Source organism: Nocardia sp. NPDC046473 (genome assembly GCF_040645995.1).
Classification (GTDB): domain Bacteria; phylum Actinomycetota; class Actinomycetes; order Mycobacteriales; family Mycobacteriaceae; genus Nocardia.
Window position 1 is genome coordinate 56,050 of record NZ_JBEYZJ010000009.1, and the last position, 57,671, is coordinate 113,720.

General features: G+C 66.8%; 46 protein-coding genes, 1 pseudogene and 1 riboswitch (2 of these 48 only partly in view). Of the genes and pseudogenes, 21 read left to right on the plus strand and 26 right to left on the minus strand.

Annotation, left to right across the window (positions count from 1 at the left end; all coding sequences use genetic code 11):
* The 3 genes in view from ABZ942_RS30675 to ABZ942_RS30685 are tightly spaced (each overlapping or abutting the next) and all read right to left on the minus strand, a layout consistent with a single transcriptional unit that may run on beyond the window.
* Positions 1 to 595 carry the 5' portion of a PIG-L family deacetylase gene (locus tag ABZ942_RS30675; RefSeq protein ID WP_357388074.1) on the minus strand. The gene continues 56 nt to the left of window position 1, outside the view, so the window shows 595 of its 651 coding nt (coding positions 1-595); the start codon lies at positions 593 to 595; the stop codon falls past the left edge of the window.
* Positions 592 to 1,368 (minus strand): glucose-1-phosphate cytidylyltransferase, encoded by a 777-nt coding sequence (locus ABZ942_RS30680; protein ID WP_357388076.1) that lies wholly within the window; start codon positions 1,366 to 1,368, stop codon positions 592 to 594. The genes ABZ942_RS30675 and ABZ942_RS30680 overlap by 4 nt, the downstream gene beginning before the upstream one ends.
* Positions 1,365 to 2,651, minus strand: coding sequence for a class I SAM-dependent methyltransferase (locus tag ABZ942_RS30685; protein WP_357388078.1), 1,287 nt, complete (start codon positions 2,649 to 2,651; stop codon positions 1,365 to 1,367). Before ABZ942_RS30685 ends, ABZ942_RS30680 begins: the two co-directional genes overlap by 4 nt.
* A 499-nt stretch (positions 2,652 to 3,150) precedes the next feature.
* On the opposite strand from ABZ942_RS30685, the gene ABZ942_RS30690 reads away from it, so the two are divergent.
* Positions 3,151 to 4,662 (plus strand): sugar transferase, encoded by a 1,512-nt coding sequence (locus tag ABZ942_RS30690; RefSeq protein ID WP_357388080.1) that lies wholly within the window; start codon positions 3,151 to 3,153, stop codon positions 4,660 to 4,662.
* Here the strand turns inward: ABZ942_RS30690 and ABZ942_RS30695 are convergent.
* The 3 genes from ABZ942_RS30695 to ABZ942_RS30705 all read right to left on the minus strand — a co-directional run bounded on the left by ABZ942_RS30695 (position 4,656) and on the right by ABZ942_RS30705 (position 8,716).
* Positions 4,656 to 5,312 carry a biliverdin-producing heme oxygenase gene (locus tag ABZ942_RS30695; protein WP_357388082.1) on the minus strand — a complete coding sequence of 219 codons (657 nt, stop codon included), beginning with the start codon at positions 5,310 to 5,312 and terminating at the stop codon, positions 4,656 to 4,658. The genes ABZ942_RS30690 and ABZ942_RS30695 overlap by 7 nt on opposite strands.
* Positions 5,313 to 5,419: 107 nt before the next feature.
* Positions 5,420 to 6,856 (minus strand): threonine/serine exporter family protein, encoded by a 1,437-nt coding sequence (locus tag ABZ942_RS30700; RefSeq protein ID WP_357388986.1) that lies wholly within the window; start codon positions 6,854 to 6,856, stop codon positions 5,420 to 5,422.
* A 222-nt stretch (positions 6,857 to 7,078) separates the two neighbouring features.
* A complete protein-coding gene (locus ABZ942_RS30705) occupies positions 7,079 to 8,716 on the minus strand; it encodes an FAD-dependent oxidoreductase (RefSeq protein WP_357388084.1) in 1,638 nt (545 codons plus the stop codon).
* 126 nt (positions 8,717 to 8,842) lie between these two features.
* Here ABZ942_RS30705 and ABZ942_RS30710 point away from each other — a divergent pair, with 126 nt between their 5' ends.
* Positions 8,843 to 9,475: a TetR family transcriptional regulator gene (locus ABZ942_RS30710; RefSeq protein WP_357388086.1), complete on the plus strand. Its 633-nt coding sequence runs from the start codon at positions 8,843 to 8,845 to the stop codon at positions 9,473 to 9,475.
* Between the two features lie 71 nt (positions 9,476 to 9,546).
* Here the strand turns inward: ABZ942_RS30710 and ABZ942_RS30715 are convergent, their stop codons facing one another.
* Entirely contained in the window at positions 9,547 to 10,896 is a 1,350-nt protein-coding gene (locus ABZ942_RS30715; RefSeq protein ID WP_357388088.1) for a hypothetical protein, read from the minus strand.
* Positions 10,897 to 11,095: 199 nt separating this feature from the next.
* Here ABZ942_RS30715 and ABZ942_RS30720 point away from each other — a divergent pair, with 199 nt between their 5' ends.
* Entirely contained in the window at positions 11,096 to 12,604 is a 1,509-nt protein-coding gene (locus ABZ942_RS30720; protein ID WP_357388090.1) for an ABC transporter substrate-binding protein, read from the plus strand.
* 112 nt (positions 12,605 to 12,716) lie between these two features.
* A complete protein-coding gene (locus ABZ942_RS30725) occupies positions 12,717 to 12,959 on the plus strand; it encodes a hypothetical protein (protein ID WP_357388092.1) in 243 nt (80 codons plus the stop codon).
* 75 nt (positions 12,960 to 13,034) lie between these two features.
* Here the strand turns inward: ABZ942_RS30725 and ABZ942_RS30730 are convergent, their stop codons facing one another.
* Positions 13,035 to 13,490 (minus strand): DUF6294 family protein, encoded by a 456-nt coding sequence (locus ABZ942_RS30730; RefSeq protein WP_357388094.1) that lies wholly within the window; start codon positions 13,488 to 13,490, stop codon positions 13,035 to 13,037.
* A 106-nt stretch (positions 13,491 to 13,596) separates the two neighbouring features.
* Entirely contained in the window at positions 13,597 to 16,437 is a 2,841-nt protein-coding gene (locus ABZ942_RS30735) for a tetratricopeptide repeat protein (RefSeq protein WP_357388096.1), read from the minus strand.
* 84 nt (positions 16,438 to 16,521) lie between these two features.
* Between ABZ942_RS30735 and ABZ942_RS30740 the strand changes: the two genes are divergently transcribed.
* A complete protein-coding gene (locus tag ABZ942_RS30740; protein WP_357388098.1) occupies positions 16,522 to 17,880 on the plus strand; it encodes an MFS transporter in 1,359 nt (452 codons plus the stop codon).
* Between the two features lie 34 nt (positions 17,881 to 17,914).
* Here the strand turns inward: ABZ942_RS30740 and ABZ942_RS30745 are convergent, their stop codons facing one another.
* Positions 17,915 to 19,846, minus strand: coding sequence for an acyl-CoA dehydrogenase (locus ABZ942_RS30745; RefSeq protein ID WP_357388100.1), 1,932 nt, complete (start codon positions 19,844 to 19,846; stop codon positions 17,915 to 17,917).
* A 106-nt stretch (positions 19,847 to 19,952) separates the two neighbouring features.
* On the opposite strand from ABZ942_RS30745, the gene ABZ942_RS30750 reads away from it, so the two are divergent.
* From ABZ942_RS30750 to ABZ942_RS30760, 3 genes are read left to right on the plus strand one after another with little or no spacing between them, the layout of a single operon-like run.
* A complete protein-coding gene (locus tag ABZ942_RS30750; protein WP_357388102.1) occupies positions 19,953 to 20,606 on the plus strand; it encodes a TetR family transcriptional regulator in 654 nt (217 codons plus the stop codon).
* Positions 20,606 to 21,550 carry an ABC transporter ATP-binding protein gene (locus tag ABZ942_RS30755; RefSeq protein WP_357388104.1) on the plus strand — a complete coding sequence of 315 codons (945 nt, stop codon included), beginning with the start codon at positions 20,606 to 20,608 and terminating at the stop codon, positions 21,548 to 21,550. Before ABZ942_RS30750 ends, ABZ942_RS30755 begins: the two co-directional genes overlap by 1 nt.
* A complete protein-coding gene (locus ABZ942_RS30760; protein ID WP_357388106.1) occupies positions 21,547 to 23,181 on the plus strand; it encodes an ABC transporter permease in 1,635 nt (544 codons plus the stop codon). The genes ABZ942_RS30755 and ABZ942_RS30760 overlap by 4 nt, the downstream gene beginning before the upstream one ends.
* A 61-nt stretch (positions 23,182 to 23,242) precedes the next feature.
* Here the strand turns inward: ABZ942_RS30760 and ABZ942_RS30765 are convergent, their stop codons facing one another.
* Positions 23,243 to 24,091 carry an LLM class F420-dependent oxidoreductase gene (locus ABZ942_RS30765; protein ID WP_357388987.1) on the minus strand — a complete coding sequence of 283 codons (849 nt, stop codon included), beginning with the start codon at positions 24,089 to 24,091 and terminating at the stop codon, positions 23,243 to 23,245.
* Between the two features lie 174 nt (positions 24,092 to 24,265).
* Here ABZ942_RS30765 and ABZ942_RS30770 point away from each other — a divergent pair, with 174 nt between their 5' ends.
* Positions 24,266 to 24,835, plus strand: coding sequence for a cytochrome b/b6 domain-containing protein (locus ABZ942_RS30770; RefSeq protein WP_357388108.1), 570 nt, complete (start codon positions 24,266 to 24,268; stop codon positions 24,833 to 24,835).
* Here ABZ942_RS30770 and ABZ942_RS30775 read toward each other — a convergent pair.
* Entirely contained in the window at positions 24,770 to 25,429 is a 660-nt protein-coding gene (locus tag ABZ942_RS30775; protein ID WP_357388110.1) for a phosphatase PAP2 family protein, read from the minus strand. The genes ABZ942_RS30770 and ABZ942_RS30775 overlap by 66 nt on opposite strands.
* Positions 25,430 to 25,728: 299 nt before the next feature.
* Between ABZ942_RS30775 and ABZ942_RS30780 the strand changes: the two genes are divergently transcribed.
* On the plus strand, positions 25,729 to 28,092 hold the full coding sequence (locus ABZ942_RS30780) for a LuxR C-terminal-related transcriptional regulator (protein WP_357388112.1): 2,364 nt from the start codon (positions 25,729 to 25,731) through the stop codon (positions 28,090 to 28,092).
* Positions 28,093 to 28,098: 6 nt separating this feature from the next.
* Here ABZ942_RS30780 and ABZ942_RS30785 read toward each other — a convergent pair whose 3' ends face one another.
* The 3 genes from ABZ942_RS30785 to ABZ942_RS30795 form a co-directional block, all read right to left on the minus strand.
* A complete protein-coding gene (locus tag ABZ942_RS30785) occupies positions 28,099 to 28,980 on the minus strand; it encodes a nuclease-related domain-containing protein (RefSeq protein WP_357388114.1) in 882 nt (293 codons plus the stop codon).
* A 114-nt stretch (positions 28,981 to 29,094) separates the two neighbouring features.
* Positions 29,095 to 30,492 carry a DUF2252 domain-containing protein gene (locus tag ABZ942_RS30790; RefSeq protein WP_357388116.1) on the minus strand — a complete coding sequence of 466 codons (1,398 nt, stop codon included), beginning with the start codon at positions 30,490 to 30,492 and terminating at the stop codon, positions 29,095 to 29,097.
* 84 nt (positions 30,493 to 30,576) lie between these two features.
* Positions 30,577 to 32,271 carry a GMC family oxidoreductase gene (locus ABZ942_RS30795; RefSeq protein WP_357388118.1) on the minus strand — a complete coding sequence of 565 codons (1,695 nt, stop codon included), beginning with the start codon at positions 32,269 to 32,271 and terminating at the stop codon, positions 30,577 to 30,579.
* 165 nt (positions 32,272 to 32,436) lie between these two features.
* Between ABZ942_RS30795 and ABZ942_RS30800 the strand changes: the two genes are divergently transcribed.
* The 7 genes from ABZ942_RS30800 to gcvP all read left to right on the plus strand — a co-directional run bounded on the left by ABZ942_RS30800 (position 32,437) and on the right by gcvP (position 39,898).
* Positions 32,437 to 33,087: a CDP-alcohol phosphatidyltransferase family protein gene (locus ABZ942_RS30800; RefSeq protein ID WP_357388120.1), complete on the plus strand. Its 651-nt coding sequence runs from the start codon at positions 32,437 to 32,439 to the stop codon at positions 33,085 to 33,087.
* 82 nt (positions 33,088 to 33,169) lie between these two features.
* Positions 33,170 to 33,568 carry a glycine cleavage system protein GcvH gene (gcvH, locus tag ABZ942_RS30805; protein WP_357388122.1) on the plus strand — a complete coding sequence of 133 codons (399 nt, stop codon included), beginning with the start codon at positions 33,170 to 33,172 and terminating at the stop codon, positions 33,566 to 33,568.
* A gap of 169 nt (positions 33,569 to 33,737) precedes the next feature.
* Positions 33,738 to 34,223, plus strand: coding sequence for an FHA domain-containing protein (locus ABZ942_RS30810; RefSeq protein ID WP_040734653.1), 486 nt, complete (start codon positions 33,738 to 33,740; stop codon positions 34,221 to 34,223).
* Positions 34,224 to 34,317: 94 nt separating this feature from the next.
* On the plus strand, positions 34,318 to 35,112 hold the full coding sequence (locus ABZ942_RS30815; protein ID WP_357388989.1) for a MerR family transcriptional regulator: 795 nt from the start codon (positions 34,318 to 34,320) through the stop codon (positions 35,110 to 35,112).
* 174 nt (positions 35,113 to 35,286) lie between these two features.
* Positions 35,287 to 35,760: a bifunctional nuclease family protein gene (locus ABZ942_RS30820; RefSeq protein WP_357388125.1), complete on the plus strand. Its 474-nt coding sequence runs from the start codon at positions 35,287 to 35,289 to the stop codon at positions 35,758 to 35,760.
* Between the two features lie 205 nt (positions 35,761 to 35,965).
* Positions 35,966 to 36,559, plus strand: coding sequence for a MerR family transcriptional regulator (locus tag ABZ942_RS30825; protein ID WP_357388126.1), 594 nt, complete (start codon positions 35,966 to 35,968; stop codon positions 36,557 to 36,559).
* Positions 36,560 to 36,824: 265 nt separating this feature from the next.
* A riboswitch (glycine riboswitch) is annotated at positions 36,825 to 36,924 on the plus strand.
* Positions 36,925 to 37,075: 151 nt separating this feature from the next.
* Positions 37,076 to 39,898 carry an aminomethyl-transferring glycine dehydrogenase gene (gcvP, locus tag ABZ942_RS30830; RefSeq protein WP_357388128.1) on the plus strand — a complete coding sequence of 941 codons (2,823 nt, stop codon included), beginning with the start codon at positions 37,076 to 37,078 and terminating at the stop codon, positions 39,896 to 39,898.
* Between the two features lie 224 nt (positions 39,899 to 40,122).
* On the opposite strand, the gene ABZ942_RS30835 is transcribed toward gcvP, so the two are convergent.
* The 3 genes from ABZ942_RS30835 to ABZ942_RS30845 form a co-directional block, all read right to left on the minus strand.
* Positions 40,123 to 41,790, minus strand: coding sequence for a substrate-binding domain-containing protein (locus ABZ942_RS30835; RefSeq protein WP_357388130.1), 1,668 nt, complete (start codon positions 41,788 to 41,790; stop codon positions 40,123 to 40,125).
* 112 nt (positions 41,791 to 41,902) lie between these two features.
* Entirely contained in the window at positions 41,903 to 42,178 is a 276-nt protein-coding gene (locus ABZ942_RS30840; protein ID WP_357388132.1) for a WhiB family transcriptional regulator, read from the minus strand.
* A 25-nt stretch (positions 42,179 to 42,203) separates the two neighbouring features.
* Positions 42,204 to 42,749: an HNH endonuclease gene (locus ABZ942_RS30845; RefSeq protein WP_357388134.1), complete on the minus strand. Its 546-nt coding sequence runs from the start codon at positions 42,747 to 42,749 to the stop codon at positions 42,204 to 42,206.
* Here ABZ942_RS30845 and ABZ942_RS30850 point away from each other — a divergent pair.
* Entirely contained in the window at positions 42,748 to 42,870 is a 123-nt protein-coding gene (locus tag ABZ942_RS30850; RefSeq protein ID WP_357388136.1) for a hypothetical protein, read from the plus strand. The genes ABZ942_RS30845 and ABZ942_RS30850 overlap by 2 nt on opposite strands.
* A 145-nt stretch (positions 42,871 to 43,015) precedes the next feature.
* Here ABZ942_RS30850 and ABZ942_RS30855 read toward each other — a convergent pair whose 3' ends face one another.
* A complete protein-coding gene (locus ABZ942_RS30855; RefSeq protein WP_357388139.1) occupies positions 43,016 to 43,555 on the minus strand; it encodes a DM13 domain-containing protein in 540 nt (179 codons plus the stop codon).
* A gap of 403 nt (positions 43,556 to 43,958) precedes the next feature.
* The gene (locus ABZ942_RS30860; RefSeq protein ID WP_357388140.1) at positions 43,959 to 45,089 is read right to left on the minus strand and encodes an acyl-CoA dehydrogenase family protein; all 1,131 of its coding nucleotides are present in this window, start codon (positions 45,087 to 45,089) and stop codon (positions 43,959 to 43,961) included.
* A 91-nt stretch (positions 45,090 to 45,180) separates the two neighbouring features.
* Between ABZ942_RS30860 and ABZ942_RS30865 the strand changes: the two genes are divergently transcribed.
* On the plus strand, positions 45,181 to 45,870 hold the full coding sequence (locus ABZ942_RS30865) for a winged helix-turn-helix transcriptional regulator (RefSeq protein WP_357388142.1): 690 nt from the start codon (positions 45,181 to 45,183) through the stop codon (positions 45,868 to 45,870).
* Positions 45,871 to 46,475: 605 nt separating this feature from the next.
* Here the strand turns inward: ABZ942_RS30865 and ABZ942_RS30870 are convergent.
* The 4 genes from ABZ942_RS30870 to ABZ942_RS30885 are packed head-to-tail and all read right to left on the minus strand — an operon-like array spanning position 46,476 to position 50,225.
* Entirely contained in the window at positions 46,476 to 47,765 is a 1,290-nt protein-coding gene (locus tag ABZ942_RS30870; RefSeq protein ID WP_357388144.1) for an acyl-CoA dehydrogenase family protein, read from the minus strand.
* Between the two features lie 2 nt (positions 47,766 to 47,767).
* Positions 47,768 to 48,442, minus strand: a complete 675-nt coding sequence (locus ABZ942_RS30875; RefSeq protein ID WP_357388146.1) for a TetR/AcrR family transcriptional regulator — start codon at positions 48,440 to 48,442, stop codon at positions 47,768 to 47,770.
* On the minus strand, positions 48,439 to 49,488 hold the full coding sequence (locus ABZ942_RS30880; protein WP_357388148.1) for an alcohol dehydrogenase catalytic domain-containing protein: 1,050 nt from the start codon (positions 49,486 to 49,488) through the stop codon (positions 48,439 to 48,441). The genes ABZ942_RS30875 and ABZ942_RS30880 overlap by 4 nt, the downstream gene beginning before the upstream one ends.
* Positions 49,485 to 50,225, minus strand: coding sequence for a glucose 1-dehydrogenase (locus ABZ942_RS30885; RefSeq protein ID WP_357388150.1), 741 nt, complete (start codon positions 50,223 to 50,225; stop codon positions 49,485 to 49,487). Before ABZ942_RS30885 ends, ABZ942_RS30880 begins: the two co-directional genes overlap by 4 nt.
* A 319-nt stretch (positions 50,226 to 50,544) precedes the next feature.
* Between ABZ942_RS30885 and ABZ942_RS30890 the strand changes: the two genes are divergently transcribed.
* Complete coding sequence (locus ABZ942_RS30890; RefSeq protein ID WP_357388151.1) at positions 50,545 to 52,722, plus strand: malate synthase G; 2,178 nt, start codon at positions 50,545 to 50,547, stop codon at positions 52,720 to 52,722.
* Between the two features lie 452 nt (positions 52,723 to 53,174).
* On the opposite strand, the gene ABZ942_RS30895 is transcribed toward ABZ942_RS30890, so the two are convergent.
* Entirely contained in the window at positions 53,175 to 54,029 is an 855-nt protein-coding gene (locus ABZ942_RS30895; protein WP_357388153.1) for a Shedu immune nuclease family protein, read from the minus strand.
* A gap of 18 nt (positions 54,030 to 54,047) precedes the next feature.
* On the opposite strand from ABZ942_RS30895, the pseudogene ABZ942_RS30900 reads away from it, so the two are divergent.
* A pseudogene (locus ABZ942_RS30900) lies at positions 54,048 to 55,194 on the plus strand (IS3 family transposase).
* A gap of 39 nt (positions 55,195 to 55,233) precedes the next feature.
* Here the strand turns inward: ABZ942_RS30900 and ABZ942_RS30905 are convergent.
* A protein-coding gene (locus ABZ942_RS30905; protein WP_357388155.1) for a WD40 repeat domain-containing protein crosses the window boundary here: on the minus strand, positions 55,234 to 57,671 show its 3' portion. The gene runs 1,426 nt beyond the window's last position; only the last 2,438 of its 3,864 coding nucleotides appear in the window; its start codon lies beyond the right edge, outside the window — the gene reads right to left on this strand; it ends in the stop codon at positions 55,234 to 55,236.

The window sequence follows — 57,671 nt, forward strand, 5'->3', positions numbered from 1 at the left end:
GGCTGTGGCTCTGCACGCCGCGTAGCCGGGTGAGGGCGGTGAAGGCCTGCTCGTCGAACCAGTCCCGGTGTGCCTGGGACGGATAGTGTTTCAGCAGTAGTCGCGACTTCTCCTCGGCGAGTTCGGCGGTGAGCCGGTGGTACACGCCGGCGGCGGGAGTGTCGCTCTCCCACTTGAGGATCTCGTAGCCGAGCACGAGATGATCGCGGAACTCGGTCGGCACCAACTCGGCGAGCAGCCGGTGATCCTGGTGCGCGTCACCGCGCTGCGGCGCGAAGACCAGATCGGGCTGCACCCGAGCCCGAAAGGTGTTGAGTTCGTTCTTGATTCGGTCCCAGTGCGCGGGCGCTCGACCGTCGGGCACATCGAGCACGGTGAGGTCCACCGCGGCGCCGGGGCAGAACGCGTCCAGCGCAAGGCTTTCCTCGTCTGCCCGGGCGGAGCCGGCGCCGGATAGCACCAGCGCGCGCACCCGCAGGCCCGGGTGCGCGCGGGCCAGCGTGAGCAGCGTGGCTCCCATGCCGATGGCGATGTCGTCGCAATGCGCACCGAGCACGGCGATCTCGGCGACCGCCCCGACGTTCAGCCGGATCACGCGTTTTCCCAGACCATCCAGGGCCGGTTGCCGGACTGGTAGCCGGCGTCGAGTTCGGCCCGCTCCTTGAACGTATCGGCGGGCTTCCAGAAGCCGAGGTGCTGGTAACCGAACAGTCGTCCCTGCCCGGCCAGCGTGCCGCACGCGTCGGCGACCAGATCGCCGCCCGGCGGCAGCAGGTCGAAGATCTCCTGGCTGAGCACGAAGTAGCCGCCGTTCTCCCACAGTGGCATCCGCGACACCGGCATGATCTCCTTCACCTCACCGGTCGGCTTCATGTCGACACAGTGGAACGAGGACTGCGGCGGCACCACCATCATCGAGGCCGCCGCACCGGAATCGGTGAACTTGCCGATCATTTCGTCGAGCGGTGCGTCGGTGAGCACGTCGGCGTAGTTCGCGAGGAAGTGCTCGTCACCCGCGACGTACTCGCGGACCCGGCGCAGTCGTTCGCCGATGGGCGATTCCCGGCCGGTGTCGACAAAGGTGATCTTCCAGTCGCTGATGTCGGAACTCAGCATCTCGACCTGGCCGTCGCGGATGACGAAGTCGTTGGATACCGACTCCTGGTAGGTCAGGAAGAAGTTCTTGATGTGCAGGCCGCCGTAGCCGAGGCACAGGATGAACTCCGTGTGGCCGTAGTGCGCGTAGTAGCGCATCACGTGCCACAGCAGCGGCCGTGGACCGACCAGTTGCATGGGCTTCGGGATCATGTCATCGGTGCCATCACGCATCCGCATGCCATATCCGCCGCAGAACAGCACAACCTTCATCGTGCTCCCCTCCCTGTCATTTCTTTCTGTGGTGCGCTGTTCACGACGTTGTGACTGGTGAGATCGGCACTGTGCAGTGCCGGGAGTGGGTAGACCAATTGGCCGCCCCACGAGGCGATGTGGCGGAGCTGCTCGGTGATCTCGGCTTCGAGATTCCACGGCAGCACCAGCACGACGTCGGGTCGATCCAGGTCGATCCGGTCGGGCGGGTAGATCGGGATCCGGGTGCCCGGGGTGAATCGCCCGTGCTTGTACGGGTTTCGGTCGACGGTGTATTCGAGCAGGTCGGTCCGGATGCCGCAGTAGTTGAGCAGGGTGTTGCCCTTGCCCGGCGCGCCGTAGCCGACGACGCGCTTGCCCGCGGCGCGCTGGTCGAGCAGGAATCGCAGCAGGTCGTGGCGGACCGCCTCGGTGCGCGTCCGTAGTTGGTGGTATCCGTCGACCTGATGCAGGCCCGCATCCTGTTCCTGCCGAAGCACATCGGCGACTCGGCTACTGGGTATCGCACCCACTTCGGTCGGCCTGGCCCACAACCGGATCGAACCACCGTGCGTGTCCAGCAGTTCGACGTCGACGACCGACAGCTTCGCCGTCGCGAGCGCACGCTGCGCGGAGTGCACGGTGTAGTACTGGAAGTGTTCGTGGTAAATGGTGTCGAACTGGCCGAGCCGCAGCAGGTTCAGCGCGTGATGCACCTCGATGGACAACCAGCCGTCGTCGGCCATCAGCGTGCGCAGCGAGCGGGTGAAGCCGCGCAGGTCGGGCACGTGGGCGTAGACGTTGTTGGCCACCACCAGGTCGGCCGGTCGGTGCGTCGCGCGGATCTTCGCCGCGGACTCCTCGTCGAGGAAGGCGGTCTCGGTGGGCACGCCCGCCTCCCGAGCCGCGTTGCCGACGTTCACCGACGGTTCGACACCGAGGCAGGCGATACCTGCAGCCACGGCGTGCCGGAGCAGGTAGCCGTCATTGCTGGCCACCTCGACGACGAACGAGTCCGCGTCCAGGTCGAGCCGCTGGATCGCCTGTGCGACAAAGGTTTCCGCGTGTCGTACCCAGCTGTCGGAGTAGGACGAGAAGTACGCGTACTCGGTGAACGTCTCCGCCGGAGTGATCAACGCCGGTATCTGCAACAGCAGACAGTCCGCGCACAATCGAAGATGCAGCGGGTAAGTTGATTCGGGTAGATCTAGTTCGTTCGGCGCAAGAAACTTCTCGCACGGCGGCGTTGCGCCCAAATCCAGCACGCTCGTCAATCGTTCGGAATCACACAGTCGACACAGCAACGCAGCCCAACCTTCTGCCGAGAGTCGTACGTACCGGCGCATTGCCGGCGCACCCCTGACGTCGACTCGATCCAGTGAGACGTTACAACGAATGCCGCGCGTGGCGTAGGTGAAATCGGCTGGCCGGGAGGTAATTTCCGGTACTTTTCAACCGTTCCTGGCGGGTAGCTTCCAAGCCGCTACCCAGAGGCTTAGTGGATCGGCTCTCATGGGACGAATTCGCCTGGGGGTAGCGAAAGTTCGCGACCTGGCCGCATGCGCCCGCGAGCATCGAAACCATACCAGGGCGACAAACCGACCGTTCCTTTATCCGCTACCGCCTGGAACACTTTGCGGCCCTGATGATTCGACATGTGAAACGGATTGTGTTCTGTAACAATCGGCTTCTGGCCGCCGAAGGACGGGACACCTGACACGGTCGAGTTGGTGCCGTGGGGACCGATCAATGCAGATCGGGGGGCTACATTTTTTCTTCTCTCCCATGGGGAGGTGCGTTTCCATGAGCTATGAGCTCACCGACGACGACGATCTGGACTATCGCCGATCGCCGAACCCCCTGCCGCGCTCCGAGCGTGAACGATGGCAGGCCGAGTATGTAAAGCGCCTAGGTGCAACGGATTTCGGTGTGATCGTGGCGGCCATGGTGCTCGCCCAGATCATCCGATTCGGCGGACCCGCCGCCCCCCCGCTGGCGTGGCATCTGCCCTATGAGATCGGGTACACGGTCGTCTCCGGGGCGCTCGCGCTAGCCTGGGCCGCCTTCCTCGCGGTCGGTCACACCCGATCGCCGCAGGTGGTCGGCAGCGGCAGTGAGGAGTACCGGCGGCTGGTCTCGGCGACGCTGCGACTGTTCGGCGTGCTCGCGATCGTGTCGCTGGTTTTCCAGGTCGAGTTCGCTCGTGGCTATTTGGCTATTGCACTACCGCTCGGTCTGTTCGGTTTGATGCTGAGCAGGCTGCTCTGGCGGATCCACGCGCGACAACTACGCGGGCGAGGGGAGTACCGGACCTCGGTGCTCGTCGTCGGCTGCGCGGAGGCGGCCCAGGCGATGGCCAATGCCTTCGCGGGCGACCCCGCCTCGGGATACCGGGTGGTCGGTGTGTGTGTCCCCAACGGGCTCAACGAGATCACCGAGTACATCCGAGAACCCTCGGGGCACACGTTCTCGGTGGTCGGCAGCGACCGCACGGTGCTCGACGCGGTGCGCCGCAGCGGCGCCGACACCGTCGCGGTCACCGCGACGGATCATCTCGGACCGATCGAATTGCGCCGGATGGCCTGGGAACTCGACCCGCTCGGGGTCGAGCTGATCGTCGCGCCCGGCGTGGTGGACATCGCGGGCACCCGGTTGACGAATCGCTTCGTCGCCGGAGTGCCGATGCTGCACATCGCGAAACCGCAATACGACCGCGCCAAGTCGGCCGGCAAGGCGGTGTTCGACGTGTGCTTCGCGGCCGCGGTACTGGTGGCGATCGCGCCGACCATGCTGGCCATCGCCTTGGCGGTGAAGCTCACCAGTCCCGGTCCGGTGTTCTATCTGTCGGAGCGAATCGGGCGGGGCGGCAAGCCGTTCCGGATGATCAAGTTCCGCAGCATGTTCACCGAGGCGGAGGCGGGCGTCGACGCGCTCATCGCGCGCAACGGCGGCAACCCGGTCTTCTTCAAGATGAAGGACGACCCGCGCATCACGCCGGTCGGCAAGGTGATCCGCAAGTTCAGCCTGGACGAGCTACCGCAGTTCTTCAACGTGCTGCGCGGCGAGATGAGCGTGGTCGGCCCGCGCCCGCAGGTGCAGCGCGAAGTGGACAGCTACGACGGCGAGATGCGGCGCAGGCTGCTGGTCAAGCCGGGGGTCACCGGGCTGTGGCAGGTCAGCGGACGATCGGATCTATCGCTGGAAGACTCGGTGCGACTTGATCTTTCCTACGTGGAGAACTGGTCCATGGTGCTGGATCTGCTACTCATCGCCAGGACGATCGGGGCGGTGACGCGCGGGGCGGGCGCCTACTGAGCCGCCGGAAACTCCTGCGCCAGTTCCATGAACACCGCGGTGTTCATGGAATAGGCGCGCTGACCCTCATCGAGCACGCGGCGGCGTTCGAGATCGTCGAGCGGCAGCCGGTCGAGCAGGGCGCGGTATTCGCGCTTGAACGCGGCCGGGTTGGCGACGGCGTCGAAAACGTAGAAACGGACACCGTCGCCGCGGTGCGGCAGGTTCCACAGCCGCTCGGCGGTGTCGCGGACGATCTGCCCGCCGGACAGGTCGCCCATGTAGCGGGTGTAGTGGTGCGCGATGTAGCCGGCGGGCCAGTCGCGGGCGCACTCGTCGATGCGGTCGGTGTAGGCGACGGTCGCGGGCAGCGGCGCGAGCTCGTCGCGCCAGTGCGGGCCGATGAGGTGGGCCAGGTCGCGTTCGAGCTCGGCGGTGCGGGCCAGCTCGGTGCGGATGAACGGTCCGGCGACCGGGTCTGCGGCGAGGCTGTCCCAGCGGGCTTCGAGCGCGCGATAGACGAACCAGAGTTGGCCGGTGTAGCGCTGATACGAGTCGATGCCGAGCGCGCCGCCGAGCATGTCGGTGATGAACCGCGAGCTGCGGGCATCGTTGTGCTGCTCCTCGGTGGCACTGCGGATCTGCTTCGAGAACGGTGCTGCCTCTGACATATCCGAACCACCTCACCTGTGTCGCCGGCGGGTCGCCTCCAACTATGGCTACCCTAACTAACCCGTCTGACGATACAGGTTTCGCGTGCGGGACGCACCCGCCTGGTTCACTGAATGGGCGGCGGCCTGCGCCAGCCCCGCGGCCGGATGCGCCGCACGATCGGGCGGCGCAATGAACCGAAGCGGCGCATGATGCGCGGCCGCCGAACGGTGCGGTCGAACCATTCGCCGAGGGTGACGCCCGCGGCCAGCGCGCAGCCGACGCCGAACGCGGCGAGCAATTGGTTGGCGCCGATCACCAACTGATCGTTGAGCAACGCGTTGAGACCGCGATACAGCTTGAGACCGGGCAGCAGCGGGGTGATACCCGCGACCGCGACGACCAGTGGGGGAGTCAGCGCGCGCCGGGCCATCAGGCCACCGGCCATACCGATCACCGTCGCCGCGACGCCGGAGGAGAGCACCGGGCCGAAGCCGGCCTGCTGCACCATCAGGAAGCAGATGGTGCCCGCCGCGCCGCTGCCCGCCGCCGCGGCGAGCGCCCGCTTCTCCGCGTAGCAGGCCAGCGCGAAGGCGAGCGCGGCGACGGCACCGGCGACGATCTTGACCGGAAGATCGGTGATGTCGCCGGTCGGCAAGAGGAACGGCGGCACGGTGGCGTTCACCATGTAGCCGACCCGCAACGCGATCGCGATGCCCGCGATGATGCCACCGGTCATCATCATGACCTCGAGCATGCGGGCGGTCGCCGTGATCGGCGCGCCGGTTATCCCGTCCTGGACCGCACCGACCAGCTGTAATCCACTGAGCAGCACGGTGATTCCGGCCGCGATGATCAGTGACGGATCCACGTCGATGCCGAGCGGACCGGCCAGGGTGGCCAGCACGACGGCGGGCGTCGCGGCGATCACGCCACCCACCATGTGCTGGAAGAAGAAGGGCAGGCCGTAGCGATTGAGCACGCGGTTCGACCGGTCGATGGCGAGCGTGGTCGCGAAACTGACTCCCGCGACGACGATTCCGCCGCCGAGCAGCGCGGCGATCGACGCGGCGAGCAGCGACCAGCCGAAGGTGGCCGTCCAGCGGTGGTAGGGATGCGGCGCCTTCGTGATGATGTCCAGTGCGGCGCGCGCGTCCTCCGGTGCGACGACCTCGTTGCGGATGCGCCGGGTCAGCCGGTCGACGGCGGCGAGCCGGGTGAAGTCCAGTGATCGGTAGCGCACGATGCGCATGCTGCTGGCCGGCGGTAGCCGGGGACCGCGGTCGGTCCAGATCCGGATGGTGTCGTAGGTGACGTCGACATCGCAGCGGACCAGCCCGTAGGTGGCGGCGATGAAGCGGACCTGGGTGGTCGTGTCGATCACGCCGGTGCCGGAGGCCAGCACCACCTCGCCGACCCGGACCGCGAGATCGAGCACCTCGGCGACCGCTTCGTCGTCGGTCAGGTCGATCGGTTGCAGCGGTGAGGGTGCCGCGACGATCGTGTCCGCGGTCGCGGGTCGATCGGCGACCAGCTTGCCGACCGCCTGACTCACCACCGGGATTCGTCGTCCGCGTCGGAACAGCCGCCGTCGACCGAGATGATCGACTCGCGTGTCCGTGCTGTCGCCTCCCGGCAGCGTGTCTGCATCCATGCACGCGAACGTAGTCACCTGCCGGCGATCTTCGCATCCGGGCTGGCACAGCGGCCCGCCGATCGCGTGTCGGGCGGTGCGCGGTGACAGTCGGCCCGGACGGCGGATGGTTGCCGCCCGGGGCCGAATTCGTCAGGCGTGGCTGTCTTCGCGGGCGAGCAGTCGGGTCAGTGCGCGCAACAGTTCGTGGTCCGGCTGCTCGGGCAGGTCGGTGGCGCGCCAGGCGACGAATCCGTCCGGCCGGACGAGGGTCGCGCCGGTGGTGGTGATGCCGTAGGCCGGGTGGAACTTACCGTCGATATCGTCGAAGTCGGTGCCGATGCGGTAGGTGACCAGATCGAGATCTGTTGCGGCGGAGGCCTTTTCCGCCGCAGCGAGCCATTCGGAACCGGCCGCGCCGATCAGCAGGGTGAACGCGCCGTCGAACAGGTCGATGGTGGACAGGGTCGTTTCGTGCCGGCGCAGCCAGAGGTGCGGTGCGCGTAGGCCGGGGCGGCCGCTGGGATGGCGGGGGTCCTCGACGGGCCCGTCCGGAGTGCTTGCCTCGGAGTGGATGGCCGCCGACCGATACCGGTAGCCGAGGATCATGGTGAGGTCGTCGATGGTGGCCGCGTCGTCGCCGGTGCCGCTGTGCCTGCCCCGCAGTCGCTGCATCGCCTGATCGAGTGTGACGAATGCGACAGGGCGGCGCTCGTCCTGATAGCTATCCAGAAGCGACTGGCCCGCTTGGCCTTTGAGGACCGCGGCGAGCTTCCAGCTGAGGTTGTCGGCATCGGCGATGCCGGTGTTCGCGCCGAAGGAGCCGGTGGGTGGGAAGACGTGGGCGGCGTCGCCGACGAAGAAGATCCGGCCGACCCGGTAGCGGTCCGCGACCCATGCACCGATCCGGGTGGCGGCGATCTTCTGGTCCGAGCCGGTCATCAGAGGCACGAGCGTGAGTTCGAGGTTCGGGTCGCCGATCGCGCGGCGGGTCAGTTCGACGCAGCGTTGCTCGGTGAAGTCGGCGGCGGTCTCGCCGGAGTCGGGGCCGAAGGGGATGCCGAGCGACCAGCGGCCGAACTCGCGGCCGGGTACCAGCGCGGTGCCTGTTGTCGGCTGGTCGAAGTAGCCGAGCAGGAATCGGCGATCACGTAGCGGGCCGCTGAGATCGGCGTCGAAGACGAAGCTCGCTGCGTTGATCAGTTCGCCCGGTCCCTCCTCGCCGATGCCGAGCCCGGTGCGGATGCCCGCGCGGTTGCCGTCGGCCGCGACCAGGTAGTCGGCGTGAATGCGGCGCTCGGCACGGCTCGCGAGGTCGCGGACCAGGGCGGTCACGCCATTCGCTGTGGCGTCGATGGAGATCAGCTCGGTGCCGAAGCGGATTTCGGCGCCGTAGTTTTCGGCGTGGGCGCGCACGACGCGTTCGAGTTCGTCCTGGTCGATCATCGTCCAGTCGGTGGGGCTGAGGGTGGCGGGCGGCCGGACCTGGCTGAGGATGTCGACCCGGAACCGTTCCTGGCCGGCCAATGTGTCCGCGCCGATCATCTCGGGGAAGTCGGCCAGGATCGAGGTCCGGTCGCGGATCGCCTGCTCGAGGCCGAGGGCTCGGTAGATCTCCATCGAACGCGGGTTGAACGCACGGGCCTGCGGTTGCAGTGCGGTGGACGAGTGTCGTTCGACGAGGGTGGGGCGGATGCCCGCCCTGGCCAGGAACAACGCGGTGGACAGGCCGGTGATGCCGCCTCCGACGATGAGGACCTTGGTCTGCTGGATATCTGACGGTGTGTGCACGGCGAGCTGCTCCTGATCGGCGGGACGATCCACTCATCATTCAATCGATTGAACTGCTCTGTCAACCATTTGATTGATTAGTCTGAGTTACTGCCTGAAACTGTTATGCGTATGTAGAATGGCGTCGTGCCGTCGTCGAAACCCCGCAGGTCACCCAAGCCGCAGGAGCGCCAGCGCGACCCCGAGCGCACCCGCCAGCTCATCCTGGACGCCGCCGAAGCCGAGTTCGCCGCGCACGGCTTCCAGGGCGCGCGCACCGCCGCCATCGCCACCCGCGCCGGGGTCAACCAGCAGCTGATCTCCTACTATTTCGACGGAAAAGAAGGCCTGTATCAGGCCATGTCGCAACGCTGGCAGGAACGCCGCCGCGACCTCGTCCCGCCGGAAACCCCGCTGCCCGAACAGTTTCGCCGCTACGCCCTCGAGGCGACCCGCAACCCCGACGGCGTCCGCTTGCTGGCCTGGGGTGGACTCGAATACACCGGCCCCGACAGCGACCCGGACCACGCGCCCCGTGCCAAGATGCTCGAACACAGCGTCGAGGAATTCCGCGCCCTGCAAGCCGCGGGCCGACTGCCCGCCGAACTCGACCCCGCCACCCTGCTGGTCATGCTGATGGCCGCCGCCATGGCCCCCACCACGCTCCCGCACGTCATCGAAGGCGTCTGCGGAACCGACCCGCGCGCACCAGAATTCATCGACCACTTCGCCGACCAGGTCGCCCTGCTCGTCGAAATACTCGGGCGGGCGAGCGATTAGACGGTCGGTGCGTGGTCGAGTCATTCCCGCCGACCGGCCCGCGACGGGCCCCGCTCAGGCCTTGCTCGAGCTCATCGAGTGAGTTCGAGGATGTCGATGCCGCGGTTGTTGTCGGCTACGTAGGCGAAACCGCGGTGCCAGTACGGGGCCCAGGCGGCGGCGTCGGCGGGGCGGTAGTAGGCGATTTGCTTGGGGTTGGTGGGGTCGCTGACGTCGAGGAATCTGGTGCCCTGGGCGTAGAAGGATTGGACCAGGATCTTGTCCTGGACGTCGAAGTAGTGGGCGGAGCAGTCGGAGGAGGCGGGGTCGCTGCCTTCCTGGCCGGCTACGCCCCAGGTGCCAACGGTGTTGAGGCGGTACGGCTTCTGCGGGGTGGAGCGCCAGCCCTCGCCGCCGTAGGAGCCTTCCAAGGAGGCGATGACGAGGACGCCGTCACCCGCGCAGCCGTCGACGAAGCTTTCCTCGGTGGCGTAGATAAGGTTGCCGTTGTCCCAATGTCCGGTGCCGCCACCGTCTTTCGAGCGGGCGCCGATCGGGCGGAAGCTGTTGTGCATGAACTTGGATGGCGCGGCCGTTTCCTTGATGCCGCCGCCCGCGTAAGGGACCGGGTCGGTCGGGGAAGCCATCCGGAGCTTGCCGGTGACCGGATCCTTGTGCATGCCCGCGGTCCAGTAGCCGCGCACGCCGCCGCGGCCGGACGCCCAGGCCACGCCGGACTCGTCCACCTGCACGTCGTGCACGTAGTCGGTCTGACCGTCGTTGCGCGCCAACTCGATCGGGTTGGGGGAGACCTTCGGCTTGCGGGGATCCCGCACGTCGGTGACCCAGATCGGGCGGCCGCCCCACTCGGCGGGCATGTTGTCCGCCTTGGCGGGACCGCCGGTCCACAGGTACTGGCAGTCGTTGATGCAGGTGGTGGTGTGGCCCGCGGGGACCTTGACGTAGCTGAGCACGGTCGGCTTCTCCGGCTTGGCCAAATCGACCACATAGATACCGGATTCGCCGTTGTGCACATTGCCGCCGAAGGCGCGCGGGTCGCGGGACAGGAAGACCCGCTTGCGCACCGGGTCGACCTCGGTGTCCTCGGTTTCCCACATGCCGGGCATGTTGAGCTGGCCGATCAGCTTCGGCGCGGCCGGGTTGGCGGTGAGATCGTAGGTCTTGAGCCCGAACTCGCCGGAGACGACCATGACGTCCCTGGGGCCGTACTGGAGGAACTGCAGCGAGATCGCGCCCTGTGCGTCGGGGACGTTGCCGACCGCTTTGACGTTCTTCTCCGCGCCGGGTGTCCCGGTGAGCGTCGGAGCGGCGCCGTGCGGGCCGTCCTCTTCGCCACAGGCGGCGGCGGGCAGTGCGGTGGCGGCGAGGGTCGCCGTGACGGTGACCAACAGTAGGGACGACCGGAGCATCAAGCGGCGCACAACTACCTCCCGGCGAGACGCGAACGCTAGGTGACCAGGAATTCCTGATCGTCGAGTTGACCTCACTGTAAGTGTGATGCCGTGGCGCACGATCCCCATATCGCGATAACGCGAACTGGGGAACGACTTTCGCGTGGTGGGCCGCGTGATATTCGGTATCGCGGTGTTTTTCACGGCGTCGAAAGTTAATGATGTTGGTATGCAGGGTGTTACACGACACAAGCACTGGCCGACGGGCGCGAACATCACGCGCCTTTTCGTCGTGTTCGCCGTCTTCTTGCTCGGCATCACAGGCTGCGCCGAATCGTCGGAGCTTGCCAAGCCCGGCGTGCTCACGGTCGGAGTCCGTGAACCGGCCAGCCTGTTGCCCGCGGACCTGCGTGACCAGGCGGGCCGCATGCTCGTCGGCGCGCTGTGGACGCCGCTGGTCGACTACGACGCGGCAACCGGGAAGAGCACCCCGCGAGCCGCGGAATCGGTGTCCAGCACTGACCAGCTGACGTGGGAGATCAAGCTGCGCGCGGACGGCCGGTTCCACGACGGGACGCCGGTCACCGCGAAATCCTATGTGGACACCTGGCATACGGTCGCGGACGAGCGGTGGGCAGGCTCCGGTGCACTCACCGAGGTTTTGCGGCCAGTGGCGATCACCGCGCCGGACGAGTACACCGTCCGAATCGTGCTCGACCGCCCTTTCGGTCAGGTGCCCGCGGTATTGGCTTCGCCTGCGCTGCTTCCCCTTCCGGCGTCGGTATTGGCCTCCCGCGACTGGGCGGGCTTCGCCGCCGACCCCATTGGCAACGGCCCGTTCCGGATGGCGCAGCCGTGGCGGCGGGGGTCGGGCGGCCGGATCTCGCGAGTCGTCGAAGCGACGGGTAAGGCGCGTGAGATCCAGTTCCGTGTCGGTGATTCCGTCGCGCAGTACGACCAGGTGAAGTCGGGGGCGCTCGATCTGGCCAGCGAGGTCCCCGGCGAGCGGCACGACGCCATGCACCACGATTTCGCCGATCGGCACGCGATGTGGCCGCTGCCGGAAGCCGGCTACCTCGCATTCCCCGTGTCCGACGAGCGATTCGAGGACGCGGCGGTACGGTACGCCTTCGCCATGGCGGTGGACCGCGCGGCACTGGCGGCGGATCCCCTTGCGCACCAGGTAGACCCGGCGCGCGCGATCCTGCCACCCGGCGTCGCACCGGGCGAGCGTTCCGGCCCCTGCCGCCCGTGCCTGCACGACCAAGCCGCGGCGAAGTCATTCCTTGGCCAGGTCGCCTTCACCGGCCCGGTCACGCTGTACTTCGGTGCCGGACAAGAACAATGGGCACGGACACTCGCCGACCAGATCGGCACCGCGCTCGCGGTCGAGGTGACCGTCAGACAGCGTGGCGACGAGGCGAACCAGCCCGGTGACGGCCCCTTCCTGGTGACCCGTTCGCTGAGCACGTCGAGCCCGCACGAGATCCTCGCCGCCCTCGCGAAGTCCGCCGGATACACCGACGACGGCTTCGCGCAGCTCTTGGCGTCCGCCGATTCCGTTGGCGCGTCAGCGGACAGCGGTCAGCTGTACCGGCTCGCCGAAAACCAGTTGCTCCGCGATCTTCCGGCCGCGCCCCTGTGGTCCGGCCATGGCCATGCGGTCTGGACGGCACGCGTGCACGAGGTGACGGCGGCACCGCTGCAGGGGATAGACCTCGCCTCGATTTCGGTGTGAGCTGTCCGCGGTCTGCGTGTGACGTCGGACACAGTTGGGCTTCGAGGGGAACCGGACGTGATCTTGTCCGTCTAATGACTTGACTGACAACAGCATTCCGGAGGGGAATCAGATGAAACTTCGCACAGCCATCGTCTTTTCGTTCGCCGCGCTCATGGGCGCGAGTCTGATCGGCGCCGGATCGGCCGCGGCGAATCCGCCTGCGCCGGGCAACGTGCAGGTGGACGGTAACGGGTGCCCGATTCCGCCGCGAGGTCTGGACGGCAAACCGCTGCCGCCGCCGGCGGGTCCCGATGGCCGGCCGCTGCCGCCCCCGTCCGACTACAACGGCAACCCTTGCCCGCGGCCTCAATAGTCTTGACGGAGACCGTCGGCGGACCCGGGAACAAACGCGGATCCGGGTCCGCCGTCAGGATTCGGCAGGTGGTGTCTAACAGTGGTTCTGCAGTTCGATCCTGGTCACTGCTCGAAACGCTTCTGCCGGATAGGTTTTCTGGGCATTGTTGACCTTGTCCAAATCCCAGTGGTACCGCTGGGATTTGGACGGCAGGTTGAGGACGAACTTGCCGAGATCGCCGCCGGTCGGCCAGTTGTTGACGATATTGCCGAGATACCGGTGGTTCGCGTCGAACAGTGCGGCGTGCATGAGCCACGCGTCGTTGTCGGAACCGCTGGTCACCAGGGCGTTGAACTCGGCGTAGCCGTCGCTGTGCAGGACCCAGCGCGCGCCTTGGAACATCGTGCAGTCGCCCACTTTGATGTCGCCCCAGGTGAAAACCTTGTCCGGGTCGGCATGCCCGACGGGCATGGCCGTCAGCGCGGTTGCGGTCGCCAGCCCGATACAGACGGCAAGCCGAACCACGGTACGGCGAAAGGCGGTGGTCATGATGTGCTCCCCCGGGGATTACAAATTCGCTGACCCTACATTGTCGGCGTCCCTACTGTGACGCGTCAATGCATTGTCAACGCGCCACGCCGCCGAACTTATTCGATCATCTGGCGTTTTCAGCCTGTGTCGTCCATTCGGCAACATATCGGGTTATGTCCAGCGTGCCGCGGTCCTGCGGGCCGTAGAGGCGCACCCAGATCGCAGGTAGATCTGCGCCGAGATCGAGCGCGGCGGTGTAATCACCACGCCCGGCGTAGAACCGGGCCAGATCCCGTCTGGTCATGAGGGTGAACGGGTGCTCGATGCCGGAAACCTGCTCGCGCATGGCGAGCGCTTCGCGATAGAGCCGCGCGGCGCCATCGAGGTCACCGCAGGCCGCGGTCCACGATGCGAGATTGTTCTTAGCCCACATCGTGGTGCTGTGCTCGGGGCCGAGCGTACTCTCGCACAGCGGCACGAGCTCGAGCAACTGCTGTCGCGCCCGCTCCGGGTCGCCCGCTTCGCCGATCCAGCGCGCGTACTGGTCGCGGGAGTGCAGCACGTCGGGATGCGTTGGGCCGAGCAAACGTTCGAGCGGAGGTAGGAAGGCGGCGTATTGATCGCGCGCGCCGACGATATCGCCGGCCTGCCCGGTGCCGAAGCCGAGATCGGCGCGGATCCGCAGCTTCTCCCGTTCGTCCTGCTCCAGGTCCAACAGCTCGGTGAGCATCGCCACCCCTTGCTCGGCGCCACCGGTCTGGATGTGCCAGTTGGCGAGTTGCACTCGCGGCAACAGGGTCAGCGGATGATCGCGGCCGAACATCGCGGTGCAGTCCTCGACCAGTCCGGCGAACATGGCCCGCGCCGCGAACGGCTCGCCTGCCTCGCCGGTCCAGCGCGCGAAGCGGTCGCGGGCGGCCAGCACATCCGGGTGCTCGGGTGGCAGCGAGTCTTGGAAGGCCACCAGCCAGTTCGCCCAGGACGCTCGATTGTCTATCGGTCGCCGTTTGGTGTCCGCCGCGTCCAGGAATGTCAGTGCGCGAGCGGAGTTTTCGCTGGCCAGATAGTGCCGGGGCGCCGCGGTGTGCGCATAGACATCGATGTCGGGGCCGGTCACGGTGTCGAGTGCGTCGGCGAGTGCGGCATGTGCGTCGAACAGCGCGCTCGGCCATTGCGCGCAGACGACCTGCTGCAGCGAGCCGGTGAACGCCGCGTGGGACAGCCCGATTCGTTCCCTGTCCTGACCGGGATGGCCGCGCGCGACCAGTACACCGAGGTCGACGATCGCATCACGGAGTTGCGGCAGCGCTACCGGCCGGCCGAGTCGGCGCAGGGCCTCATGGATCAGCGACAAGGGTGCGGTCGGGCCGACGCCGACCGCCGCGAGCAGCGCACCGACGGGCAGTGCGAGATCGGCATGTACGGGGCGCTGCCGGGTCGTGTGGAATCGCTTGGCCACCAGGCTGTCCAGGTCGGTGCCATCGAGACGCGTTTCGCCCCAATCGATTTCGGTGATCAACCGGGGTATCAACCAGCCGCCGCGCACATCGTCGGGCAGTTCGTGGATGGCCTGATCGAGCCCGTCGGGTATGACGCTCGCAGTGCTGGTCAACTCCCGCAGCACCTCCCGTGCGGAGGGTGGTTGCAGGTGGACGCGCCGCGCGTGCGCGATATCCGGATGGTCTACCACGTCGGTCCCCGAGCGGATGCCGACGATCACCCGCACGTGGACCAATCGCGCATCGGTGGTGAGGGTGGCAATGGCCGCCACGACACTATTGCGACACCCCTCATCCGGTTGATCGAGGCCGTCGATCAGGATGCGGATACGTCGGCCTGCTGTCCGGAGCCGATGCAGGGGCCGGACGATCTCGATCTCGAAGGCGCTGAACCGCTCCCGGTCGGTCAGCTCGGCCTGCACCGCCTGTTGCGCTGCCGCGAACTCGGCGCCGAATCGCGCGCCGAGTTGGTCGCGCAGTTCGACGAGCACCGACTCGATGGTGCTGGTGACATCCAGAAACACTGCCGCCGTGATGAATTCGGCGGTCAGCGCGCCCAGTGTCTCGACAAGGGCCGGTCGGATGAGTAGCGACATCAACGTGGATTTCCCGGCACCCGCCGGTCCGATCAACGCCTGCAATCGGTCGCCGCTGGCCTCCACGATGTCGATGAGGGTCTCCTGCACGCCCGCGGTCAGCGAGACGCTGCGCACCAGGTGATCGACCAAACCTGTTGCGGGCCTGCCGGTCACCGCGTCCCGTGATCGGGATCGATTGGGCACCAACCAGAGTCCTTGGTCGCCGTGGCGCACCTGAGTCCCATTGAACGACAGGTGTCGAGGGGTCTGCTGCTGACACGCGCTGTTCAGCTCGGGGGTGAGGTCCGCGCACAGTAGGTTCGTGCCGCTACCCGGCAGGCCGGTATCGAAGGTGCGTAACAGTGTTCGACTGAAGCAGCCGTCGTAGGCATTGCCGTCATCGGACGCGACGAGCAATTCCATCCGGCCCGCCGACTTTTCCAGCATCCGCACCCAGCGGTTGCCCGCGCCGAGCGCACCCGTTCCCGCCTCGCACGCGTCGACGAGGACGATCAGCCCGTCCAGCGATCGCGTGTTGCTCAGTTGTTCGGCGATGGCATTGACCAGATGGAATCCGGAATCCGAATCCAGTGGCATGGTCGAATCGGCGGCCAGCAGATAGAAATCGTCGTCGTTGGTGGTGAACCCGTGGCCGATGAAGGCGATCAACAGCGTCGCACCCAGTTCGTCGGCCCGGCCGAACGCGGCCTTGATGCTGCGCTTGAGTTCGGCGATGGTCGGGTCGAGCACCGGGCCGTCCCCGATCGGGAGCCAATGACCGGCCGTGGTGAAGGTCGCGTACAGCCCCGTGGCCAGCTCGCCGGTAAACCCGAGCCGCGGAAACTCCACGCACTCGGAGGCGATGACCAGAGCCAACCTTTCCGCCATGAGAGAACTATCGGCGAGGGTGAGGCACGGCACAAGCGGTGGCATAGTCATGGGAGGAATTCGTGCGCGCGAGGGGAAACGGATATGGGCAACCCGGACACAGTGACTGGTGCGCGTTTCGCGCGGATCGTCGCCGCCAGTGTGGCCGGGACGACGATCGAGTTCTACGACTTCTTCCTCTATGGGCTGGCCGCGGCGCTGGTCTTCAACAAGGTCTTCTTTCCGGCGGATGATCCGCTGACCGGCGTGTTGCTGGCCATGGTCACCTACGCGGTCGGCTTTCTCGCCCGTCCGCTCGGTGGCGTGTTGTTCGGGCACCTCGGTGATCGGGTCGGGCGGCGTCGCACGCTGTCGATCACCTTGATGCTGATGGGCGGCGCGACGGTTGCGATCGGTCTCATTCCTTCTTACGCGAGCATCGGGGTCGCGGCGCCGATGCTGTTGGTACTGCTGCGATTAGTGCAGGGGCTGGCGCTGGGCGGGGAATGGGGCGGCGCGGTACTGCTGGTCGCCGAGCACGGGTCGGCGGCGCATCGCGGATTCTGGAGTAGCTGGCCGCAGACGGGCGGACCGCTGGGAAACCTGCTGGCCACCGGCGTGCTCGCGGTCCTCGGCCTCGGCGTTTCCAACACCGAATTCCAAGACTGGGGCTGGCGGATTCCGTTCCTGCTGTCGGTAGTGCTTGTCGCGGTGGGGATCTGGCTACGGCATGCGGTGGAGGAATCCCCGATCTTCCTGGAGGCGAAGCGGCGCAACGCGACTCGGGATGGACACGCGCCGGTGCGGATCGTAATGAGCCGCTACCGGAAGCAGGTACTGATGGCCGCGCTCGCCGATGTAGGGGAGAAGGCGACGTACTACACGTTCAGCATCTTCCTGCTCGCCTACCTCACCCAAGTCGTGCACGTGCCGAAATCCACCGCGCTGACCGCGATTACGATCGCGTCCGTCTTCCAAGCGATCGCGATCGTGCTCGGTGGCGCGGTGGGCGACCGGTACGGACGTCGGGTCTCCAGCGTGCTCCTCGCCGTACTGACCGGGGCGTGGGCGGTGGTCGCGCTGCCCTCGGTCGACACTGGCAATGCGGTGACGATCACCGTGGTCGTCGCCATCGGCCTCACCCTGCACGGCCTGCTGACGGGCGCACAAGCACCGTTCTTCGCCGAACTCTTCCCCAGTGAAGTCCGATACACCGGAGCATCATTGGGCTACCAGCTCGCCACCATCATCGGCGGCTCACTGACCCCGATCATCGGAGTCGCACTGCTGCACCGCTTCCCGTCCACCGTGCCCATCACCCTGCTGCTGTGCCTGATGCTGGCCTGCACCGCCGGAGCGTTCCTCTGGGCGGGCGAGACCCGAGGACGCGATCTACGTGATGTCGCAGCAGACACGACGGATAAGTCGCCGACCGATCAACGCCGATCGGCATCTACGTCCTGACCCCAGCCGGGGGCAGGACGTAGATGCCGGTGAACTAACCGCGCTCGAACACGCTCGCGTCGTCGAGCATGGCCGCGCGCAGCATGGACTCCGGGACGCCCATGCCCTCGACGAGGGTGAGGGCCTCCGGGCGCAGGCGGTCGACGAGTTCGTTGACCCCGCGCCGCACCGCCTTGGCCCGCTCGACCGACATGAACCGGTGCATGATGTACCAGTCCAGGTTCTCCTCCAGCGTGGCGTACACGTAGAGGTCGCAGACGGTTTCGGCGAGTTCGCGGGCTTCCGGATCCTGGATGCCTTCGATGCCTTCGATGAACGCCTCCAGGATCAGGCGGTCGATGTGCGCGGTGCCTGCGGTGAGGATGTGGTCCTGGGCGTTGTTGAACGCCTCGAACGGGGTGGTGTCCTTCGCGCGGGCGCGCAGGCGGTGACCGGCGGTGCGCACCAGGTACTCCTCGCGGTCGGCGAAGAGTTGCAGCTGTACCGCGCGGCGGGCCAGGTCGCCCTCGTCGACGGAGTCGTTCGAGCCGTCGCGCAGCCGCTGGATCAGCTGACGCACACCGGTTACCTTGCGGACCTCGTCACCGGCCATGGTGGCGGCGAACTTCACCCAGCCCAGCGCGTCGAGATCGCGCACCTCGTCGGAGTACGCGGTGAGCAGTTCCTTGGCGACCAGCTGGGTGAGCACCACGTTGTCGCCCTCGAAGGTGGTGAACACATCGGTGTCCGCCTTGAGGGTGACGAGCCGGTTCTCGGTCAAATAGCCTGCGCCGCCGCAGGCTTCGCGGCACTCCTGGATGCCGCGGGTGGCGTGGCGGGTCTGCGCGACCTTCAGGCCGGCCGCCCGCTTCTCCAGTGCCCGTTGCGAACTCGGGTTGAGATCCTGTCCGGTCTGCACGAGGTGCATCCGGCGCACCAGGTCGTTCTGGGCGAACGCCAGCGCATAGGTCTTGGCGACGAGGGGGAGTAGCCGCCGCTGGTGGCTGCGGTAATCGAGCAGGACCGTCTCCTGCCCGCTGTCCGGGTCGGAGAACTGCCTGCGCTTCAACGCATATCGAATGGCGATGCTCAGCGCGACCCTGGTGCCCGCGGCGGCCGCGCCACCCACGCTGACCCGCCCGCGCACGAGCGTGCCGAGCGTGGTGAAGAAGCGGCGGCTCGGGTTCTCGATCTCGGAGCTGTAGGTGCCGTCCGGCTCGACGTCGGCGTACCGGTTGAGCAGGTTCTCGCGCGGGATGCGCACCTGGTCGAACACGATGCGCCCGTTGTCGACGCCGGGCAGACCACCCTTGAGCCCGTCGTCGAAGGTGGTCACGCCGGGCAGATCCGCGCCGTTCTCGTCGCGGATCGCCACCAGCAGGCAGTGCACGCCACGGCCCTCGCCCTGGGTGATCAACTGCGCGAAAACCGCTGCCATTCTTGCGTGTTCGGCGGCACCGCCGATGTAGTCCTTGCGCGCCGACGGCGTCGGCGAGTGGATCACGAACTCCTGCGTGGCCGGGTCATAGGTCGCGGTGGTCTCGAGGTGGGCGACGTCGCTGCCGTGCCCGGACTCGGTCATCGCGAAACAGCCGAGCAGGTCGAGCGAGATGAGCCGCTTGATGTACTCGCGATGCCGCTCGGTGCCGAGGTTCTCCACCGCACCACCGAACAGTCCCCACTGCACGCCCGCCTTCACCCACAGCGACAGGTCCGCGTACGCGAGCATCTCCAGCCCGGTCACCGCGGCGCCCGGTTCGCTGGTGCCACCGTTCTCCCTGCGGAAACCGCGCTCGGCGTAGCCCATGGTCGCGATGACCCGCATCTGGTCGAGCACCCGCGCGCGGGCGGCCTTGTAGTCGAGGTAGGGGTCGCCGGCGAACGTTTCGCCCGCGAGCTGAGTGCGGGCCTGCTCCCGGATCTCGCCCCACGGTCCGTCCAATGCCGCGCGTAGGTGATCCGCCGTCGTTGCGATGCCGGTAGTCATAACTCGACATTAGCCCGCGCCGCGCCGACCAAACCGTGACTGTTGACACGACATTCCGGGCGGGGCTCTTGTGGTGGATTGAACGGGTGTTTAGTATATTGAACATGTGTTTAACGAACAGCCCGTATCGCAAGGACCCGCCACGGATCTGACCACGGCGGCGCGCATCCGCGACACCGCCATCGAAGTCTTCGGCGACGAGGGTTTCCAGGTCGGCGTGCGTGCGATCGCGAAGGCGGCGGGCGTTTCGCCGGGGCTGGTAAACCATCACTTCGGCTCCAAGGACGGCCTGCGCGCCGCCTGCGACGAGCGGGTGCTGCAACTGATCCGCGACGAGAAGCTCAAGGCGATCACCTCGAACAGCCTCGCGAAGGGCATGCTGGCCGCCCTGGCGGAGATCGAGCTGTACGGTCCGCTGGTCGCCTACATGGTGCGCAGCCTGCAGGCCGGCGGGCCGATGGCGCTGTCGCTGTTCGATCACATGGTCGAAGACGCCGAGACCTACATCCAGCAGGGCGTCGAGTCCGGCGCGATCAAGCCGAGCCGCGACCCGGCGGCGCGCGCCAGATACCTGATGACACTCAACGTCGGCGCGACCCTGCTCTGGATGCAGATGCACCAGCAACCCGGCGAAAAGCTCGATTTCCGTAAGGCCATTCGTGAGCTGACCGAAGAGCTCACACCCCCCGCTCTGGAGTTCTACACCCAGGGCCTGCTCACCGACCCCACGCTTTTGGACACCTTCATCAAGGAGCAATGATGTCCGAGGTCATTCACATCGAAGATCTCCGCAAGACATTCGGTCACGTCGCCGCACTGGACGGGCTGAATCTCGCTGTCAGAGAAGGGGAGATCCACGGCTTCCTAGGGCCCAACGGCTCGGGCAAGTCGACGACCATCCGGGTCTTGCTCGGCATCCTGCGCGCCACCTCCGGTCGAGCCGAACTGTTCGGCCGCGATCCGTGGGCCGACGCGGTCGCGCTGCACCACGAACTCGCTTATGTGCCAGGCGATGTCACGCTGTGGCCGTCGCTGTCGGGGGGTGAAACGATCGATCTGCTCGCTCGGATGCGCGGCGGCATCAACAAGGACCGCCGCGAGGAGCTGATCCAGCGCTTCGACCTCGACCCGCGTAAAAAGGCGCGCACCTACTCGAAGGGCAACCGGCAGAAGGTCGCGCTGATCTCGGCGCTCGCCTCGGACGTGCGGCTACTGCTGCTCGACGAGCCGACCTCGGGCCTGGATCCGTTGATGGAACAGGTGTTTCGGGAGTGCGTCGAGGAGGCCAAAGGACGCGGCGCCACGGTGCTGCTGTCGAGCCACATCCTGTCCGAAGTCGAGGCGCTGTGCGACCGGGTGACCATTATTCGGGCAGGCCGCACCGTGGAGAGCGGCTCGCTGTCGGAGATGCGGCACCTGTCCCGGACCTCGATCACCGCCGAATTGATCGGTGACCCAGGTGATCTCGGCCGGATTTCCGGTGTCGACGACATCCAGTGGGACGGTAAGACGCTGCGCTGCCAGGTGGACAGCGAACATCTCGGCGAGCTGATCCGACTGCTCGGCGACACCGGCGTGCGCAGCTTGACCAGTGCGCCGCCGACCTTGGAAGAGCTGTTCATGCGGCACTATCACGTCGACGGTGCGTCCGCGGCGCCCACGGCGAAGCATGCCGCAGGCAAGGCAGAGAAGGTGGGGGCATGACCACGATCACCGCCGACCGTGCCGCGGCGGCACCGTCTTTCGGTGATGTCACCGACTTCGCGGGTACCGGCCAGCTGCTGCGGCTGTACCTGCGCCGGGATCGGATAGTGCTGCCGCTGTGGGTGCTGCTGATCGGCGTGATGCCCGCGTTCCAGGTCGCGAGCATCAAGGGCCTTTACGGTAGCCAGGCCGAGCTCGACAGTTTCGCCAAGACCACCGCGAACAGTCCGGCGCTGCTTGCCATGTACGGACCGGTCTTCGGCACCGAGCTCGGCTCCATCGGCACCTGGAAAGCAGGCGCCATGTACACGATGATCGCCATCGCCACGGTGCTCACCGTCATCAGGCACACCAGGGTCGAAGAGGAAACCGGACGCGCGGAACTGGTGGGCGCCACCAGCATCGGCCGCTACGCCGGCCTGACCGCGGCGCTGGTGCTGACCTACGCGGGCTGCGTTGTCGCCGGAATCGTCTGTGCCGCTTCGCTGTACGGCGACAAGCTGGCTGCGGCGGGTTCGCTCGGCTGGGGCAGCGGGCTCGCCATGTCCGGCATCGTCTGGGCGTCGGTCGCCGCGGTCGCCGCACAGGTCAGCTCCGGTGCCCGCATCGCGCGCGGCATCGCCTTCGGCGCGCTCGGCGCCGCCTTCGCACTGCGCGCCGTCGGTGACGCGGGTAACGGTGTGCTGTCCTGGTTCTCGCCGATCGGCTGGTGCCTGCAGCTGCGCCCGTTCGCCACCGAACGCTGGTGGACGCTGCTCCCGCTGGCGGTGGTGGCAATCGTCGGGACCGGCGTGGCCTATCGCCTATTGAGTACCCGCGACACCGGGTCCGGTTTGCTGGCCGAACGCCTCGGCCCGCCTGCCGCCGATTCCGCGCTGTCCGGGCCGCTCGGGCTCGCCTGGCGGTTGCAACGGGGGACGCTGCTGGCCTGGATGATCGGTTTCGCCCTGTACGGGATGCTGATCGGCGGCGCGGTGAACAGCGTCGGTGACATGCTCAACGGCAGTCAGGCGGTCCGTGACGTGATCAGCAGGATGGGCGGCTCGTCGATGCTGCAGAACTCCTTCATCAACGCCGCGGTCACCATGCTCGCCGCCGCTGCCGCCGCGTACTCGATCTCGGCCACGCTGCGGCTGCACGAAGAGGAGTCGAGCGGTCGTGCCGAGGCTACCCTGTCCGGATCGGTGGGGCGTACCCGATATGCGTTGAGCCACATCGGATTCGCGCTGCTCGGCCCCGCGGTAGCGTTGCTGGTGGCCGGTGCCGCGGTAGGCGTCGTCTACGGCACGGTCTCGGGTGATCTCGGCGCGAAACTGCCACAAGCGATCGGCGCGGCAGCCGTGCAGGTGCCCGCGGTCTGGGTGGTGACCGGGATCGCCGTGGCGATCTTCGGTCTCGCCCCACGATTCACTCCGGTCGCCTGGGGCGTCCTGAGCGTCATGATCGTGATCTTCTTCATCGGCTCGCTCGACGGGCTGCCGCAGTGGGTCGTCGACGTCGTGCCGTTCGTCCATCCGCCGAAGGTGCCCGGTGCGGAATTCCAACTGGCTCCGGTGCTTTGGCTGCTGGTGATCGCCGCGGCGCTGCTCGCGGTGGGCATCGGTGCGTTCCGTAGGCGAGATCTGCGCTGAGCAGTTCGATAGCGGCCTGCGCGTGTTGAGTGCGCGCGGGCCGTTATCGCGTCCGTGTCGCTCAGGCGGTGAGGCCGAGCTTTCCGGCGAGCCGGTCGAGGTAGGCGCGCACTTCGTCCGTCGACCGGTCGGGCATACCGAAAACTGCTTCGGTGACGCCGGATTCGGCCCACTGCGCCAACTGAGCCGGGTTCGGTTTGCCCGCGAGCGCGATGACCTCGGGGGTGCCCTCGCGGCCGTGTTCGCGCCAGATCCGGTGCAGCAGTGCGATCTTGTCGGCCACGCCGTCCTCGGTGGGGGTGGTGATCCACCCGTCCGCGTTCTTGGCCAGCCAGGTGAACGACTTCTCGGTGCCCGCCGCGCCGAGATGCACCGGGATCCGCTTCTGGATCGGCTTGGGCCAGGACCAGCTGGCGCCGAAGTTCACGAATTCGCCTGCGAAGCTGGCTTCTTCGTCGGTCCAGATGGCGCGCATCGCGTCCAGGTGTTCGCGCAGTACCGTGCGGCGCTTGGCCGGCGGCACGCCGTGGTGGGCGAGTTCGTCGGTGTTCCAACCGAATCCGACGCCGAGGCGGACCCGGCCGCCGGACAGGTGGTCCAGCGAGGCGATGGTCTTGGCCAGGGTGATCGGGTGGTGTTCGGCGGGCAAGGCCACCGCCGTGGACAGGCCGATCCGGCTCGTCACGGCGGCGATGGTCGCCAGCGCCACCCAGGGATCGAGGGTGCGTAGATACCGGTCGTCCGGCAGGCTCGCATCACCGGTCTGTGGATGTGCCGCCGCCCGCACCACCGGGATGTGCGTGTGCTCCGGCACGTAGAACGTGTCGAAACCGGCACCCTCGGCGGCCACCGCCGCGTCCTGGGGCGTGATGCCTCGATCGCTGGTGAACAACACAATCCCGTACCGCACCGTACGCGCTCCCATCCATTAAACTAGAACAAGTTCTACCACCTTTCCGGACTGGTACCAAGGGTTTGCCACGCATCGACCCGCCGCACTGAACTGTTCGCCCGCCGCGTTCGTGTCATGACTGTGCTGAGGTCACGGGCGAACTCCGGGCCGGATTGTGGCGGGAGAATACGTATGGGCACCGAGATCGTCCGGTTCGACGCGGTGACCAGGGTGGTGCACTGGCTGATGGCGGTGCTGGTAGTGACGGCGCTGGTCGCGGGTGCGGGGATGGTGCACTGGTGGGGCGAGAGCGTGGCGCTGCGGACGTTGCATATGACGGTCGGTGTCGGCGTGCTCGGGTTCGCGGTGGTGCGGGTGGTGAACCGGGTGCTGCGGCGCGGGCCCGGCGCGTTCGAGCGGCTCGGGCCGATCGAACGATGGGTGGCGGGTGCGTCCGAAATCCTCATGTACGCACTGCTTCTCGCGCAACCGCTGATCGGCTGGGCGATGGTGTCCGCGTCCGAGGGAGAGGTGCAACTGGCCGGTGGTGTCGAACTTCCCGCCTTGGTGCCCGCTGACTGGCAGCTATACGAGCGTCTGCGGCCCCTGCACACGTACTTCGGTTACGCCTTGCTCACGGTGTTCGCCGCACACATCTGTGCGATCGCCTTCCATTCGCTGGTCCTGCGCGACGGCCTACTGAGTCGGATGCTGTTCGGCAGCAGGCGCGTCGCTGCGGTCCTGGCGTCTATCGATGAATAGCTGCGCCGGCCAGCAGAGCGCCAGCACCATCGCGATGGCCGCGGCGGCACCGCCGATGATGTCGGTGGGCAGGTGGTAGTCGAGCCCGACCATGCCGACGGCCGCCATGAGCAGCGAGAGCACCGCGACCACGAACGTGATGACCCGAACCCGGACCGAATCGACCAGCACGATGAACGCGGTCGCGATCGCGACCAGATGTACGGTGTGCCCGCTCGGATAGGCGAGATAGTCGTGCAGGTGCCGATCCCAGAGCGGCTTCCACAGCACGCTGTTGAGACCGAGGGCGAGTTCCGGAACCGCCACCATGACGGCGGCGCGCCACCACTGACCGCGGTAGCCGAACCACGCGCTCGCGAGCAGCAACAGCGGCAGGAGGATGTAGGCGTTGCTGGGCACGACCAGCGCCTGGTAGATGCCGGGCCGGGTGTCGAGCGCCGAGTGGATCGGTGTGGCGAGGGCGCGATCGAACGCTGTTGCGCCGCCGTCGGGCGGGAACGTCACGGGCAGCAGAACCGTGACAGAGCCGCCCAGTGCGATGCCGCCGAGCCGGAGCAAGCCCTCGAGCCTGGTGTCTTGCCGTAGTCCGCCCACCTGTCGACGATAGCTACTGACAAGTTCTTGCTACCCGGCCGAGGGTGGGCGGAGAAGTCAGTGGTTACTCGACTGTGCGCGGCGGCAGCGGGTGTACATTCGAAATCTTCGCGGCCCCAGGCCAACTCGGAGATCCGTTAATGCCTCGCGACGCTGCGGGGTCTTGGTATCGTCGTAATAGATCGGTGAACATTCGGGTTCACCGATCTACTGTTCTCGGCTCGGTCGGCCTGGATGCAATGTGGCTCGGGCGCAGTTCATGCGGTCGTCTCAGTCGTGGCTGTGACTGAGAGGTGCCCATGGGTGATGACGTCCGGCTTTCCCTCGCCGGAACCTATCGGCTTCCGACGATGGTCGGGCGGTCGGCCGAACTGGCCGAGCTCGGCCGATTACTCGTCGATCCTCGGGTCCGGCTGCTCACCCTCACCGGCACCGCCGGGGTAGGTAAATCCAGGCTAGCTCGAGAAGTGCTGTCGGACAGCATGTTCCACGAAGAACTCGGCGCGGTGATCGATCTCGGCGAGTGTGCCGATCGAGCAGGCGCATGGAACACGGTGTTGGACAAGGTAAGTCGCCGCCCGCTCGACGCCGTACCGCATAGCCTCGGCCCGGTGGAAGCCTTGGCCGTGCTGGCCGCCGAGATCGGCACCGGTCGAGCAATCCTGTTGCTGGACAACTGCGATCGGGTCGTCGAGCGGATCGCCGCCGATGTGGCCCGACTGTCGGAGCATTGCCAGCATCTGGTCGTCGTCGCGACCAGCCGGGTCCCACTCAACCTGTATCGCGAATGCGTACTGTGCGTGCGCCCATTGCGCACCGGCCGCGACCCGGGTTCGGCCACCCAGCTGTTGCTCGACAGCATCGACAGCCACTACCGCGGCACGACCGCGGTGGCCGACCGGTTGGTCCTCGACGAGATCGTGCGCGAGCTCGACGGTGTACCGCTGGCGATCGAACTCGCGGCTGGTTCGATCGCCCGGATAGGCCCGGTGCGCACCCTGCGCCGCATCGAAGCGGGCGCGGACCTGCAGTCACCTTCGTATGTCGACGTGCCCGAACGCCACCGGACGCTGCACGGCTCGATCGAGTGGGGCCTGGACGACGTCGCCCCCGAGGTGCTCGACCTGTTGCTCCGGCTCTCGCTGTACGAGTCGGTGATCGATACCGACATCGCCTGTCTGGCGGCCGGGACCAGCGCGGAACAAGCCACCACCGCGCTGGCCGAGCTGGTCCAGCGCAGTCTGCTCGACCACACGTCCAGCGGGACGCACGGACACAGCTACCGACTCTTCGCCACCGTGCGCGCCTACTGCCGTCAGGTGCTCGCCGCTGATCCGTTGCGCGCCAAGGCGATCCGTGACGACCACGTAGACCGGCTGGGTCAGCTGGCGGCACTCGTCCGCCCCCGGTTCGACGAGCGCGAGCACCGGGCAGCGGCGATGGCGGCCACCGGCAAACAGATCGTGGACTACCGCTCGGCGGTGCACTATCTGATCGACACGGGACGGCCGGAACGCGCCGTGCGCCTCGCCGCTGACCTGGAATCGGCGTGGATCCAGCACGGCTACCAGTCCGAGCTGGAGTCGGTGCTGGCCGACGTGCTGGCGACGAGCGACCGCGGCGGCGCGTCGCCCGATGTGGCGGCGCTGTGCCTGGAGGTACTCGGCACCTGGGCGGCCAGGTCGGGGCGATTACGCCGCGCGGCCGAGCTGCTGACGAATTCGATTGCCGCATACCGTCGTTCCGACCGGCACATCGATGCGACCCGGCTCATCGTGGTACTGGTCGCGGTGCTGATCTCGCTGGGCGACCGGGCGGCTGCCAAGGACCAGCTGAGCGCGGCGGCGCCGTACGCCGACGGGCTCACCGGGCCATGGCCGAGCCGATTCCAAGGCGCGCTGATGCTGCTGCGCATTCCGGAACCGCCGATCCGCGACGCCGAGCTCCTGGCCAAGTTGCGGGATCGGGCCAGGTGGCTGGACAGCACGGCGCGGCTGATCGGACTGAATACGCTGGCGCGCACACAGATCGGGCCGCAGACCGCGGATCGTGCCCAGTCGCTCTACCGGGAGAACTTGGCCGACGCCGATCTGGAAACCCAAGTCCTGCAGGCGATCGTCGCGACAGAGGGCTGCGCGATGGCCTACGACGCGGCGGGGGCCGAGTTCGCCGCACCGATGCTGACCCTGCTGCTCGCGACCCGGCAGCTACGTGCCACCCACGGCATACCGCAACTAGGCGCGGGCGATCGGCTGCCGAGCGTATCGGATCACCGAAACATCGTCGGCGAGAGCAAATTTCGCGAGATCAAGCGGAAGGCGGAGGCAATGACCCTCGCCGACGCGGTGGCCTACGCCTGCACCGGCCCGACCCTGCGCAACCTGGATGAATCCCCGCTCGCCGCACTGACCAAACGGCAGCGTGAGACCGCCAGGCTGGTCGCCACCGGCATGACCAATCGGATGATCGCCACCGAGCTGGGGATCTCGGAGTGGACCGTGGTCAATCACGTGCGCCAGGTGATGCTCAAGCTCGGCTGTCCGTCGCGACTGCACGTGGCGCTGCTGGTGGAACGCGACGCGCAGCCCGTGCCGGACGACATCGCCAAGGCCGATCCGGTGCTCGACGAGCTGCCGCGAATCACCGTGGCGCGCAAGGCCTGAGCCGAATCAGGGGCCGTAGGTCAAGATCGCGCTGATGACGAACCACAGCACCCAGGCGAACGCGATCAGCATGCCGACCGCGAGGGTGATCCGCATGAAGGCGCGACCGAAATCCATGTCGCGGGTTTCCCGGGGATACAGCTTCCACGGGCTGTACCACGGCGCCTCGACCGCGTAGACGGGCCGGTGCGCCTCGCGCTCGGCCTGCGCCAGCTCCTCGGCGTAGGCCTCGGCCTGCGCCTGGTTCGGGCCGCCGTGCCACAGCGTGATGTCGATCGGGCCGAGGAAACCCTCGTTCAGCAGCTCCTGCGGGGCGGGCAGGTAGGGCAGGATGCCGAGGCCGCGGAAGGCGATGGCGACGTCGTTGGCCGTCCAGAGGTGCTTCTCCTCCTCGGCGAGCGCGTCGAAGTAGTGCCGCAGCCTGCCCGGATCGTCGCCGAGGATCACGTCGAAGCTCGGGTCGCTCCAGGCCTGCTGGATCTTCAGCTCGGCCCCGCGCAGCGGGACGACCAGCGCGAGCCCGTGCACCGCGCGCTGACCGAGGCCGCGCGCGGCCAGCCAGTTCTGCAGCGCGAAGGTGTGCTCGCGGGACTTCTCCAGCGGCGTGCGCCGGTCCCGGCCCTCCATCGCGGCCGGGTCGCCGTTGATCGTCCACTGGCCGTTGAGCGGGATCTCCAGCACGCCGTCCTGCCGGGCGACCAGCGCCTCGGCCTCGATCACCACGCAACTGGTCGGCGTCCACACCACCGCGTCGAACTGGTGCAGCCGATCCTTGTGGAACAGACTGCAGTTGATCGTGGCGACGCCCTTCGGACTGCCCGCGTCCTTCCAGGTGCGCAACCAATCGATCAGCGCCCGCTCGGCATTGGTGCCTGCGGCGTTCTGCACTCGCACGAGCATTAACGACCGCCCTTCACGTCGACACTCGACAGTGCTCAGGATACGAGGTGTTCGGGCGAATTCGCCGCGCTCATGGCAACAGTCGGCGTGTTGGTAGTCGGATCACTCCGGTTCCTCGGCCGCGATCCGGCCCGCCTTGACCGCATCGACCAGTGTGGCGTGGTCGGATTCGGTGCGGTCGGCATAGCGGACCGCGAAATCGGCGACCGCGTCGTCGAACCGCTCGTCGTCGCCCAGATAGCCCGCGAGCAGGCGCGGATCGAGTGAGCGCGAATGCGCGCGGGCCAGCAGCGCACCGGCCAGCCTGCCGTAGTCGTCGAGGTCGGTGGCGGACAGGCCCGCCGGGTCGATGCTGCCCTTCAGATTGCGGAATTGCCGGACGATGAAGGGCAATTCGGTGCCGCCGCCGGTCGGGTCGACACTGGTCCAGCCGAGCAGGATGTCGCTCTCCGACTGAACCAGCCTGGCGCCCTGCACGATTCGCTTGCCCTCGTGCTTCGGCGGCGGCGCGGGCAGGTACGGCGCGAGCGCGGACGGATTGGCCTGCTTGATCTGCAACACCAGGGCCTCACCCTCGTTGCCGTGCAGCAGTGCGACATAGGTGTGCAGGCCGACGCTGCCGGTGCCGACGATGCGGAAGGCGATGTCGGACACCGCGAATCGGGCGAGCAGGTTGCGCCGGGACACCCGCAACGTGTCGGCGTAGCGCTGCAGCCCGTCGGTGATCGCCGTCGCGACCTGCTCATCGACCGGGGTGAGAATCGGTGGGTCGCTGATGAATCGGTGCTTCTTGACGCCGGTCTCGTGGTCCTCGAGGTGTTCGGTCCACTTGGCCACGACCTTGGCGCTGGTGTTCTTGCGCGCCTTCTTCGCGGCCTTCTTGAAGTCGTCGATCAGGTCGTGCGCCGCGGCCTGATCGAGCACCGACTCGTCGGGCAGCGCACTCCACGATTCCAGGAACGGCTGCGCGGCGAGATGCGCTGCCGCGAGGCGGTAGGCGCGCGCGGCGTCGTGCGCGGCGGCGCGGCAATCGTCCTCGCGCGTACCGCTTTCCCGGCCCGCGAGCACCAGGCTGGCCGCCAAGCGGTCCAGATCCCACTCCCACGGCCCGACGATGGTCTCGTCGAAATCATTGATGTCCATGATGATTTCGCCGCGTGGCGTGCCGTACAGGCCGAAGTTCGCGGCATGCGCGTCGCCGCAGAGCTGGGCGGTGAGCCCGGTGTCGGGTCCATCGGCCAGATCGGCGGCCATCAGTCCGGCCGCGCCACGGTAGAAAGTGAACGGGGACGCGATCATCCGGCCGATCCGCAGCGGCACCAGGTGGGCGAGCCGGCCCGCGTTGCTCGCCTCGATGAAGTCGAGCACCTCGGGCCGCCCCGTTCCTTCGGCCGCCCGATCACGAGCGGTGACCGGAACCCGGTCGCGCACGGCCTTGCCGCGGGCACGCACGTCGGCCGCGGGGATGTAGGAGCGTAGATCGATAGGACTGTCTGACACGTTGCCGACGCTAGCGGGTGTCAGCGCCTGAGACGGTGTCGGTTTCGCCACGTTCGACCGTTGCCGGGCATGCCGCCCGGGGTCTCAGTTCGCAGGCACCGCGGGATCGACGGGGGTGATCGGCAGGCGCAGCGCGCCGGGCGCGGCCGCGGGCACCGCGGGCTGCTTCGGCGCCACGGCGGCGATGCGCCGGTACGCCGCCCCGAGCTCCGGCCGCGGATCGGCCTCGTTCTTGTTGGGCCAGAACGCCATTGCCCGCTCCGCCTGCGCGGTGATGGTGAGTGACGGGTTGACGCCCAGGTTCGCGGTCACCGCCGACCCGTCCGCCACATGCAGCCCGGGATGGCCGAACACTCGCTGGTACGGATCGACCACCCCGGTTTCCGGGGTGTCACCGATGACACAGCCGCCGATGTAGTGCGCGGTCGCCGGGATGTTGAACACATCCATCACCAGCCCGTGCGTATCGCCCTGCACCTTCTCGCCGAACCGGCGCCCGATGTCGTGCGCCATCGGGATCCAGGTCGGGTTCGGTTCGCCGGTGCCCTGTTTCGTCTTGAGCAACCCGCGCTTGCGGAACGAGGTCAGCGAGTTGTCCAGCGACTGCATGACCAGCAGGATCACCGACTTCTCCGACGCGTGCCTGGCATTGAGGCTGCGCAGGAAGACCAACGGATGCAGCACCATCGCCAGCAGGAAGCGCAGGAACCGGAACGCGCCGCCGTCCACGATCGGCACCGACATCGGGAACAGCGCGTTCTGTCCCTTGCCGTAGTGGCACACCTCGATGTGGGTGTCCGCGGCCGGATGGATCGAGGAGGTGATCGCGATGCCCTCGGCGAAGTCGCGGCGCGCGCGGCTCACCACATTGAGGATTGCCTCGGAGTTGCTGCGGGTGAGCTCGCCCAGCCGGGGCGAGAGGTGCGGCAGCACCGCGTCGTCGCGCATCTTGTGCAGCAGCTTCTGGGTGCCGAGCGCGGCGCCGGCGAACACCACCTGCTCGGCGGTGAAGGTCTTGCGCTGCTTGCGGATCCAGTGGTCCGAGCGTTCGGTTTCCACCGCGTAACCGCCATCGGGCAGCGGCCGCACCACGGTCGCGGTGGTCAGCGGATGCACCTCGGCGCCCGCCTGTTCGGCGAGGTAGAGGTAGTTCGTGGTGGTGGTGTTCTTCGCGTTGTTCGGGCAGCCGGTGAAACACCGCGCGCAGTGCACGCAACCGTTCCGCCGTGGGCCGACACCGCCGAAATACGGGTCGTCGACCTCGGTGCCCGGATCGCTCTCGTTGAAGAACACCCCGACGTTGGTCGGATGGAAGGTGTCCGCGACGCCCAGATCGTCGGCGATCTCGCGGATCACCTCGTCGGCCGGGGTCATGCGCGGATTCGGCGCCACGCCGAGCATCCGCTGCGCCTGGTCGTAATACGGGGCCAGCTCCGCCCGCCAGTCGGTGATGTGCGCCCACTGCTTGTCGGTGTAGAAATTCGGCAGGGGCTCGTAGAGCGTGTTGCCGTAGATGAGTGAGCCGCCGCCGACACCCGCGCCGGAGAACACCGCGCACTTGCCGAGGATGCTGATCCGCTGCGGGCCCGTGAGTCCCAGTCGTGGCGCCCAAATCGACTTGCGCACATCCCAATTAGTGTTCGGGATGTCCTCGGCATTCCAGCGCCTGCCCGCCTCGAGCACGCCGACCCGATACCCCTTCTCGGTCAACCGGAGCGCGCTCACGCTGCCGCCGAATCCGGAGCCGATCACCACCACGTCGTAGTCGTATGCGGGCATGACTTCCTCTCGCTCACCGGACGTCCACCGTACCGACAGATGAGATGATTTCATACTCATTCTGTCACCGCCGGGCTGTGGTGCAAACCATCCTTGCACGGAGATATCGAGAAAACCGGCGTGCCCGGATGGCGTGGACCGGGGTCGGTGCGGTAAGCACGGGGCGTGACAACCGAATCGGGCACAACGGAACCGGAGGAGCGCGCCGACACCGACGGCGCGACCGGCGGCGTCTTCGACGACCGCATCCTCACGGTCCCGAATGTCCTGAGTTTCGTGCGCCTGCTTGGCGTTCCGGTGTTCCTGTGGCTGCTGCTGGTCGAGCATGCCGACGGCTGGGCGTTCGTGCTGGCCTTCGCCAGCGGCCTGACCGACTTCCTGGACGGCAAGCTGGCCCGCCTGCTCGATCAGTCCTCGCGCCTTGGCGCCCTGCTCGATCCGTTCGTGGACCGGTTGTACCTGGTGACGACCCTGGCGGCGTTCGTGATCCGCGGCCTGATCCCGTGGTGGGTGGCGGTGATCCTGGTCGGTCGCGACCTGATCCTCACGCTCACGTTGTCGGTGTACAAACGCCGCGATCTACCCCCGCCCGAGGTCATCTATCTGGGCAAGGCGGCGACCTTCGCGCTGATGTCGGCGTTCGTCTGGTTGCTGGCCGGGGAGATGGATTGGGCGCTGGACGGTTTCGGGCGTGCCTTCGGCGGGGCATTACTGGTCTGGGGCACGGCGGTGTATGTATGGACCGGCTTGCTCTACACCGGTAAGGCGATCGCCATCGCTCGCTCGATACCGGCTGTGGCACACCGCTCGACCTGACCGACGGCGTCGGGTCGAACATTGTCTCAACCCTCGCATAGAGTTGCGCGCACACGATCACAACGGAAAGGACGGACGGCCTGTGACCCAGACCCCCGAAGATCTGCGCTACACCGAAGAGCACGAGTGGGTGCAGCGGATCAGCCCGACCCGGGTTCGGGTAGGCATCACCGATTACGCCCAGTCCCAACTCGGTGACGTGGTGTTCGTGCAGCTGCCCGAGACGGATAAGGACGTCGCCGTCGGGGACAGCATCGCGGAGGTCGAGTCGACCAAGAGCGTGTCCGACATCTACGCGCCGATCGCGGCGAAAGTTGTTGCGGTGAACGATGTTCTGGTGCAGGAGCCGGAGACGCTGAACACCGATCCGTACAGTGACGGATGGCTGTTCGAACTCGAGGTCGCGGACGCCGCCGGCCTCGACAAGACCCTTGATGAACTGTTGGATGCGGCAGGTTATCAAGGAGTTATCGGGGGCTGAATCAGCCTTCCCGGTTCTACCTGCACGGGTACGCCCTGGCAGGGTACGGTCAATGCCAACAGATGCGCCGACAGTCATTGTCGCCGAATCTAGGGACTCGACGGCAGGTCGTGGTGCCACAGGTATCACCTGCTTGCATGGATAATCAGGTTCGAGGAGGAGAGAAACGGTGAGCGAGAACAAAGACCCGGGTTACGGGGAGACCGCGGCCGAGACGACGTCGGTCTTCCGCGCGGATTTCCTGAACGAGGTCGACGCGTCGCGCTCCGGAGAGCCGACCGGTGAACAGCCGGTCCAAGGGGTCGAGGGTTTGCCCGTTGGCGCAGCCCTCCTGGTCGTCAAGCGCGGGCCGAACGCCGGCTCGCGATTCCTGCTGGATCAGCCGACTACGTCGGCGGGCCGCCACCCCGACAGTGACATCTTTCTCGATGACGTCACCGTCAGCCGTCGGCATGCCGAGTTCCGTCAGGACGACGACTCGTTCCAGGTTGTCGATGTCGGCAGCCTGAACGGCACCTATGTGAATCGGGAGCCGGTGGACTCCTCGGAACTCCAGAACGGCGACGAGGTACAGATCGGTAAGTTCCGTCTCGTGTTCCTCACCGGACCGCGGGCCCAGGTCAACGAGCCGTCTGCGGGTGCAGGGAGCCTATGAGCACGCGGCGCTGGGTTCTTTCTCCTCATGAAGGGCTCGGGGTCATGAAGGACTCAGCGCTGTGACCGGCGCGGCGCAGTGGGCGCGCGGAGGCATGTCGATCGGCTCCGTGCTCGACCTGTTGCGCCCGGATTTTCCGGACGTCACCATTTCGAAGATCCGCTTCCTGGAAGCGGAAGGCCTGATTCGGCCGGAGCGCACGCCTTCGGGCTACCGCAGATTCTCCATCGCCGATTGTGAACGGCTTCGGTTCGTGCTGACCGCGCAACGCGATCAGTACCTGCCGCTGAAGGTGATCAAGGAACAACTCGAAGCGATCGACAGCGGTGCGGCGACGCTCGGTGTGCGGGAAGCCCGCGCCCGGGCGCACTCCGGCCGTACGGGTGCGTCGGAGTCGGCGGTCGCCGACTCCGAGCATCCCACCGCGCCTGGCGGGAACAGGAACGGCGCCACGGCGCCGAGGAGGCTCGGCGTGGTGCCCAGCGAGATTTCCCCCGACGATCTGCGCTTCGATCACGAAATCCGCATCACCCGCGTGGATCTGCTGGCGCAGGCCGAGATCGACGAGGCCTTCCTCAACGACCTGATCCGGGCGAACCTGATCACTCCCGGCGCCGCCGGTTTCTTCGACGGCGACGCGGTGACGCTGGCCAAGACCGCCAAGGCGATGGCCGAATTCGGTTTGGAGGCACGGCATTTGCGTGCGTTCAAGCTGGCCGCCGATCGCGAGGCCGCGCTGGTGGCACAGATCGCCGCCCCGATCGCGAAGAGCCGCGACGCCGGCGCGCGCGCCCGAGCCGAAGAAACGGTGCGCGAACTCGCGGCGCTGTCGCTGACGCTGCACGCGTGTCTGGTGAAGTCGTCGGTGCGGACGTCGCTGGGCGGCTGAACATCCCGGTTGAATCGCCGACGCGGAATCCGTGTCATGTTGCGGTGAGCCAACACGCCGATTTCGGCTGTGCACACCGATCGCTGCACCCGGCTGGGTTCGCCTAGACTCGTTGGTACGGCGAGCTGGGCGGTGGTCGTGCGCGGCGGCCGGCGAGTAATGGGAGGCAGTGCGATGAGTGAAATGCGCGTGATCGGCATTCGTGTCGAACAGCCACAGAATCAGCCCGTGCTGTTGCTCCGTGAGGTTTCGGGGGATCGGTACCTACCAATCTGGATCGGGCAGGCCGAGGCGACCGCGATCGTGCTGGAGCAGGAGGGGGTGACCCCGATCCGCCCGCTGACCCACGATCTGATCAAGATCCTGATCACCGAGCTCGGGCACACCCTCAAGGAAGTGCGCATCGTGGATCTGCAGGAGGGCACGTTCTACGCGGATCTGGTGTTCGAGAACGATCTGCACATCTCGGCGCGGCCGTCGGATTCGGTAGCGATCGCCTTGCGGGTGGGTTGCCCGATCTATGCCGACGAGCCGGTGCTCGAGGAAGCCGGGCTGGTGATGCCGGACGAGCGCGAGGACGAGGTGGAGAAGTTCAAGGAATTCCTGGAGTCGGTCTCGCCCGACGATTTCAAGGCCACAGATAGCTGAACAGGACCTTTCCGGCAATCCGGCGTTTTCGCGGGATGACCGGGGGATCAGCCCTTAACCAGAGCTTGAGAGTTTAACCGCGCGTCGCGTTTGGCCTGACGATGGTGCTCCCTGGACAATCAGGGGAGTAATCTCGATAGTTGGGCCACGTCCGTTTTGGCCAGGTCGTCAGTACAGCAGTGGTCGAAGCGGAGCCGGGTCATCGATGAGGCTAGCCGTCGGCGGAGCAAGGGAGTGGTCAGTGGCAGAGGAATCGCAAAATGTGGTGCAGCCAGGCCTGTTCCCGGACGACTCGGTTCCCGACGATCTGGTCGGATACCGGGTTCCCAGTGCATGCCAGGTGGCCGGGATCACCTACCGGCAGCTCGACTACTGGGCGCGTACCGGATTGGTCGTGCCCTCCATCCGCAGTGCCGCGGGCTCGGGGAGCCAGCGCCTGTATTCGTTCAAGGACATCCTGGTCCTGAAGATCGTGAAGCGGCTGCTCGACGCGGGCATCTCGCTCCAGAACATCCGGATCGCGGTCGACCATCTACGCAGCAGGGGAGTGCAGGATCTCGCCGGGATCACCCTGTTCTCCGACGGCACCTCGGTATACGAGTGCACCTCGGCCGAGGAGGTAGTCGATTTACTGCAGGGCGGGCAGGGCGTTTTCGGCATCGCGATCAGCGGTGCCATGCACGAACTCACCGGCGCCATCGCCAATTTCCCCGCGGAACGCGCGTCCGCGGTGACGGAGCGGCCGGAGGACGAGCTGTCCTACCGGCGTAAGGCACGGATGAGTCGCAAGACCGGTTAAAAGTAGACAACTGACACGACACCCCGCCTCCCCGACATACCGAGGGTAGCGGGGTGTCGTGCTGTGCGGCACTTGATTTTCGGCGGTGGGGGCGCGGTCTGGACCGCTCGGTTGGAAGGTATCAAAAACATCAGGTTAAGTAGATATGCGCATCTACATATGTTCCTGGTTGCGGGCCCGGGCACCGACGTGACCAGCGCGACACCCGCAAGGACAGGACCAGTGACACGTTCCGGCGTGTCGTCGGCTTAAACTGGTGGCGCGCCAACGCCGTGCGGGAGAGTCCCGGGTTCGACAGAGTCCGGGCGCCGAAGGAGCAGCACCTCCCCGTCAATCTCTCAGGCATCAGGGACCGTGCGGGCTTGGGCGCCTCTGGAAAGCGGTGGCTTCGGGCCGCCCGCCCATGGGGAAAGGGGCTCGGCCTTCATTCAGGTCGCGGCGTCCGAATCTCTCAGGCAACACGACAGAGGGGGAGGGCTGGTACCCGTCGACCACCCCGTCGACCCGCCCGACCCAATGGGAGCTGCCGTGACTCGCTCATTCGCCGACCGCCATATCGGACCCGATCGGGGCGAAATCGCCCGGATCCTGGACGTCGTCGGCGTCGACTCGCTGGACGAGCTCGCCACGAAGGCCCTGCCCGCGACCATTCTCGACGGCTCCGGCCTGGCCGGATTGCCGCCTGCCGCAACCGAACACGAGGTGCTGGCCGAACTCGCCGGCCTCGCGCATTCGAACACCGTGGCCACCTCGATGATCGGCCTCGGCTACTACGACACGCTGACCCCGCCGGTGCTGGTGCGCAACCTGCTGGAGAATCCGGCCTGGTACACCGCGTACACGCCGTACCAGCCGGAGATCAGCCAGGGCAGGCTCGAGGCGCTGCTCAACTTCCAGACCATGGTGTCGGAGCTGACCGGCATGGACGTGGCCAACGCGTCCATGCTCGATGAGGCCACCGCGGCCGCCGAGGCGATGACGCTGCTGCACCGGGCCAGCCGGTCCAAGTCGGCGCGCCTTGTCATCGATACCGACCTGTTCCCGCAGACGAAGACCGTGCTGACCACCCGGGCGCAGCCGCTCGGGATCGAGCTGGTGCCTGCGGATCTGGCGTCCGGTGAGTTGCCGGAAGGTGAATTCTTCGGTGTGCTGGTGCAGGCTCCCGGCGCTTCGGGGCGGGTAGTGGACTGGACGTCGGTTATCAGCGCGGCGCACGAGCGTGGTGCGTTGGTCGCGGTGGGCGCGGATCTGCTGGCGATGACGCTGATCGCCTCGCCCGGTGACCAGGGTGCGGATGTGTGCTTCGGCACCACTCAGCGTTTCGGTGTTCCGCTCGGCTTCGGCGGCCCGCACGCCGGATATCTGGCAGTGCGCACGGCGTATGCCAGGCAGCTGCCGGGCAGGCTGGTCGGCGTCTCGGTGGACGCGGACGGCGATGTCGCCTACCGGCTCGCATTGCAGACGCGTGAGCAGCACATTCGCCGCGAGAAGGCGACCTCCAACATCTGTACCGCGCAGGTGCTGCTCGCCATCGTCGCGGCGATGTACGCGAGCTACCACGGTGCCGACGGCCTGCGCGAGATCGCGCGTCGCGTGCACCGGCACGCGGCCACCATCGCCGCCGGGCTCGATGGTGCGGTCGTGCACGACACGTTCTTCGACACCGTGCTCGCGCATGTGCCCGGTGGCGCGGAAGCCGTTGTCGCGAAGGCGAAGTCGCGCGGGATCAACCTGCGCCTGGTCGACGCCGATCATGTCGGCATCGCCTGTGACGAGGCGACGACCGAGTCGCACGTCGCGGCCGTGCTCGAATCCTTCGGCACCGCACTGTCTGCCGAGCAGTCGACGCCCGCGCCTGCCGTCGCGATCGAGAACCGCACCTCGGAGTTCCTCGACCATCCGGCATTCACCAAGTACCACACCGAAACCGCCATGCTGCGCTACCTGCGGTCGCTGTCCGACAAGGACATTGCCTTGGACCGCAGCATGATTCCGCTCGGTTCGTGCACCATGAAGCTCAACGCGACCGCCGAGATGGAGGCCATCACCTGGCCCGGCTTCGCCCGCGTGCACCCGTACGCGCCGGTCGAGGACGCGCCGGGCCTGCTGCAGGTGATTCACGATCTGGAGCAGTGGCTTTCCGACATCACGGGCTACGACTCGGTGAGCCTGCAGCCGAACGCGGGCAGCCAGGGCGAGTACGCCGGGCTGCTGGCGATCCGCCGGTATCACCTGGATCGTGGTGACACGCACCGGGATACCTGCCTGATCCCGTCCAGCGCGCACGGCACCAACGCGGCCTCGGCGGCGATGGCCGGGCTGCGCGTCGAGGTGGTCAAGTGCCGCGAGAACGGCGACGTCGACCTGGACGACCTGCGGGCCAAGATCGCCGACCACGCCGACCGGCTGGCCTGCATCATGATCACCTACCCGTCCACGCACGGTGTCTACGAGCACGAGGTCGCCGAGTTGTGTGCGCTGGTGCACGACGCCGGTGGTCAGGTGTACGTCGACGGCGCGAACCTGAATGCCCTTGTCGGGCTTGCCCGTCCGGGCCGGTTCGGCGGCGACGTCAGCCACCTGAACCTGCACAAGACGTTCTGCATCCCGCACGGCGGTGGTGGTCCGGGCGTCGGCCCGGTCGCGGTGCGTTCGCACCTGGCGCCCTACCTGCCGGGCGATCCGCTGGTGACCGACTCGCACGCGGTGTCGGCCGCCAACTACGGCTCCGCCTCGATCCTGCCGATCACCTGGGCCTACATCCGGATGATGGGCGCGGACGGCCTGCGCGACGCCACGCTGACCGCGATCGCCTCGGCCAACTACATCGCGCGTCGGCTCGACGAGTACTTCCCGGTGCTCTACACCGGCGAGCACGGCATGGTCGCGCACGAGTGCATCCTGGACCTGCGGGAGATCACCAAGCAGACCGGCGTCACCGTCGACGATGTCGCGAAGCGGTTGGCGGACTACGGTTTCCACGCGCCGACCATGAGCTTCCCGGTCGCGGGCACGCTGATGGTGGAGCCCACCGAGAGCGAAAACCTGGCCGAGCTGGACGATTTCATCGAGGCGATGATCGCGATCCGCAAGGAGATCGATCAGGTCGCGGCCGGCGTCTGGCCGGTCACCGACAACCCGCTGCGCGGCGCGCCGCACACCGCGGCCTGCCTGGTCGGCGAGTGGGAGCACCCGTACAGCCGCGAAACCGCCGTCTACCCACGGGGTCTCGGTCACGCACGCGCCAAGGTATGGCCGCCCGTCCGCCGCATCGACGGCGCATACGGCGACCGCAACCTGGTCTGCTCCTGCCCGCCGCTCGAGGCCTACGCCGACTGATCGCACCGACCGAAGGGGCCCTTCAGCCCCCGACAGCGGCCGAAGGCCCCTTCGGTCGACCGTTCACCGCGACCCGGCATCGACCGAGGGCGCCCTTCATCCGCTGAGACGGGGTGAAGGGCGCCCTCGGTCGGTTGGTGGGTGTGGAGGACGCACGGTTTGATTTCGTGCACCGAGGATCGCATGCGAAAAGGTGGTGCGGGGGGAGCAGAAGGCGTGCGGCGTTATGGGGTGGTCAGTGAGTGGACGACTGCGGAGCCGAAGGCGATGTCGTCGGAGGTGGCCAGGCGGGTGTAGGTGCCGCCGGTCTGTTCGCAGATGCTCTTGAGGGTCTGGGTGCCTTGGCCGCCAATGACGATGATGTCGACGCGGACGGGGTGCTCCTTGTCGAGGGCGGCGGCCATGTCGCTGGCGAGTTTGGCGCCGGTGACGGTCGAATCGTCCTCGGGCCCATCGGTGATGAGCAGCACCGAGTTCGTGCGGCCCGCGGTGTATCCCTTGATCGCGCTCTTGTACGCGGCGATCAGCGTCGGGTAGGCCTGATCGGCGCGCGCCTCGGTGGCCTCGACGGCGTCGAGCGCGTTGCTGAGCTTGGTGCGCTGGTCGTTGGAGAGCGGCGCGGTGGCGGCCTGGACCTTGTAAGGCGTTGTGCCGTCGAGGTTCTTGCCGTAGGTCCACAGGCCGAGGCCGAAGTCGGGCGGCATGACGGTCAGGGTGGAGTTCAGTGCGCCGAGGACGTTCGCGAGCCGGGTCATCGAGCCGTCGGTGGTCGACATGGATGACGAGACGTCAACCAGGACAGTGGATTGCACGCCGAGCACCGGATTGGCCATGGTGGCACGGACCTTGTCGAGCGCGGCCCGCGGTGGTGCGGGGGTGGCGGCCGGTGCGGTGGTGAAGCCCGCCGCGGTGAAGGCCTGTGCTTGTTCGGGGGCGCGCAGGTAGTCGGCGAAGAGGCCGCCGACGAGATTCTGTGTCTTGTCGACCCACGGTCCAGACATCAGCGCGGCCGGGTGGTCGGCGCTCGGCGCGGCACCGGAGGGGCGGAAAACGGTAAGTCCCGCTTGGCCTTTCACCTGTTGTTCGGTGGCGGCGACCGCATGCACGGTGGCGGACTGTGGGGCGCCCGCGATGATGCCGAAGGCCGCGGTGGTGTCGGCGGCGTCCGGCGCGTTGGCGGCCAGCCCGGAGATCGCGGAAACGGCCTGTCCGGACTGGGCGGCTTGCTCGCTGAGCGGGTCGGCGCCCGAGACGGCGGAGCCCACCGCTACGGCGGCGGCCAGCGAAGAATCACCGGGCGGCAACGCCATTCGCAAGCCGCCCCAGCCGGACAGGCCGACGTCGTTGAGCGAACCTTGTTGCAGGCGTGGCAGATCCGACCACGAGGTCTTGGCTTGTTCCAGCGCGCCACGTAATTCGTCCGGCACGGCGAGCACGATCGGGCTCACCGCGATCGGTGCTGGTGTGCCTTCGATCATGCCGGGCACGCGCATGGACTCGATCGAGCGGGTCGAATCGGGAATCCACAGTACCGGCTGCGGGCCGAGGTTCGGATCCCAGGGCTTGCCGTTGGTGAATGCCGCGACTATCGCCGCGGACGGTTGCGCGGTCACCACCACCTGTGCGCAGTGGTCACGCACCTTCGGTTTGGTCGCGTTGTACCGGTCGGCCGCGTTCCTGACCTGCGCGGCAATGTCCGGATCGGCGGTCACATAGAGCGTCGCGGGCCCGGAGACGCATTCCGCCGCCGCGGCGCTGTCCTCATTGGCGGCTCGATCGCGTAGCTGAAACCACGCGATGACCCCAGCGACGAGCAGCACGATGGCCACCACTGCGATAACCGGACCTTTGCTGACGCCCCGGGATCTGATTCCGCTGCGATGAGTGCCCACGGTGCACAGTGTATGTTCACCTGCGGTTTGCGGGCTCGGTGAGTCCGGCCTACGGCGGCGAGCCGTAGCGAAACGTGCGCCGCCGTGTCCCGGCTGGACACGGCGGCGGTGTTCACGGACGGATCAGCTGGCCGCGGTCGAATTCGTGGCCGCCCCAGACCCCGGACTGGCCGGTGCGCTCGGCGAACTCAGCACAGGCCGCCCGGATCGGGCAGCCCGCGCAGACGCCGCGCGCGTAGTCGAAGTCCTGTGACGGGTACGGGAACCAGGCCTCGTGATGCGGGTCACCGCGGCAGGCGGCCCGATGCCACTCTCGGGAGTCCGAGAGCGGGAGCAGCTCGGCCAGGGTCAGCTCCACGACCGCGGTGGTCTCGGTGCGAACGGTCATCGCGATCCTCTCCTTTCTCGGATGTTCAGGTGGTGGCGAGCTGCTTCCAGATCCGCCGCTGCTGCTTGACCTGGTGGTTGGGGGCCTTGGGCTGCCAGAGCAGCCGCATGCCCGCTTCCTCGGGGGTGCGGTCGGCCTTGGTCGTATTGCACGGGCCGCAGCAGGCGACGAGGTTGCTCCAGGTGTTCGGCCCGCCCCGGCTGCGCGGCCGGATGTGGTCGACGGTGCGGGCCCAGGCGGCGCAGTAGCCGCACCGGTGGCTGTCCCGGCGCAGCACGCCGGCCAGGGTGGCGCGGCTCTCGTCGTGCACCCGCACGGTGTGCTCGAGGTAGACGTAGCGCAGCAGCCGGATGGTCTCCGGTAGCAGGAGCTCGGAGTGCTGGGACCGGATCGGGAAGTGCGGGGCTCGGTCGGCGATCGACTCCGCGGCGCCTGACATCAGCAGCACGATGGCCCGGTCGGCGCTGATCTCGGTGAGGGCCTCGTAGGAGGCGTTCAGCACCAGCACTCCGGCGCGTATCCAGTTGTCGGCGGTTAGTGCCGCGGGGTTGGCGGCATGGCGGAATGTCATGGGAATCACCATGTTTCGGGAGGAGTCGAGCGAGGAGGTGGGGCGGTCAGTGACCGGCCGGGAGGTGGCCGTCTTCGCGTCCGCTGCACCGCTGGGGATCGAATACGGGTTTCCCGGTTGACAACCGTTGTGCCGCATCGATGTTCGCCCGAATCGGGTTCATCGGAATCATCGCCACCTCCTCCTCTCCTCGTGCTCGTGGATCACCGCTACCTGGTGATCATCGTCGAATCTCATGGTGACATAACGGGCCTACCGCTGTCGGGTCATTTATTTTCGGTCAGCTGAGCGGCGCCGAAGGAGACGTGGAACCGCTGGCACCAGATGGTGACGCTGGTGCGTGCGGTCAGGTCGGTGTCGGCGGGGATGGGGTAGTTCTGGCTGCCCTTGTTGCCTTTGAGGCTGCCCAGGTCGGTGTGCTGGGCGTCATCGAAGACGAACCAGCCTGCTTTTCCCTCGATGACCTCGGCGTTTGTCAGCCATACGTGCAGGTCGGGGCCGTCGGAGGTGTCGAGGTTCTCGAGTCGGAGGACTCGACTGCCGTCGGGGAGTTGCAGGATGCGCACGGTTCCGGAGGTGTCGTGCTCGTGGGAGATGAGGGTGCCGCCGGCGAGGGTGCGCGGTGCGGCGGGCGCGCCGGGGGTCGCGGGCGCGCCGGGGGCGGTGGGCGCGGCCTCGTTGACGGTGGCGTTGGTGAACAGGCGCCACGGCTGGGCCAGCGCCAAGCCGACCCCGAGCCCGACGACCAGCAAAACGACCAGCGTCCAGGTGATGGGGGACCGGACGATCTTGCGTGCTGAAACCATGGTTGTCCTCCGGGCCGTGATGCGACGAGTGTTGCCTCGATTGAACACGGCCGGCGGGCCAATTTTGGGGGCAGAACTGTGACCAAACCCTGACGTAATCGAGGCCTATGTCGGCGGCTGGCGGGAGCGGCCAGGCCGGCCGCTTTTCCTCGCAGGAGAGTCCGGCGAGCACCCGGTCGCCGGGGCTGATCGCGGCGTCCTGCAGCAAGAGCCGGGCCTCGGCGTCTACGAACACGGTGGCGTTGCGATGGTTTACTGCAACACCTTTCGGTGTTCCGGTGGAGGAAGATGAGCCAGGCGTCGTTGGCGGGGGCGGCAGCGTGCTGGTGCTCGTGGTTATGCCGATTCCGCCGTGCGCGAAAGGGTTTCGCCCCCATCCGGGAAATGGGGGCTGCGGGCGATATCAACCGATCGGCGTGTGGCCGAGCAGGACTCGGCCGGTGAAGCGGGTCTGCTTGGCGCGCGGCAGCGGGTGGAACAGGCAGCCGTGGATGTCCCGGTAGCGCATCTCGAGTTCACAGGTGCGCGAAAAACCGAGTCCGCCAACGGTTTCGATGGCCAGTCGAACGGTGTCGATGAGTGCGTCGGCGGCCGCGGTCTTGCGGCTGAGGGTCCGGCTCGCGTAGCTGTCGGTGTTGTCGAAGCACAGGTTGTCGGAGCCGCTGAACATGGCCTCGATCAGGTCGGTGGCGGTGGTGTGCGCGTTGACCATTTCGCCCGCGAGCTGGAAGGTCGGCGCGTCGGTGCGGTCGGCGACCAAGGCTGCGGCGAGGGCGACCGCGCCGTCGGCGATGCCGAGGTACGCGGCCATTACCAGCGGCATCGCGGCACCCATCACGACATTCAGCACCGGCGGCCAGGCATCGGCGTGGCGGAGCAGGGAGACGGCGGCGTCGGGGACGAAGACGTCGTCGAATATCACGGTATGCGAGCCGCTCGCCCGCAGTCCCAGTGTGTCCCAGGTCTTTTCGATGCGGACGCCGGGTGCGTTCACCGGGATGGCACAGTGCAGGACGTGCGGGCCGTCCGGTGCGTCGTCCCAGCGAATGCTGGTGACCAGCACGGTACCGCCTTCCACACCGCTGGCCGGCGCTTTGCGTGCGTGCACCCGGTAGCCGCCGTCGACTCGCTCGGCCTTGCCACTGGACCCGACCCAGTCCGCCGCGCCGGTGCTGATCAGGATCGCCCCGTCGACCACCTTGCCGAACAGCGGAGCCGCGTCGATGCCATGGTTGTGCCGCCACACCTGTGCGGCGACAAGGTGGGTGTGCATCGCGAACGCGACCGCGGTCGAGGGATCGTGGCGGCCGAGTTCACGCAGGATCGTGCCCATCTCGCGGTGGGTGGCACCGCCGCCACCGAATTCGGTGGGCACCAGGGCGGCGGACAGCCCGGAGACGCGCAGGATCTCGAAGGCGGTGCGGGAGAACTCGCCGCTGCGGTCGCGGTCGGCCACTTCCGGGCTCAAGGATTCGCCGACCTGTCGTGCGAGGGTCAACCAGTCGATGGTGATGTCGGAGGAAATTGTCGTCATGTTTCGAAGGTAGGAACGGTCGCGATAACCGAATAGTCCACAAAGTGGACTCCGCCGGTCCACAAGTTGGACCTCCGACCGTGAGGTGACCATGACGACACCCGGCTACGGCCAATACTGTCCGATCTCCCGGGCGCTCGACGTGCTCGGCGAGCGCTGGTCGCTGCTGATCGTCCGCGATTTATTCCTGGGCACAACGCGTTTCAACGATCTCGCGCGCGGTCTACCCGGCTTGTCGCGCAGCCTGCTCGCCAAGCGGCTGCGTCAGTTCGAACGGGCCGGTCTGGTCGACAAGATCGGGTCCGAATACCTGCTCACCGCCGCGGGCCAGGAACTCGAGCCGATCCTGTTCGGCCTCGGCGAGTGGGGCGCGCGTTGGACTTTCGGCGACCCACGGCCGGAAGAACTCGATCCGGCGGTTCTGGTGTGGTGGATGCACACTCGCCTCGATACCTCGTCGTTCCCCGGCAGGCGACAGGTCCTCGCCGTGCGGTTTTCCGATGTCCCGGACCGATTCTGGATCGTCATCGAATCCGGCGTGCCCTCGGTCTGCGCCGCCGACCCCGGCTATCCGGTCGACGTCGCCATCCTCTCCGACGTCAGCTCGCTGTATCAGGTCTGGCTCGGCAGATTGCCACTGGCGCAAGCGATTCGGACGGGGAGGGTGACCTTCGCCGGGCCGACTGCGTTGACTCGTCGGATGTCGTCGGTGCTTCAGTTGAGTCCGATGGCGCCGTATATGAACTCGGCCGCGGTCGACTTCGCCAGTCGCGCTTCGTGATTATCGATGGTGGATGCGGCGGGGATCGGACGGTGTCCGGTGACTTTTGTTGTTGGTCGCGTGCCGGGTGTGGGGGTGCGGTGCTGCCGATGCAACAACGGTTCAGGGATGTGTGCTGGTTCGGGAATGATGGGGTAGTGCTGGGCGCGTGAGGTGGGGTTCCCGGCCTTACCCTGCTGTTTGGTCTCGGGAGTGGGGGTTCCAGCCTGGCTGGCTGGCTGTGGTGCTGTTGTCGAGAGCTTGGGAAGGGAGTGAGTCGGGTGCGGCGGTAGTTGGTGGGATCGAGTCGAATGGTTGTTCGCGGACATCGAGTCGAGTCATGCGGTCGTTGTTGAAGATCAACTAGCGACCATATGACTCGACTCGATGTCCGCGATGGGGTGCTGTATCGGGCTTTGACCAGGATCCGTACCCTCTCGGAACCCGCCCGGTACCACGGCTCTAATAGGGTGCGTGATCACGAAATACGGTGCCAATCCCGCTGTTCGCGTGGCGAATCGGAAACCGCTTACCCTTTGTGTGACCTGTACACCTATCCGTCGCTTGGCCTGCAGCTGGGAGCGAGGCGGACCTCGACGGTGTGCGTCGAGGTCCGATTCTCGCGGTTACAGGTTGCCGACGATGTGTTCGAGGCGTTGGGCGACGAGCTCTCTGGCCTTTTCGCGCAGGGCCGGGCGGTAGCCGCTGGGGTACACGGGATCGCCGGGGGCGTAGTCCTTGAGGACTTCCTTGGCCAGGGTGATCTTGTGCACCTCGGTGGGGCCGTCGGCGATCGCCATCACCTCGGCGTAGTTCATCATGTCGACGAAGGGCAGGTCGGTGCTGACGCCGATGGCGCCGTGCAGGTGCAGGGCGCGCTGGGCGATGTCGTGCATGACCTTGGGCATGGCGACCTTGATGGCGGCGATGTCCTTGCGCACCTTCAGGTAGTCCTGTTCCTTGTCGATGCGCCAGGCGGTGCGCAGCACGAGCAGGCGGAACTGTTCCATCTCGATCCAGCTGTCGGCGATGCGTTCCTGGGTCATCTGCAGGCCGGCCAGCGGGCCCTTGCGCATCGGGCGGGAGACGACGCGTTCGGCCATCATGTCGAAGGCCTTGCGTACCAACGCGACCGTGCGCATCGCGTGGTGCACGCGGCCGCCGCCGAGGCGGGTCTGCGCGACGATGAAGCCCTGGCCCTCGGCGCCGAGCAGGTGGTCGGCGGGCACCCGGACGTTGGTGAAGCGCAGGTGGCCCTCGTGCTCGCTGAACCCGTGCACGTGGAAGTTCTTGACGATCTCCAGGCCGGGCGTGTCCGCGGGCACGATGAACATCGACATGCCTTGGTAGGCACTGACATCGGGGTTGGTGACCACCATGACGATGTGGAAGCTGGCGAACTGCGCGTTGGAGTTGAACCACTTCTCGCCGTTGATCACCCAGTGGTCGCCGTCGCGGACCGCGCGCGTCTTGAACGTCGTCGGGTCCGAGCCGCCGGTGGGTTCGGTCATCACATAACAGGAGCCGATCTCACCGGCCAGCAGCGGCGCGAGGTACTCGGCCTTCTGCTCGTCGGTGCCGTAGTGCGCCAGGATCTCGGCATTGCCGGAATCCGGTGCCTGGCAACCGAATACCGACGGCGCCCAGAACGACGTGCCGAGCACCTCGTTGAGCAGGGCCAGCTTCATCTGCCCGTAGCCCTGGCCACCGAGCTCGGGACCCAGGTGGCACGCCCACAGCCCCTGCTCCTTGACCTGCTCCTTGAGCGGGCGCATCAGCGCCATCGCCTCTTTGTCGGTGCGGTCGTACGGGTTCGGGTAGAGCAGGTCGAGGGGCTCCACCTCGGTGCGGACGAATTTCGCCGCCCAGTCCAGCTTCTGCTGGAAGTCCGGGTCGGTCTCGAAATCCCAAGCCATGGTCAGCCTTTCGTGTGGTTGTCGGTCGTGGTCACCACGCCGTCGAGGAACGTGGTCGCGAGTATGTCGGCGATCTCGGCGGGGGAGTGCCCGCCGTGCGGTCGGTACCAGAAGGTCACCATGTTCAGCATGCCGAGCACGCTGTTGGTCACCACATGGTCGTTGGTGCGGAGCAGTCCGGCGGCGTGGCCCGTGTCGAGCACGCGTTGCCAGCAGTGTTGCACGCGGTCACGCAGTTCCTGCAGCTGCGCGCCGCGTTCGCCGCTGAGCGCGGTGACGTCGCGCAGCTGGATCGCGACCTCGCGGCGGTGGTCGATGATCAGCCCGACGTGGCTGTGGATCAGCTTGCGCAGCTTGCTGATCGGGTCGTCGGCACCGGCCACGATGCGTTCGGCGTCGACCAGCATCAGCTGAATGTAGTCGTGCAGGATCTGCCAGAGCAGTTCCTCCTTGGAACCGATGTGGTAGTACAGCGCGCCCCGCTGGACGTCGGCGCGGTCGCCGATCTCCGCGACGCCGGTGCCGTGGAATCCCTTCTCCGCGAACAGATCCACTGCGGCCCGCACGATGCGTTCCCGGGTATCGCCCGCCGTCGATTCGGAGGCGGGCGGGCGGCCGCGCCTGCGCGCGGGCGCGACGTCGGGCCCGCCCGTGCCGCGCACCGGTGCGGTACTCATCGCGCCGGGTCCAGCACTACCTTGCTCACGCCGTCCGCGCGCTCGGCGAACAGTTGGTAGGCGTTCGCGCCGTCGGACATCGGGAGGGGATGGGTGACAACGGCTTCCGGGCGCAGCCGACCCGCCGCGGTCAGTTTCAGCAGAGTGGGCAGCTCGTATTGGATCGAGCACAGGCCGATGTGGAATTCGAGCTCCTTGACCTGGGCCAGCGGCATGTGGAACGGATAGGCCCGGTTCTGGTTGACGCCGATCACGCTCACCCGGCCGCGGTGCCCGACCGCACTGATCGCCAGCTTGATGGTGGCATCCGCGCCGACCGCCTCGATCGCGACATCCGCGCCGCCGCCGAGCATGTCGCGGATCCCGAGCTTCGGGTCGTCCATCTCGACCGGTTCGGCGCCGAGCTCGGCGGCCAGCTTGCGGCGTTCGGCGATGAGATCGACGCCGAGCACTCGTGCCGCGCCCATCGCGAACGCCGACTGGATCGCCATCAGTCCGACCGGTCCGAGTCCGATCACCACCACCGTCTCGCCGGGCGCGATGCGGGCGCGCCGCGCCCCGTACCAGGCGGTCGGGGCGTTGTCGGTGAGCACGACCGCGGCCGCGTCGCTGACGCCCTCGGGAATCCGGATCAGGTTTCCTCCGGCATGCGGGACGGCCAGCAGTTGAGCCTGGCCACCGGGCAGCGAGCCGCCGAGGCCGTAGCAGGCGTCGATCGGCGCGGGCGTGCGCTCGCAGGCGGCGACAATGCCGACCCGGCAGTTCGCGCATCGATTGCACCCGGCGGACGCGGACACCAGCACCCGATCACCGACCGCGAGCCCGTGCACCTCGGAACCGAGCTCGACGATCTCGCCGACGGCTTCGTGCCCGACGCTGTAGCCGATCTTGTCGGTGAACCCGTGCCCGCCGTAGATGTGCAGGTCGCTGCCGCAGATGCCGCTCGCGGTGACCCGGATGATCGCGCCGTCGCGCGCGGTGAGCTCCGGGTCGGGTACCTCGGAGTACGAGATCTGCCGGGGGCCTTGGTAAGTCAGTGCTTTCATCGCCATCCACCGTCCAGCGCGAGGGTGGCGCCCGTGCAGAAGGCAGCGGCGTCCGTGGCGAAGAACATTGCGGCGCCGACGATCTCGTCGGGTTCGCCGACGCGTCGTTGCGCGTTGAGCGAGCTGATCTGGGCGCGCATCTCGTCGGGCCAGGCCTTCGAGATGTCGGTGGCGAAGGCGCCGCACTGAATCGTGTTGACCCGCACCGTCGGTCCGAAACTCTGCGCGAGACCCGCGGTGAGCGTGTTCAATCCGGCCTTGGCCGCGGCGTAGGGCAGTGCGAACGGCGCGGGGCGGACCGCCTCGATCGAGGAGATGTTGATGATCGATCCGCCGCCGTCGGCGGCCATGCGGGTGCCGATCAGCGACGAAAGCCGGAACGGCCCTTTGAGATTCACGCCGATCACCTTGTCGAACAAGGCCTCCGAGACCTGATCCAGGCTCGGGTAGAGCGGGGAGAGGCCCGCGTTGTTCACCAGCACGTCGACCCGGCCGAATTCGGCGTACACGGTCTCCACGAGCGCATCGCACTGCGCCCAGTCGCTGACATTGCAGGCCACCGGCAGCGCGCGACGACCGTGCGCGATCTTCACCTGGTCCGCCAGCGCCACGCAATCGTCGAGTTTGCGGCTGGCGATCACCACATCCGCGCCCGCCGCGGCGAACGCGAGCACCATCTCCTTGCCGAGTCCCCGGCTGCCACCGGTGACCACGACGACCTTGTCCGTGAGCGACACACACACTCCTGCAGATCAGAAAATGTTCCGATCAGTACATTAAATCCCCGCGGCGATACAATCAAGGGGTTGTCAGGCCGACCGCCGACCGGTGTTGGATTGGCGACGCTCACGGGCCCTCCGTGGTTACGCAAGCTGCCTCCTCCGGGCCCATCGCTCGCGTCGCGGGCGACGCGCCGTCCGATACATCCCATCCGGATCGGCGCGCCGGAATTTCTCGGCGAGACGCCGCGTTCGACCCGCTACACGGTGGTATCACTACCCACGGGTAACATGGATGCGTCTTTCCCACCCGGCTTTCTCAGAAGTGAGGCAGTAGATGACAGAGCGGATTCAGGTCGGCGGGCTTCAGGTGGCCAGCGTTCTCCACGAGTTCATCGAGAACGAGGCGCTCCCCGGAACCGGCGTAGATTCCGCCGCGTTCTGGGCCGGAGCCGAGCAGGTCATCAACGATCTCGCGCCGCGCAACCGCGCGCTGCTCGCCGAGCGCGACGAGATCCAGGGCAAGGTCGACGCCTGGCACGCCGAACACCCCGGCGCGAACTACGACAAGGCCGCCTACAAAAGCTTCCTCGGCGAAATCGGCTACCTGCGTGCGGAACCCGCCGATTTCCAGATCGCCACCCAAAACGTGGACACCGAGATCGCCACCACCGCGGGCCCGCAGCTCGTGGTGCCGGTGATGAACGCCCGATTCGCGATCAACGCCGCCAACGCGCGCTGGGGTTCGCTCTACGACGCGCTCTACGGCACCGACGCCATCTCCGAGGCCAACGGCGCGGAAAAAGGCAAGAGCTACAACAAGGTTCGCGGCGACAAGGTCATCGAGTGGGCGCGCAACTTCCTCGACGACTCCGCGACGCTGATCACTGGCTCGCACATCGGCTCGACCTCGTACAAGATCGTCGACGGCGAGCTCGAGGTCGGCCTGGAGGACGGCACCGAGATCGGCCTGGCCGATCCGTCGCAGCTCGTCGGCTACCTCGGCGATCCGGCAGCGCCGACCTCGGTGCTGCTGAAGCACAACGGTCTGCACATCGAGATCCAGATCGATCCGTCCTCGCCGGTCGGCAGCACCGACACCGCGGGCGTCAAGGACTTGGTGCTGGAGTCCGCGATCACCACGATCATGGACTTCGAGGACTCGGTCGCCGCCGTGGACGCCGAGGACAAGGTCCTCTGCTACCACAACTGGCTCGGCCTGATGAAGGGCGATCTCACCGAGAAGGTGAGCAAGGGCGAGAAGACCTTCACCCGCACCATGAACCCCGACCGCGTCTACACCGCGCTCGACGGCAGTGACCTTGTGCTGCACGGTCGTTCGCTGCTGTTCGTGCGCAACGTCGGTCATCTGATGACCAGCGACGCCATCATCGACAAGGACGGCAACGAGATCCCCGAGGGCATCCTCGACGGCCTCGTCACCTCGCTCATCGCCACCCACTCGCTGCGCGGCGACACCGAGCTCAAGAACAGCCGCACCGGCTCGGTCTACATCGTGAAGCCGAAGATGCACGGCCCCGACGAGGTCGCGTTCACCACCGAGCTGTTCGGCCGGATCGAGGACGTGCTCGGCGTGCCGCGCAACACCCTCAAGGTCGGCATCATGGACGAGGAGCGCCGCACCACGGTGAACCTCAAGGCCTGTATCCAGGCCGCCGCCGACCGCGTCGTGTTCATCAACACCGGCTTCCTCGACCGCACCGGCGACGAGATCCACACCTCGATGGAGGCCGGGCCGATGGTCCGCAAGGCCGACATGAAGGCCCAGCAGTGGATCAAGTCCTACGAGGACTGGAACGTCGACACCGGTCTGGCCACCGGATTGCCCGGTAAGGCGCAGATCGGCAAGGGCATGTGGGCCATGCCGGATCTGATGGCCGACATGCTGGTGCAGAAGATCGGTCACCCGAAGGCCGGCGCGAACACCGCGTGGGTGCCGTCGCCGACCGCAGCCACCCTGCACGCGACGCATTACCACCAGGTGAATGTGCTGGAGCGCCAGCAGGAGATCCTGAAGGGGGGCCGCCGCGCCACCGTCGATCAGATCCTGGAGATCCCGCTCGCGGCGACGCCGAACTGGACCGCCGAGGAGAAGAAGCAGGAGCTGGACAACAGCGCGCAGTCGATCCTCGGCTACGTGGTGCGCTGGATCGATCAGGGCGTCGGCTGCTCCAAGGTGCCCGACATCGAGGATGTCGCGCTGATGGAAGACCGTGCCACCCTGCGCATTTCGAGCCAGCTGCTGGCCAACTGGCTGCGCCACGGCATCGTCTCCACCGACGAAGTGGTGGAGAGCCTGGAGCGGATGGCGCCGGTGGTGGACCGGCAGAACGCGGGCGACGCGAACTACCGCCCGCTGGCACCGGACTTCGCGGGCAGCATCGCCTTCCAGGCCGCCAAGGAGCTCATCCTCGAAGGCGCCAAGCAGCCCAACGGATACACCGAGCCGATCCTGCACCGGCGTCGGCGTGAGGCCAAGGCGGCCTGCAAGTAGAGTGATGTTCAGTGATTGAAAAGTAGCGCCCAGCAGCTCTTTTCGGCTAGAGGCCCCGCATCGGAGACATCCGAGGCGGGGTCTCTTTCATTACTCAAGATCAGCTCAAATACTGGTCTGTCACGCTCAAAACGGTCACAAAAACGGTCACAAAAACGGAGTGTTTAGCTACAGTCACCAAAGCTGCCTACCAGCGGATTTGCGCCAACGGGTGGGGTCGCTTCTGTCGGCGATGCATGTTCTTCACACCAGGCCAGCGAGCTGCCGATCCGGAGTCGGCGGGCCTGGTGCGGCGATAGTCCGATGCCTATATCGCAGTCCGGGGCCCGGCCGCTGCCGACGGCTGCCGGGGTGTCCAGCCCCAATTCGTTCGGAGAAGCCTTCGCCGCCGATCCGGATCTCCGGCGTGTCGGCGAGCGACACGCCGGGGAAGTTTATGGACCGGCAACTCTTTAGCGAATCGATTCGGGTGCGATGGACCATTCGGCGCGTGCCAGCAACTCGTCAAAGGTGAGTACTTCCGGCTCGATGAGTTGGCGTCGGAACAGTTCGAATGATCGAAACTTGTCCTCATGGTGACCTCCGTGGCTACCTAGCATCTGATCTAGGTTGCCGATGATGAGGAAGGTCCGCGGGCGGATCAGGTGGGAGTACTCGCCGGGGATGTCGCTGCCATCGGCCGCCTTGTCCTGCAACCGTTTGCCGATCTGTTCTGCGGCCAAGTGGACGGTCCCTTGGGCTTGGGCGATGCCGTCGGTGAGGAAGTGCGACGGAGCCCAGCAGCCTGGCCGGTACTCGGTGCTCAGTAACGGCTGTTTGTGCGTCTTGATCTCAGCGAAAACGAGGGACCGGATACGACCAGATGTCGTAAGTAGGGCGTCGACACGCTTCCCGGGACTTGAGTTGGACCGGCCTACCACGACTTGTTCGAGCTTGGTCTTGTCCCAGGACGTCAGTAGCTGACCCGTGAGTGACACGCCGAAGATCCACGGATTCTGCTCGAAGAAATGCTGCCAGACAGCCTCTTCACCGTTCCCTGAGTCTTTGACGACCTCTTCGGCAAAGTAGGTTTCGTCCGAGAGCAAGCGCCGAAACTTGGCCACCTGTGCGCGCCGGTGTGCCATAACGACGACATCGCGTGCACTCTCGTCGTCGCTGATCAGCTGCTGGAATTTCTGGGGGTCCTTGCGGTACAGGGCCGCCAGTGACTCCGGGTTTGCGAGCATTTGGCGCACCAAGGTGTCGTCGATGCGGACGGGACTGCCCCCGGTTTGGTTGACTCCTGAGCTGTGAGGATGCGTCCCCACGGTGGAAGGATGACCATCATGCCCAAGCCCTATCCCGAGGAGTTCCGTCGCGACGTCGTCGCGGTCGCCCGCAAGGGCGAGATCTCGATGACTCAGATCGCGAAGGATTTCGGGATCTCGCAGAGCTGTGTGTGAAGAACTGGGTGAAACAGGCCGACGTCGAGGACGGACACCGCCCAGGAGCCGCGGGCGATGAGTCGGCCGAGTTGCGTGAGGCCCGCAAGTGGATCCGGCAACTCGAACAAGAAGCAGAGGTCATGCGCCGCGCGGTCGCCTATTTCTCCCGCGACGTCAACCCAAAATGATGTACCCGCTGGTCCTGGACCTGGCCGCTGACAAGATCCCCGTCGCGGTGACCTGCCGGGTGCTCGGTTTCTCCACTCAAGCATTCTATAAATGGAAGAAACACCCAGTCTCGCAACGTGATTGGGATGATGCACATTTGATCAACGCTGCGCTCGACATCCATGCCGACGACCCCGCATTCGGGTACCGGTTCATCGCCGATGAACTTCCCGGCCGCGGCATTCGCGCGGGCGAGAACCGTGTCGCCAGATTGTGTTCACAGCAACGGATCTGGAGCGTGTTCGCCAAAAGGCGCGGCCTCAACCGCAAGGCCGGCCCTCCGGTCCATGACGACCTCGTCGAGCGACGATTCACCGCAGACAGGCCAAACGCGCTGTGGCTTACCGATATCACCGAGCACCACACCAGTGAGGGCAAGCTCTATTTGTGTGCGATCAAGGACGTGTTCTCCAACCGGATCGTCGGCTACTCGATCGATACCCGAATGAAAGCGTCACTGGCGGTATCGGCGCTGGTCAACGCGGTGAAGCTACGATCGTCCACCGCGACGATCGTGCATTCGGATCGAGGCAGTCAATTCCGGTCCAGAAAGTACGTGAATGCCTTGTCGGTCAACGGTTTACGAGGTTCGATGCGCCGGGTCGGAGCGTGTGGTGACAACGCGGCGATGGAGTCGTTCTTCGCGCTGCTGCAGAGGAATGTCTTGGACCGGCAACGCTGGTCGACTCGCACGGAACTACGCCTCGCGATCGTGGTCTGGATCGAGAAGACTTACCATCGCACCCGTCGGCAACGCAGACTCGGCCGACTGACCCCGATCGAATTTGAGACAATAAACCAGCCCGCGCTCGCGGCCTGAAACACCACACCCGCGAGTCAACCGAACTCGGGGCAGTCCCTATTGGTTCGGGCAGGGGTTGGGGTAGTCGGCTGCGGGGAGTTGTTGGGCTAACCATTCCTCTCGGGTCAGAGCCGAGGCGGAGTTCACGCATAGGCGCGCGGCGACGTCGTCGGGATTGGTGGCCCAGGTCAGAAGTGTGCCCGCCGGTCCGGCTCCGGTCATTTGTTTGTCGTTTGGGCCGTAGGCGACGTCGTTGACGCGTCCTGCGTAGGCGGTGAGGGTGGCGTAGGTGGTGGGGTGGGAGGGGTTGGTGGTGTCCCAGATCCACACCTGGATGTCGCTGGTGCCCGCGGCGAGGTGGGTGCCGGTCCGGTCGAAGGTGAGCGATTCGATCGATCCGGTCGGGCCGGTGAGCCGGACGGGTGTGGCGGCGGCGGTCGGATCCCACAATTGGAGGGATTTGTCGTCGCTGCCGGCTGCCAGCAGATGGCCTGGGCCGAACCGCACGGCGGTCACCGCGGATTCGAATCCGGTGTGGTGACTGAGGATATGTGCGTGACCGATTCCACCAGAGAGGTCCCACACCGTCACATCGGCCGCAGTGGCTGCGGCGAGCAGAGTGCCGTCGGCACTGATGGTCAGCAACAGGGGCAGGCTGGGAGCCTGCAGTGTCTCCACGACGTGTAGGTGCGCGAGGTCGGTGCAGTCGATGACACTGATGATATTGGCGGGATCGGACGCGCTGGCGGTGTAGAGATAGCGCGCGTCGGGGCTGAATACTGCTTCGCCGATGGTGGCGCCGACGATGTGCAGCGGCGCGGAGCGATGTGGTTCGCCGGGTGCGGTGAGATCCCAGAGGTAGATGTCGCCGGCCAGGGTCCCTGCGGCTGCGGTGTGACCGTCGCCGGAAATCGCGGCCACACCGGAGAGTCGTTCGTTGTCGTCCACGGTCAGTGGCGGTTGAACAGGCTGTGGCGCACCGGATTCGGGGAGAACGAATCGGTCGACGACGTTGGCCGGGCTATGTGGTGGGGCGACGAGTCCGACGAGGGCGTTGTGGCCGTCGGCGCTGGCGGGGAGGGTGAAAATGCGCCCGCCCAGGTCGGCGGTGGCGGGCTGTGACGTGAGGGGCCATTCGTGGACGATGCCGTCGGTGGAGGTCGCGATGACTGTGTCGGTCGTGGCCAGCACGGAGGTGACCAGTGCGGTACCGGGAAGGGTCCGCGTCGCCGATGTCACCGGCGGCGGTGATGTCGGTGAGGTAGAGATCGTGGCGGTGGCGAACAACTTCACCGAATTGTCGGAACTGCCTGCGGCGATGGTCGATCCATCGGGGGTGAACGCGACGGAATTGACGTAGCTGTCGAAATGTCCGAGCAGGCCACTCAGTCGGAGGTGTGCGAGGTCGGAGGTGTCGATCAGGGACACGTCGGACCCTTGTGAGGCGACAGCCAGCCTGGCCGAGGCAGGGTCGAACTGCAGGTCGAGGATGGGGGCGGACACGCGCAGGTCGGACAGGGCCGTGAGGGCGTCTCCGGGCAGGCGACGCCACAGATGGACTGTCTGGTCATCGCCTCCGGTGGCCAGTATGTTTCCGTCGGCGCTGTAGGCGACTCCTGATTCGTGATCGGTGCCGGAAAGTTGTTGTCCTGTCTCGGTGACGGCGGTGTCGGCGACGTGCCAGCGCTGCAGCCCGGCGGGGCCGGCCATGGCGAGTTCGGTGCCGTCGGGCGACCACGATAGATGGCTGACCTTCGAGGCAGGTACGGGGGCGAGGTCTTTGATTTTGCGCGGTTGGGTGGGCGTGGTGATGTCCCAGAGCGCGAGCGTCGCGCCGCCGCCGATGGCGAGAATGGGGCGGGTGGGTGAGAACGCGACCGCATACAGCCTGTCGTCGGCCACGTGCAAGGTGGTGATCGGACCGCGGCGCGGTACACGCCGGTCGATGAGCCGCAGGCCGCCGTCGCTGCCGACGACCGCCAGCAGTGTGGCGTCGTTATTGGTAGCGGTGGCGACGGGGCCGGGCACGGTGGGGGTTCTGACCGGTGCCACGATGGCGGTGGAGTCCAGCAACGCCGAACGCGCTTCGGCGGTCGGGGCGATGCGATATCCGGCGAGGGCGAGTTGTTGTGCCAAGCCAGGATCGCGGCTGCGCTGCAGCTGCGCCTGCGCGGCAGCCTGACGGGAGAGGGCGTCGTCTCGCGTGGTCTGCAGGTTGTGCTGGGAGTTGCGCAACGCCAGTACCGCCACGCCCGCGCCGAGCGCGAACACGACCGCGACCACAGCGACGACGACCAACGCGGCGAGGCGGCGCTGAAGGGCAGCGACCTGGCGTTTGTCATGGTCGATGGTGGCGTTACGGTGCGCCACGCAGGCGTCGAGGAACTCGCGTTCGAACACGGTGAGTTCTTTGTACCGATCATGGGTGCTGGCCCAGTCCGCGAATTCCTCTGTGCGGCCTGGAGTCAGCAAATCGCCTGTGCGGCGGCCGTTGT

Coding starts and splice junctions, on each gene's coding strand:
- ABZ942_RS30820 (WP_357388125.1), top strand. CDS start 35,287: ATGAGTGAAATGCGCGTGATCGGCATTCGTGTCGAACAGCCACAGAAT.
- ABZ942_RS30690 (WP_357388080.1), top strand. CDS start 3,151: ATGAGCTATGAGCTCACCGACGACGACGATCTGGACTATCGCCGATCG.
- ABZ942_RS30865 (WP_357388142.1), top strand. CDS start 45,181: ATGACGACACCCGGCTACGGCCAATACTGTCCGATCTCCCGGGCGCTC.
- ABZ942_RS30730 (WP_357388094.1), bottom strand. CDS start 13,490: ATGACCACCGCCTTTCGCCGTACCGTGGTTCGGCTTGCCGTCTGTATC.
- ABZ942_RS30880 (WP_357388148.1), bottom strand. CDS start 49,488: ATGAAAGCACTGACTTACCAAGGCCCCCGGCAGATCTCGTACTCCGAG.
- ABZ942_RS30875 (WP_357388146.1), bottom strand. CDS start 48,442: ATGAGTACCGCACCGGTGCGCGGCACGGGCGGGCCCGACGTCGCGCCC.
- ABZ942_RS30755 (WP_357388104.1), top strand. CDS start 20,606: ATGTCCGAGGTCATTCACATCGAAGATCTCCGCAAGACATTCGGTCAC.
- ABZ942_RS30815 (WP_357388989.1), top strand. CDS start 34,318: ATGTCGATCGGCTCCGTGCTCGACCTGTTGCGCCCGGATTTTCCGGAC.
- ABZ942_RS30720 (WP_357388090.1), top strand. CDS start 11,096: ATGCAGGGTGTTACACGACACAAGCACTGGCCGACGGGCGCGAACATC.
- ABZ942_RS30855 (WP_357388139.1), bottom strand. CDS start 43,555: ATGGTTTCAGCACGCAAGATCGTCCGGTCCCCCATCACCTGGACGCTG.
- ABZ942_RS30795 (WP_357388118.1), bottom strand. CDS start 32,271: ATGCCCGCATACGACTACGACGTGGTGGTGATCGGCTCCGGATTCGGC.
- ABZ942_RS30725 (WP_357388092.1), top strand. CDS start 12,717: ATGAAACTTCGCACAGCCATCGTCTTTTCGTTCGCCGCGCTCATGGGC.
- ABZ942_RS30870 (WP_357388144.1), bottom strand. CDS start 47,765: ATGGCTTGGGATTTCGAGACCGACCCGGACTTCCAGCAGAAGCTGGAC.
- ABZ942_RS30760 (WP_357388106.1), top strand. CDS start 21,547: ATGACCACGATCACCGCCGACCGTGCCGCGGCGGCACCGTCTTTCGGT.
- ABZ942_RS30860 (WP_357388140.1), bottom strand. CDS start 45,089: ATGACGACAATTTCCTCCGACATCACCATCGACTGGTTGACCCTCGCA.
- gcvP (WP_357388128.1), top strand. CDS start 37,076: ATGGGAGCTGCCGTGACTCGCTCATTCGCCGACCGCCATATCGGACCC.
- ABZ942_RS30850 (WP_357388136.1), top strand. CDS start 42,748: ATGGGAATCACCATGTTTCGGGAGGAGTCGAGCGAGGAGGTGGGGCGG.
- ABZ942_RS30780 (WP_357388112.1), top strand. CDS start 25,729: ATGGGTGATGACGTCCGGCTTTCCCTCGCCGGAACCTATCGGCTTCCG.
- ABZ942_RS30735 (WP_357388096.1), bottom strand. CDS start 16,437: ATGGCGGAAAGGTTGGCTCTGGTCATCGCCTCCGAGTGCGTGGAGTTT.
- ABZ942_RS30825 (WP_357388126.1), top strand. CDS start 35,966: ATGAGGCTAGCCGTCGGCGGAGCAAGGGAGTGGTCAGTGGCAGAGGAA.
- ABZ942_RS30845 (WP_357388134.1), bottom strand. CDS start 42,749: ATGACATTCCGCCATGCCGCCAACCCCGCGGCACTAACCGCCGACAAC.
- ABZ942_RS30680 (WP_357388076.1), bottom strand. CDS start 1,368: ATGAAGGTTGTGCTGTTCTGCGGCGGATATGGCATGCGGATGCGTGAT.
- ABZ942_RS30740 (WP_357388098.1), top strand. CDS start 16,522: ATGGGCAACCCGGACACAGTGACTGGTGCGCGTTTCGCGCGGATCGTC.
- ABZ942_RS30840 (WP_357388132.1), bottom strand. CDS start 42,178: ATGACCGTTCGCACCGAGACCACCGCGGTCGTGGAGCTGACCCTGGCC.
- ABZ942_RS30695 (WP_357388082.1), bottom strand. CDS start 5,312: ATGTCAGAGGCAGCACCGTTCTCGAAGCAGATCCGCAGTGCCACCGAG.
- ABZ942_RS30890 (WP_357388151.1), top strand. CDS start 50,545: ATGACAGAGCGGATTCAGGTCGGCGGGCTTCAGGTGGCCAGCGTTCTC.
- ABZ942_RS30770 (WP_357388108.1), top strand. CDS start 24,266: ATGGGCACCGAGATCGTCCGGTTCGACGCGGTGACCAGGGTGGTGCAC.
- ABZ942_RS30745 (WP_357388100.1), bottom strand. CDS start 19,846: ATGACTACCGGCATCGCAACGACGGCGGATCACCTACGCGCGGCATTG.